Origin of the sequence: Corynebacterium sp. 5QC2CO, from assembly GCF_024580435.1 — a bacterium.
GTDB lineage: Bacteria > Actinomycetota > Actinomycetes > Mycobacteriales > Mycobacteriaceae > Corynebacterium > Corynebacterium jeikeium_D.
Map to the genome: position 1 here is coordinate 1 of NZ_JANIKI010000004.1, position 57671 is coordinate 57671.

The 57671-nt window shown below is 60.3% G+C and carries 49 protein-coding genes and 4 tRNA genes (1 of these 53 running past the window's edge); 12 read left to right on the forward strand and 41 right to left on the reverse strand.

The annotated features are described in order from the left end of the window. Window positions 1–270: 270 nt before the first annotated feature. The 15 genes from NQ014_RS04765 to NQ014_RS04835 all read right to left on the reverse strand — a co-directional run bounded on the left by NQ014_RS04765 (window position 271) and on the right by NQ014_RS04835 (window position 17269). Window positions 271–4242, reverse strand: a complete 3972-nt coding sequence (locus NQ014_RS04765) for a DNA-directed RNA polymerase subunit beta' (protein ID WP_257073985.1) — start codon at window positions 4240–4242, stop codon at window positions 271–273. A gap of 148 nt (window positions 4243–4390) precedes the next feature. Next, entirely contained in the window at window positions 4391–7879 is a 3489-nt protein-coding gene (locus NQ014_RS04770) for a DNA-directed RNA polymerase subunit beta (protein WP_257073986.1), read from the reverse strand. 434 nt (window positions 7880–8313) lie between these two features. Further along, window positions 8314–9279 (reverse strand): DUF3068 domain-containing protein, encoded by a 966-nt coding sequence (locus NQ014_RS04775; protein WP_049170045.1) that lies wholly within the window; start codon window positions 9277–9279, stop codon window positions 8314–8316. Window positions 9280–9502: 223 nt separating this feature from the next. Beyond that, the gene (gene rplL / locus NQ014_RS04780; protein ID WP_016422047.1) at window positions 9503–9886 is read right to left on the reverse strand and encodes a 50S ribosomal protein L7/L12; all 384 of its coding nucleotides are present in this window, start codon (window positions 9884–9886) and stop codon (window positions 9503–9505) included. 124 nt (window positions 9887–10010) lie between these two features. After that, complete coding sequence (rplJ, locus tag NQ014_RS04785) at window positions 10011–10523, reverse strand: 50S ribosomal protein L10 (protein ID WP_016422046.1); 513 nt, start codon at window positions 10521–10523, stop codon at window positions 10011–10013. Window positions 10524–10910: 387 nt separating this feature from the next. Beyond that, window positions 10911–11543, reverse strand: a complete 633-nt coding sequence (locus NQ014_RS04790; protein ID WP_069359387.1) for a hypothetical protein — start codon at window positions 11541–11543, stop codon at window positions 10911–10913. A gap of 252 nt (window positions 11544–11795) precedes the next feature. After that, entirely contained in the window at window positions 11796–12500 is a 705-nt protein-coding gene (gene rplA, locus NQ014_RS04795; protein ID WP_070855814.1) for a 50S ribosomal protein L1, read from the reverse strand. A gap of 101 nt (window positions 12501–12601) precedes the next feature. After that, a complete protein-coding gene (gene rplK / locus NQ014_RS04800; RefSeq protein ID WP_016422043.1) occupies window positions 12602–13039 on the reverse strand; it encodes a 50S ribosomal protein L11 in 438 nt (145 codons plus the stop codon). Window positions 13040–13378: 339 nt separating this feature from the next. Then, window positions 13379–14233, reverse strand: a complete 855-nt coding sequence (gene nusG / locus NQ014_RS04805; protein WP_257073987.1) for a transcription termination/antitermination protein NusG — start codon at window positions 14231–14233, stop codon at window positions 13379–13381. A 191-nt stretch (window positions 14234–14424) separates the two neighbouring features. Next, window positions 14425–14733, reverse strand: a complete 309-nt coding sequence (gene secE, locus NQ014_RS04810) for a preprotein translocase subunit SecE (RefSeq protein WP_016422041.1) — start codon at window positions 14731–14733, stop codon at window positions 14425–14427. Window positions 14734–15190: 457 nt separating this feature from the next. Beyond that, window positions 15191–15263 (reverse strand) — tRNA-Trp (locus NQ014_RS04815). 103 nt (window positions 15264–15366) lie between these two features. Continuing rightward, window positions 15367–15440: transfer RNA gene (locus NQ014_RS04820), tRNA-Met, on the reverse strand. Between the two features lie 39 nt (window positions 15441–15479). After that, window positions 15480–15552 (reverse strand) — tRNA-Thr (locus NQ014_RS04825). 382 nt (window positions 15553–15934) lie between these two features. After that, window positions 15935–16016: transfer RNA gene (locus NQ014_RS04830), tRNA-Tyr, on the reverse strand. A 197-nt stretch (window positions 16017–16213) separates the two neighbouring features. Next, on the reverse strand, window positions 16214–17269 hold the full coding sequence (locus tag NQ014_RS04835) for a polyprenyl synthetase family protein (protein WP_257073989.1): 1056 nt from the start codon (window positions 17267–17269) through the stop codon (window positions 16214–16216). Between the two features lie 118 nt (window positions 17270–17387). On the opposite strand from NQ014_RS04835, the gene NQ014_RS04840 reads away from it, so the two are divergent. Continuing rightward, window positions 17388–18740 carry a geranylgeranyl reductase family protein gene (locus tag NQ014_RS04840; RefSeq protein ID WP_257073991.1) on the forward strand — a complete coding sequence of 451 codons (1353 nt, stop codon included), beginning with the start codon at window positions 17388–17390 and terminating at the stop codon, window positions 18738–18740. A 51-nt stretch (window positions 18741–18791) separates the two neighbouring features. On the opposite strand, the gene NQ014_RS04845 is transcribed toward NQ014_RS04840, so the two are convergent. From NQ014_RS04845 to NQ014_RS04865, 5 genes are all read right to left on the reverse strand, one after another. Continuing rightward, window positions 18792–19484: a demethylmenaquinone methyltransferase gene (locus tag NQ014_RS04845; RefSeq protein ID WP_257073992.1), complete on the reverse strand. Its 693-nt coding sequence runs from the start codon at window positions 19482–19484 to the stop codon at window positions 18792–18794. Window positions 19485–19494: 10 nt separating this feature from the next. Further along, on the reverse strand, window positions 19495–20703 hold the full coding sequence (locus NQ014_RS04850; RefSeq protein WP_257073994.1) for a glycosyltransferase family 1 protein: 1209 nt from the start codon (window positions 20701–20703) through the stop codon (window positions 19495–19497). Between the two features lie 4 nt (window positions 20704–20707). Beyond that, the gene (locus tag NQ014_RS04855; RefSeq protein WP_257073996.1) at window positions 20708–21199 is read right to left on the reverse strand and encodes a DUF3592 domain-containing protein; all 492 of its coding nucleotides are present in this window, start codon (window positions 21197–21199) and stop codon (window positions 20708–20710) included. Between the two features lie 67 nt (window positions 21200–21266). Beyond that, window positions 21267–23135: a 2-succinyl-5-enolpyruvyl-6-hydroxy-3-cyclohexene-1-carboxylic-acid synthase gene (gene menD / locus NQ014_RS04860; protein ID WP_373467706.1), complete on the reverse strand. Its 1869-nt coding sequence runs from the start codon at window positions 23133–23135 to the stop codon at window positions 21267–21269. 183 nt (window positions 23136–23318) lie between these two features. Then, window positions 23319–24344 carry an o-succinylbenzoate synthase gene (locus NQ014_RS04865; RefSeq protein WP_257073997.1) on the reverse strand — a complete coding sequence of 342 codons (1026 nt, stop codon included), beginning with the start codon at window positions 24342–24344 and terminating at the stop codon, window positions 23319–23321. Between the two features lie 13 nt (window positions 24345–24357). Here NQ014_RS04865 and NQ014_RS04870 point away from each other — a divergent pair, with 13 nt between their 5' ends. Beyond that, complete coding sequence (locus NQ014_RS04870) at window positions 24358–25338, forward strand: 1,4-dihydroxy-2-naphthoyl-CoA synthase (RefSeq protein ID WP_016422029.1); 981 nt, start codon at window positions 24358–24360, stop codon at window positions 25336–25338. A gap of 57 nt (window positions 25339–25395) precedes the next feature. On the opposite strand, the gene pdxY is transcribed toward NQ014_RS04870, so the two are convergent. Both pdxY and arfB read right to left on the reverse strand, forming a co-directional pair. Further along, window positions 25396–26322 (reverse strand): pyridoxal kinase PdxY, encoded by a 927-nt coding sequence (gene pdxY / locus NQ014_RS04875; protein ID WP_257073998.1) that lies wholly within the window; start codon window positions 26320–26322, stop codon window positions 25396–25398. Between the two features lie 41 nt (window positions 26323–26363). Further along, window positions 26364–26807, reverse strand: a complete 444-nt coding sequence (gene arfB, locus NQ014_RS04880) for an alternative ribosome rescue aminoacyl-tRNA hydrolase ArfB (protein ID WP_257073999.1) — start codon at window positions 26805–26807, stop codon at window positions 26364–26366. 140 nt (window positions 26808–26947) lie between these two features. On the opposite strand from arfB, the gene NQ014_RS04885 reads away from it, so the two are divergent. The 6 genes from NQ014_RS04885 to NQ014_RS04910 all read left to right on the forward strand — a co-directional run bounded on the left by NQ014_RS04885 (window position 26948) and on the right by NQ014_RS04910 (window position 32743). Beyond that, window positions 26948–27730: an SDR family oxidoreductase gene (locus tag NQ014_RS04885; RefSeq protein WP_257074000.1), complete on the forward strand. Its 783-nt coding sequence runs from the start codon at window positions 26948–26950 to the stop codon at window positions 27728–27730. 16 nt (window positions 27731–27746) lie between these two features. Then, window positions 27747–28421, forward strand: a complete 675-nt coding sequence (locus NQ014_RS04890) for an alpha-ketoglutarate-dependent dioxygenase AlkB (RefSeq protein WP_257074001.1) — start codon at window positions 27747–27749, stop codon at window positions 28419–28421. A gap of 42 nt (window positions 28422–28463) precedes the next feature. Beyond that, complete coding sequence (locus NQ014_RS04895; RefSeq protein ID WP_257074002.1) at window positions 28464–29693, forward strand: sensor histidine kinase; 1230 nt, start codon at window positions 28464–28466, stop codon at window positions 29691–29693. A 73-nt stretch (window positions 29694–29766) separates the two neighbouring features. Further along, window positions 29767–30453: a response regulator transcription factor gene (locus NQ014_RS04900; RefSeq protein ID WP_257074003.1), complete on the forward strand. Its 687-nt coding sequence runs from the start codon at window positions 29767–29769 to the stop codon at window positions 30451–30453. Window positions 30454–30569: 116 nt separating this feature from the next. Then, entirely contained in the window at window positions 30570–31313 is a 744-nt protein-coding gene (locus NQ014_RS04905) for an ABC transporter ATP-binding protein (RefSeq protein ID WP_257074004.1), read from the forward strand. Then, the gene (locus tag NQ014_RS04910) at window positions 31310–32743 is read left to right on the forward strand and encodes a hypothetical protein (RefSeq protein WP_257074007.1); all 1434 of its coding nucleotides are present in this window, start codon (window positions 31310–31312) and stop codon (window positions 32741–32743) included. Before NQ014_RS04905 ends, NQ014_RS04910 begins: the two co-directional genes overlap by 4 nt. Before the next feature lie 34 nt (window positions 32744–32777). Here the strand turns inward: NQ014_RS04910 and NQ014_RS04915 are convergent, their stop codons facing one another. Then, window positions 32778–33959: a hypothetical protein gene (locus NQ014_RS04915; protein ID WP_257074008.1), complete on the reverse strand. Its 1182-nt coding sequence runs from the start codon at window positions 33957–33959 to the stop codon at window positions 32778–32780. 99 nt (window positions 33960–34058) lie between these two features. Continuing rightward, window positions 34059–34715 (reverse strand): peptide-methionine (S)-S-oxide reductase MsrA, encoded by a 657-nt coding sequence (gene msrA / locus NQ014_RS04920; RefSeq protein WP_257074010.1) that lies wholly within the window; start codon window positions 34713–34715, stop codon window positions 34059–34061. A gap of 102 nt (window positions 34716–34817) precedes the next feature. Between msrA and menE the strand changes: the two genes are divergently transcribed. The 3 genes from menE to NQ014_RS04935 all read left to right on the forward strand — a co-directional run bounded on the left by menE (window position 34818) and on the right by NQ014_RS04935 (window position 38111). Further along, window positions 34818–35966: an o-succinylbenzoate--CoA ligase gene (menE, locus tag NQ014_RS04925; protein WP_257074011.1), complete on the forward strand. Its 1149-nt coding sequence runs from the start codon at window positions 34818–34820 to the stop codon at window positions 35964–35966. Window positions 35967–36044: 78 nt separating this feature from the next. Beyond that, the gene (locus tag NQ014_RS04930) at window positions 36045–36941 is read left to right on the forward strand and encodes a 1,4-dihydroxy-2-naphthoate polyprenyltransferase (RefSeq protein ID WP_257074012.1); all 897 of its coding nucleotides are present in this window, start codon (window positions 36045–36047) and stop codon (window positions 36939–36941) included. A 9-nt stretch (window positions 36942–36950) separates the two neighbouring features. After that, window positions 36951–38111, forward strand: coding sequence for an alpha/beta fold hydrolase (locus NQ014_RS04935; RefSeq protein WP_257074014.1), 1161 nt, complete (start codon window positions 36951–36953; stop codon window positions 38109–38111). On the opposite strand, the gene NQ014_RS04940 is transcribed toward NQ014_RS04935, so the two are convergent. Beyond that, a complete protein-coding gene (locus tag NQ014_RS04940) occupies window positions 38108–38494 on the reverse strand; it encodes a DUF4229 domain-containing protein (protein ID WP_257074015.1) in 387 nt (128 codons plus the stop codon). The genes NQ014_RS04935 and NQ014_RS04940 overlap by 4 nt on opposite strands. A 194-nt stretch (window positions 38495–38688) precedes the next feature. Here NQ014_RS04940 and NQ014_RS04945 point away from each other — a divergent pair, with 194 nt between their 5' ends. Then, window positions 38689–38955 (forward strand): hypothetical protein, encoded by a 267-nt coding sequence (locus tag NQ014_RS04945; protein WP_016422002.1) that lies wholly within the window; start codon window positions 38689–38691, stop codon window positions 38953–38955. Here the strand turns inward: NQ014_RS04945 and rfbA are convergent. The 16 genes from rfbA to NQ014_RS05025 form a co-directional block, all read right to left on the reverse strand. After that, complete coding sequence (gene rfbA / locus NQ014_RS04950) at window positions 38952–39827, reverse strand: glucose-1-phosphate thymidylyltransferase RfbA (RefSeq protein WP_070643252.1); 876 nt, start codon at window positions 39825–39827, stop codon at window positions 38952–38954. The two genes, NQ014_RS04945 and rfbA, sit on opposite strands and share 4 nt — an antisense overlap. 20 nt (window positions 39828–39847) lie before the next feature. Beyond that, window positions 39848–40537, reverse strand: coding sequence for a dTDP-4-dehydrorhamnose 3,5-epimerase family protein (locus tag NQ014_RS04955; RefSeq protein ID WP_257074017.1), 690 nt, complete (start codon window positions 40535–40537; stop codon window positions 39848–39850). 555 nt (window positions 40538–41092) lie between these two features. Then, complete coding sequence (gene rfbB / locus NQ014_RS04960) at window positions 41093–42085, reverse strand: dTDP-glucose 4,6-dehydratase (RefSeq protein ID WP_257074018.1); 993 nt, start codon at window positions 42083–42085, stop codon at window positions 41093–41095. A gap of 53 nt (window positions 42086–42138) precedes the next feature. Further along, window positions 42139–43149, reverse strand: a complete 1011-nt coding sequence (ccsB, locus tag NQ014_RS04965; protein ID WP_257074020.1) for a c-type cytochrome biogenesis protein CcsB — start codon at window positions 43147–43149, stop codon at window positions 42139–42141. Window positions 43150–43323: 174 nt separating this feature from the next. Beyond that, window positions 43324–45027, reverse strand: a complete 1704-nt coding sequence (locus NQ014_RS04970; RefSeq protein ID WP_257074021.1) for a cytochrome c biogenesis protein ResB — start codon at window positions 45025–45027, stop codon at window positions 43324–43326. A gap of 14 nt (window positions 45028–45041) precedes the next feature. Continuing rightward, on the reverse strand, window positions 45042–45902 hold the full coding sequence (locus tag NQ014_RS04975) for a cytochrome c biogenesis CcdA family protein (protein WP_373467709.1): 861 nt from the start codon (window positions 45900–45902) through the stop codon (window positions 45042–45044). A gap of 23 nt (window positions 45903–45925) precedes the next feature. Next, the gene (locus NQ014_RS04980; protein ID WP_257074022.1) at window positions 45926–46540 is read right to left on the reverse strand and encodes a TlpA disulfide reductase family protein; all 615 of its coding nucleotides are present in this window, start codon (window positions 46538–46540) and stop codon (window positions 45926–45928) included. A gap of 54 nt (window positions 46541–46594) precedes the next feature. Next, complete coding sequence (locus NQ014_RS04985; protein ID WP_257074023.1) at window positions 46595–47293, reverse strand: histidine phosphatase family protein; 699 nt, start codon at window positions 47291–47293, stop codon at window positions 46595–46597. Window positions 47294–47300: 7 nt separating this feature from the next. Beyond that, window positions 47301–48647 (reverse strand): glutamate-1-semialdehyde 2,1-aminomutase, encoded by a 1347-nt coding sequence (gene hemL, locus NQ014_RS04990; protein ID WP_049190552.1) that lies wholly within the window; start codon window positions 48645–48647, stop codon window positions 47301–47303. Between the two features lie 35 nt (window positions 48648–48682). Further along, on the reverse strand, window positions 48683–51274 hold the full coding sequence (locus NQ014_RS04995) for a cation-translocating P-type ATPase (protein ID WP_257074025.1): 2592 nt from the start codon (window positions 51272–51274) through the stop codon (window positions 48683–48685). 19 nt (window positions 51275–51293) lie between these two features. Beyond that, a complete protein-coding gene (locus NQ014_RS05000; protein WP_257074026.1) occupies window positions 51294–51674 on the reverse strand; it encodes a hypothetical protein in 381 nt (126 codons plus the stop codon). Further along, window positions 51671–52315, reverse strand: a complete 645-nt coding sequence (locus NQ014_RS05005; RefSeq protein WP_257074027.1) for a hypothetical protein — start codon at window positions 52313–52315, stop codon at window positions 51671–51673. Before NQ014_RS05005 ends, NQ014_RS05000 begins: the two co-directional genes overlap by 4 nt. Before the next feature lie 45 nt (window positions 52316–52360). Next, window positions 52361–53419 (reverse strand): porphobilinogen synthase, encoded by a 1059-nt coding sequence (gene hemB / locus NQ014_RS05010; protein WP_016421989.1) that lies wholly within the window; start codon window positions 53417–53419, stop codon window positions 52361–52363. A gap of 47 nt (window positions 53420–53466) precedes the next feature. Next, on the reverse strand, window positions 53467–55134 hold the full coding sequence (locus NQ014_RS05015; protein ID WP_257074029.1) for a bifunctional uroporphyrinogen-III C-methyltransferase/uroporphyrinogen-III synthase: 1668 nt from the start codon (window positions 55132–55134) through the stop codon (window positions 53467–53469). Between the two features lie 204 nt (window positions 55135–55338). Further along, on the reverse strand, window positions 55339–56271 hold the full coding sequence (gene hemC, locus NQ014_RS05020) for a hydroxymethylbilane synthase (RefSeq protein WP_257074031.1): 933 nt from the start codon (window positions 56269–56271) through the stop codon (window positions 55339–55341). A gap of 15 nt (window positions 56272–56286) precedes the next feature. Beyond that, window positions 56287–57671 carry the 3' portion of a glutamyl-tRNA reductase gene (locus tag NQ014_RS05025; RefSeq protein ID WP_257074033.1) on the reverse strand. 58 nt of this gene lie beyond the right edge of the window, so the window shows 1385 of its 1443 coding nt (coding positions 59–1443); its start codon lies off the right edge, out of view; its stop codon occupies window positions 56287–56289.

Sequence of the window (57671 nt, forward strand, 5' to 3'; positions counted from 1 at the left end):
CTCCCTCCCCTGCCCCTGCCTCTGTTCCTATCGCTTTTCTTCAGCCTCCAGCTGAGTTTTCCAGTTGAGTTGCCTCGACAAAGAAAAATCCTCCGGCACGACCGTGACGAACTAGCAAGCTGCTAGTAAGCCACTACTGTGCCGGAGGATTTTTCCGGTTGCCGCCTGACAGCTAGCGCACTAAGCCCCAACTGCCAGGCGTGGTGCTTTGTCCGACAGCAGCCGGGGAATTCTCCCGCTCCCCAGCCGCGGCCGCAAAGCTATTGATTTTTACTCGAAGGTTCCGATGTCATCCAGCGGAACTGCGGAACCGACCTGGTCGATGCCGTAGGTGTCCTCGGCACCGTAGAAGCCCTCACCGAAGGAAGCGAACGGGGCAGCTGCCTGGCGGGCAGCTTCCTCAGTCGGCTCAACCGTGATGTTGCGGTAGCGCGAGATACCCGTACCAGCCGGGATTAGCTTACCGATGATCACGTTCTCCTTCAGGCCGATGAGCTTATCCGAGCGCTTGTTGATAGCGGCGTCGGTAAGCACGCGCGTCGTCTCCTGGAAGGAGGCGGCGGACAGCCAGGACTCGGTGGCCAGCGATGCCTTGGTAATACCCATCAGCACACGACGACCCTCGATGACGCTGCCACCGGAGGCAACAATCTCGCGGTTCTTAGCCATGACCGTGGAGCGCTCGACCAGTGCACCTGGCAGCAGGTCGGAGTCACCCGGCTTAGACACAATCACGCGGCGCAGCATCTGGCTGACGATAACCTCGATGTGCTTGTCGTGAATGGCCACACCCTGATCACGGTAGACCGACTGGACTTCCTCGATGAGGTGGCGCTGGACGCCTCGGCGGCCCAGAACCTCGAGGACCTCGTGCGGATCGGCAGCGCCCTTGAGCAGCTGCTGCCCCTTGACCACATGGTCACCATCGCGGATGGCGCGACGACGGCCATCGACGGTGATCTCAGCCAGGCCCTGACGCTTGGACAGCTTGTCGTAGACGACCTCGTCCTCGCTGTTGGCATCCGGGATGAGGGTGAGCGTGTAGAAGTGCTCGTCCTCCTCCAGGCGCACGCGACCGTTTTCGCGGACCAGCGGAGCCTTGTTCTTCGGTACGCGGGCCTCGAACAGCTCCTGGACACGCGGCAGACCACCGGTAATGTCGCCACCGACACCACCCTGGTGGAACGTACGCATAGTCAGCTGGGTACCCGGCTCACCAATGGACTGCGCAGCGACAATACCGACAGCCTCTCCGATGTCGACCAGCTTGCCGGTTGCCATCGAGCGACCGTAGCACTTGGCACAGACACCGGTTGCGGTGGAGCAGGTCAGAACCGAGCGAACCTTGACTTCCTTGACACCGTGGCTGAGAGCCAGGGTGATGTGGTCGTCGTTCAGGTCGGTGTCAGCCTCGATAAGGACATTGCCCTCAGCATCGGTGACATCGGCTGCCAGCACGCGAGCAATCGCGGCGGTCTCGACGTACTTCGCACGACGGATCTCGCCGGTCGGGTTGCCGGCTGCGTCCAGAACATCCTCGCCAATCTCGACAATGACACCATCGTGGGTGCCACAGTCCTCTTCGCGAACGATGACGTCCTGCGCAACGTCGACCAGACGACGGGTCAGGTAACCCGAGTCAGCGGTACGAAGCGCGGTATCGGCCAGACCCTTACGGGAACCGTGCGAGTTGTTGAAGTACTCGAGAACCGACAGGCCTTCGCGGAAGGAGGTCTTAATCGGGCGGGTGATGTATTCACCACGCGGGTTCGTAACCATGCCCTTCATGCCGGCCAGCGAGTGAATCTGGCCCATGTTACCGGCAGCACCCGACTTCACGATCATCGGAATCGGGTTGTCATCCGGGTACAGAGCCTCGACCTTTTCACCGACCTCAGCCGTCGCAGCCTTCCACAGGTTAACCAGCGACTCGTGACGCTCAGCAGCCGAGAGCTTACCGCGGCGGAACTTCTTCTCCACCGTGGCGGCCTTCTCTTCGTAGCCGTTCAGGATCTCGCGCTTGTTCGGGAGAACCAGCACGTCAGACATAGCAATGGTGACACCAGAACGGGTAGCCCAGTAGAAACCAGCATCCTTGAGCTTGTCGACGGTCTGAGCGACCGTGATCATCGGGTACTTGGCAGCCAAGTCGTTGATGATCGCAGCCTGCGGCTTCTTAGCCATAACGCCTTCGACGTATGGGTAGTTCCACGGCAGCAGGTCGTTGAACATAACGCGGCCCAGCGTGGTCGAAGCCAGCCAGGTATCGCCCTTGTTCCAACCGTCTGGGAATTGCTCGGCCTCAATCTCGGCCGGCGGGCGCAGGTGGCTGATACGAACCTTAATCGGGCTCTGCAGACCAATTGCACCGCGGTCGTAAGCCATGATGGCCTCGGCCGGGCTGGTGTAAATACCCTGCTCCGGAGCGTCCTCGGTGGCATCCTGGTGGCCACCCGGCAGCTCCGGCTTCTCCAGCGTCAGGAAGTACAGGCCAGTGACCATATCCAGACGCGGCATAGCCAGCGGCTTACCGGAAGCCGGCGACAGAATGTTGTTCGAGGACAGCATCAGGACGCGGGCCTCAGCCTGTGCTTCAGCGGACAGCGGCAGGTGGACTGCCATCTGGTCACCGTCGAAGTCGGCGTTGAAAGCCTCACATGCCAGTGGGTGCAGCTGAATTGCCTTACCCTCAACCAGGACCGGCTCGAACGCCTGAATACCCAGGCGGTGCAGCGTAGGTGCGCGGTTCAGCAGGACCGGGTGTCCGGTAATGACATCTTCGAGGACGTCCCACACCTCTGGGCGCTGACGCTCAACCATGCGCTTCGCGCTCTTGATGTTCTGCGCGTAGCTCTTGGCTACGAGCTCCTTCATAACGAACGGCTTGAACAGCTCAAGAGCCATCAGCTTCGGCAGACCACACTGGTGCAGCTTCAGCTGCGGGCCGACGATAATAACCGAACGGCCGGAGTAGTCAACACGCTTACCCAGCAGGTTCTGACGGAAACGACCCTGCTTACCCTTGAGCAGGTCGCTCAGGGACTTCAGCGGGCGGTTACCCGGACCAGTGACCGGGCGGCCACGACGTCCGTTGTCGAACAGTGCATCAACGGATTCCTGAAGCATACGCTTCTCATTGTTGACGATGATCTCCGGAGCGCCGAGGTCAATCATGCGCTTCAGGCGGTTGTTGCGGTTGATGACACGACGGTAGAGGTCGTTCAAGTCCGAGGTCGCAAAGCGGCCACCGTCGAGCTGCACCATCGGGCGCAGCTCCGGCGGAATCACCGGGATGCAGTCGAGCACCATAGCGGCCGGGTCGTTGCCGGACTGCAGGAATGCAGTGACAACTTTGAGGCGCTTGAGGGCGCGCATCTTCTTCTGACCCTTGCCGTCGCGAATAATCTCGCGCAGCTCCTCGGCCTCCTTGGCCAGGTCGAAGTTGCGAATCAGGGTCTGAATAGCCTCAGCACCCATGCCACCGGTGAAGTAATCCTCGTAGCGGTCGACGAGCTCGGTGTAAATACCCTCGTCGATAATCATCTGCTTCGGCTCGAGCTTGATGAAGGTGTTCCAAATCTCGTCGAGACGATCCAGCTCACGCTGGGCGCGCTCACGGATGTGGCGCATCTCGCGCTCGGCTGCAGACTGAACCTTCTTGCGGGCATCAGCCTTGGCGCCGGCTGCCTCGAGTTCAGCCAGATCCTCTTCCAAGGTCTGGGCGCGCTCGGCCAGCTCCTGGTCGCGGTCGTCCTCAACCAGCTTCTTGTCCACGAGCATGTCTGCTTCGAGGGTTTCCTGGTCGTTGTGGCGAGCCTCTTCATCCACAGAAGTGATGATGTTGGCAGCGAAGTAGATGATCTTTTCCAGATCCTTCGGAGCCAAATCGAGCAGGTAGCCGAGGCGGGACGGCACGCCCTTGAAGTACCAGATGTGAGTGACCGGAGCGGCCAGCTCAATGTGGCCCATGCGCTCACGGCGAACCTTCGACTTGGTCACCTCAACGCCACAGCGTTCACAGATGATGCCCTTGAAGCGAACGCGCTTGTACTTACCACAAGCACACTCCCAGTCACGGGTAGGGCCGAAGATACGCTCACAGAAAAGGCCGTCCTTTTCCGGCTTCAGCGTACGGTAGTTAATCGTCTCGGGCTTCTTGACCTCACCGCGAGACCAGCGGCGGATGTCGTCGGCGGTAGCGAGCCCAATCCGGAGCTCGTCAAAGTTGTTGACGTCGAGCACCTGTTTTCCCTTTCCCTCCGCATCGAAGTAATGCGGAAACCAAATTCTCTGCGGAGGTTTTTGTACGTTGTCGTCTGTGTTGGGTTATTCGCGAGTTAGGGCTTCCCGACCCTGATACTCACGCAATGTTTCGTCGTTAAGCGAGAAACTATGCGGAGTCAGCGTCGGAACGCTCATCGCGGGACAGGTTAATGCCGAGGGAAGCGGTCGCGTGGTCGAGTTCCTCATCGTCGGAGGAGCCCAACTCAACCGGAACGCCGTCGGCCGAAAGGACCTCAACGTTCAGGCAGAGCGACTGCAGTTCCTTCAGAAGCACCTTGAACGACTCCGGAATACCCGGATCCGGAATGTTGTCGCCCTTCACGATTGCCTCGTAGACCTTGACGCGGCCAACCACGTCATCGGACTTGATGGTGAGCAGCTCCTGCAGGGTGTAGGCAGCACCGTATGCCTGCATTGCCCACACCTCCATCTCACCGAAGCGCTGACCACCGAACTGAGCCTTACCACCCAGCGGCTGCTGGGTAATCATGGAGTACGGACCGGTGGAACGAGCGTGAATCTTCTCGTCGACCAGGTGGTGCAGTTTCAGCATGTACATGTAGCCCACCGAAACCGGGAACGGGAACTTCTCGCCAGAGCGGCCGTCGAACAGCGTGGCCTTACCGTCAGCGTTGACCAGCACCTCGCCGTCACGGTTCGGGCGGGACGACGCGAGCAGACCAGCGAGCTCCTCGTTCTCAGCACCGTCGAACACTGGGGTTGCAACCAGGGAGTCGGACGGAACGTCGTGCAGGTCGGCCGGAAGACGCTTAGCCCAATCCGGGTCGCCCTCAATGCTCCAGCCGGCCTTCGCCAGCCAGCCGAGGTGAACCTCGAGGACCTGGCCGATGTTCATACGACGCGGAACACCGTGGGTGTTCAGAATGATGTCGACCGGGGTGCCGTCCGGCAGGAACGGCATGTCCTCCTGCGGCAGGATCTTGCCGATAACGCCCTTGTTACCGTGGCGACCTGCCATCTTGTCGCCGTCCTGAATCTTGCGCTTCTGCGCAACGTAGACGCGGACCATCTCGTTGACACCCGGTGCCAGGTCGTCATCGTCTTCACGGGAGAAGACGCGGACGCCGATGACCTTGCCGGACTCACCGTGCGGAACACGCATGGAGGTGTCACGGACCTCGCGGGACTTCTCGCCGAAGATAGCGCGCAGCAGGCGCTCCTCCGGAGTCAGCTCAGTCTCGCCCTTCGGCGTGGTCTTAGCGACCAGGATGTCACCGTCGCGAACGTCGGCACCGATGCGGACAATGCCGCGGTCATCCAGATCCTTCAGCATCTCCTCGGATGCGTTCGGGATGTCACGGGTGATTTCCTCCGGACCCAGCTTGGTGTCGCGGGCATCAATCTCGTGCTCCTCGATGTGAATCGAGGTCAGGATGTCCTCCTCAACCATGCGCTGGTTCAGGATGATGGCGTCCTCGTAGTTGTGGCCTTCCCACGGCATGAATGCCACGAGCAGGTTCTTACCAAGTGCCATCTCACCGTTGTCGGTACCCGGACCGTCAGCGATGACCTGGCCGGCCTCAACACGCTGGCCTTCGTCAACCAGTGGCTTCTGGTTGTAGCAGGTGCCCTGGTTGGTGCGCTCGAACTTGCGCAGCAGGTAGGTGTGGCGCTGGCCCTCATCGTCCATGATGGTGATGAAGTCTGCCGACACGGTCTCGACCACACCGGTGGCCGAAGCGACAATGACATCGCCGGCGTCGTAAGCAGCACGCTGCTCCATACCGGTACCGACGAACGGAGCCTCCGAACGCAACAGCGGCACGGCCTGGCGCTGCATGTTCGCACCCATCAGGGCACGGTTAGCGTCGTCGTGCTCGAGGAACGGAATCATGGCGGTAGCCACGGAGACCATCTGACGCGGGGAAACATCGAGGTAGTCGACCTCATCGGCGCGGACGGACTCGACGTCACCACCCTTCTTACGAACAGACAGAGTCTCCTGAATGAAGTGGCCGTTCTCGTCGATCGGGGTGTTGGCCTGCGCGACGACATAGCGGTCTTCCTCATCAGCGGTGAGGTAGTCGACCTCGTCGGTGATGACACCATCGCGGACGCGGCGGTACGGAGTCTCAATGAAACCGAACGGGTTCACGCGTGCGTAGCAGGACAGCGAACCAATCAGACCAATGTTCGGACCCTCTGGGGTCTCAATTGGACACATGCGGCCGTAGTGGGACGGGTGAACGTCTCGAACCTCGAGGCCAGCACGGTCACGGGTCAGACCACCCGGGCCCAGTGCGGACAGACGACGCTTGTGGGTCAGACCCGACAGCGAGTTGTTCTGGTCCATGAACTGGGACAGCTGGGAAGTACCGAAGAACTCACGGATAGCCGCGGAAACCGGGCGCACGTTAATCAGGGTGGTCGGCTGGATCGACTCCACGTCCTGAGTGGTCATGCGCTCACGAACCACGCGTTCCATGCGGGACAGACCCACGCGGACCTGGTTCTGAATCAGCTCGCCTACGGTACGCAGACGACGGTTACCGAAGTGGTCGATATCGTCGGTCTCAACCGGGATTTCGACGCCTTCCGGCGAGGTCATAACATTCTCGCCGTCGTGCAGACGCACGAGGTATTCGATGGTAGTGGCAATATCCTGCTCGGTCAGAACCATCTCGCCGGAGGCATCAGCGCCCAGGCCCAGCTTGCGGTTGACCTTGTAGCGACCGACCTTAGCCAGGTCGTAGCGCTTCGGCTTGAAGAAGTTGTTCTCCAGCAGAGCCAGCGCGGACTCGCGCGTCGGCGGCTCACCCGGGCGCTGCTTGCGGTAAATCTCCAGCAGAGCCTCGTCGGTGTTTGCAACACCGTCCTTCTCCAGGGTGGCCATCATGATCTCAGAGAAGCCGAAGCGCTCCTTGATCTCCTCGGTGGTCCAGCCGAAAGCCTTCAGCAGAACCGTGACCGGCTGGCGACGCTTACGGTCAATACGAACGCCGACGGTGTCCCGCTTGTCGACGTCGAACTCCAGCCACGCACCGCGCGACGGAATAATCTTCACCGAGTGCAGCGGGCGCTCGGTGGACTTGTCGATGGTCTCATCGAAGTAGACGCCCGGAGAGCGCACCAGCTGAGAAACAACGACACGCTCAGTTCCGTTGACGATGAACGTACCCTTGTCCGTCATCATCGGGAAGTCACCGATGAAGACAGTCTGGCTCTTAATCTCACCGGTCTCGCGGTTGGTGAACTCCGCGGTGACGTAGAGGGGAGCCGAGTAGTTGATGTCCTTATCCTTGGACTCATCCACGGTGTTCTTGACGGAGTCGAACCATGGGTCCGACAGCGTCAGGGACATCTTCTGGGAGTAGTCCTCGATCGGAGAGAGCTCTTCTAGAATATCTTCGAGACCGCTGGTAACCCGAGCGTCTTCTCCGAGCTGCTCCTGGCGACGAGCGCGCCACTCAGGCGTGCCAATGAGCCATGCGAAAGACTCACGCTGCAGGTCGAGCAGACCAGGAACCGCGATCGGCTCCTGAATCTTTGCAAATGAGTACCTCTTCGAAGCTCCGGGAATACCGGTTACTGCCTTGGTCTGGCGGGAGACTGCCAAGATGCGTCCTTCCAGCACCTCACGCGGTGGAGCACACCGGCAACCGGTGGTGCGCCCCGCCCGCTTGGTTTATACGCGATTCAAGTTGCAGGAATTATTTCTGTTGCGCACCGGGATACTTTGCGTCTAACCTTTGGTCACACACGAAAGTGATTCCCCCGCCACTTGGCCTCCAGGACCAGCCTTTAAAAGGCGAGCCCCGAGCCCTAACGGCGGCGCCGCGGCAACTCCTTTAACAGCTAGATGCACGAAAAACGGTGCTACATAATAGCCCCGAGCCCCGAGCGCAAACTATAAAAGAGCTGGCGACAGATACACTAATTCCAGCGCAACGATTTAGCCTATATCAAAAACTGGCAGTTGTCTAGTACAACTTGACAAAACGGGCGTGTCGCATTCACCCGTCACCGATATAAAGGGCGAGGCCTGGGCGCTATGTCCGCCGTAAAGCATTACTCTGCTTTACGACGGGTCGAAGGACGCACGATACCCACGATTGCAATGAATACCAGAATCGAACCGGACGCAATGAGACCGATTGACCACGGCTCTAGAGCTGGGCGCTGGAAATTCTGTATTGCGCCAAAGAGAAGCTGATTGGAAAGGCCTTCGTCCATCTTGCCGTTGAAGCGCAGGTAGTCCATGATCGGCTCGCCGTCGCGGGTCTCCCACCAAAGGTGGATGTCCTCGGCCATATCGATAACCGAGCCGGACTTCGGCTCAACCCACAAATCACGGGTGCCCTGGTACTGGAGGAAGCCGGACTTGTCATCCTGGGTTAGCTGAGAGACGTAAGAACGGTACTTCTGGGCGAGATTCGTTTTCTCGATGTCCTGACGGAAATGCAGAACGCGGTTGCCGCCGCGCTCCTCTTCCCCGACAAACTTTGCCGGCAAGGAATCGTGGAGGAGATCATCAAAGATCAGGTATTCCTTTTCCTCCGTGTCGGCCGGGAGCTTCACCCAGTTGCCCTCGAAAGCCACTGACCGTGGGACGCCTGCCATGCGGTCGACAAGCGTCGCAGGAGCCAGCGCCTCGCCGGTGAGTCGGTCGATGGTCACTGTCCAGATATTGGCCTCGATAAGCTCCGTCAGCGGGTCGGTGCCGATAACCTCAGGGGGAAGCTCACGCATTTCAGTCACACCGACACGGAGCGAAACCTTGTCCGCATCCGCGGGTTCGATGAGCACGCCGTGAAGCTGTCGCTGCAGCGGCGAGTGCACTTCTTCCCGCTTGCCTTCTTCGTTAATCCTGGTGGATACACCGTCTTCCGCCCGCAGGGTGTACGACACCGGCGGAAGGTCAAGCGGCATTTTGGGATCAACATTGAGCACTTTGGGCAGCAAGATGCCAGCAGCAAGCAGTGCGGTGCCTAGACCCAACAGAAGGATAGACAGAATTCTCGGCCGTGAGAGCATGTTAGATACTTTACAGGCCAATAGGGGTAATCAAGACAATGAGTGGCCTGGTTTTTGCCTCGACTCCCTGTGACGGGTGAGATTAGTGAGGTTTTGCCCGGGTCAGGTGGGTTAGCAAAGGCCCCAGAAACAAAAGAACCGCCAATCCCGGGCACGAAGCCCAGAATTGGCGGTCAGATTTGGTAGCTTTAGGCCGCCACCGGGGCCGAGGCAAGTAATTGAATTACTTGAGGGCAACCTTTGCGCCAGCCTCTTCCAGCTTAGCCTTAGCAGCCTCAGCGTCGTCCTTGGAAGCACCCTCCAGGATAGCCTTCGGAGCGGACTCAACCATCTCCTTAGCCTCCTTCAGGCCCAGGCCGGAGACGATCTCGCGGACAGCCTTAATAACGCCGATCTTCTTAGCGCCAGCGTCCTCGAGGACGACGTCGAACTCGTCCTTCTCCTCAGCAGCAGCCTCGCCGCCAGCAGCGCCTGCAGCAGCAACTGCAACCGGAGCAGCAGCGGTAACGTCGAACTCTTCCTCGAAAGCCTTCTTGAACTCGGTGAGCTCAACGAGGGTCATTTCCTTGAAAGCCTCGAGCAGTTCCTCAGTGGTGTACTTAGCCATGGATATTCTCCTATGAGTGTGGTGCGGCCGCTCCCCTCAGAGATCCCTGGGGTCGAAGCCGTCAAAGTGATATTTAAAAGTTTTTCGCGTGATTTAGTTCGCGTAGATCGCGAGCCGCTCGGGATTACTTCTTTTCCTCGAGTGCCGCAGCAAGGCGGGCAACCGAGGAGGTCGGAGCGTCGAGCAGGCCAGCGACGTTCGCCAGAACGCCGTTGAAGGCACCAGCCAGCTTTGCCAGCGTGGTCTCACGGTTATCCATATCCGCAAGAGCCTCGAACTGTGCTGCATCCATTGCAGCACCGTCCATGTAGCCGCCCTTGATCACGAGGTTCTTGTTGTCACCGGCGAACTTCTTAATCGCCTTAGCCGCATCCACAGCCTCGCCCTTGATGAAGGCGACTGCAGTCGGGCCGTTCAGGTGCTCATCAAGACCCTCAATCCCTGCCTCGTCGGCAGCGATCTTGATCATGGTGTTCTTGGCGACGGAGTACTTAACATCAGCACCGAGGGCGCGACGCAGTTCCGTGATTTCCGCAACGGACAGGCCGCGGTACTCAGTCAGCACGATAGCGTTGGACTCTTCAACGTCCTGCTTCAGCGCTGCAACAGCTGCAATCTTCTCAGCATTTGCTGCCATGTGTACTCTCGCCTCCTTCCTGGTCTTTGCAATTTTCCGCTCGGCCGAGTGAAGGATTCTTTTGAGCAAATACAACAAACGCCCCAATCCTCGCACAAGGATGGGGCGCACAATTCTTGTGGCATGTTCCACTTCAACTCCGCCGACCGCAAGGTCAACAGGTGAAGTCAAACTGCGCAAGCGCTTCCAAGTCCTCCTGCGTGGGCCGCTCACTGTATTCCTACAATGAAACCTTCAATCCGCTTCTTTCAAAGCGAATGACCGACGGTCTTCGGTGAAACTTGAGTACCAACCTCCATCTTCCCAACTCGATGTTGGTACCGATTGGAAGCCGGTCAAACTTCGTGAAGAAACTTTATACCAGACCCTGGCAATTAACCAAATCGCCTATCCAAACCGCGCCGCACCTGGCTCTCCGAAGCGGCCGAACTCCAGGTCTTTCTCACGTTGCTGCACGATCATCTCAAGTTCGGCAAAGTACGCATTCAGGTCGTCGTCGGCAAGCCAGAGCACTTGGTCGGCGTAGTCGAGTACCACGCGCACCATGTCGTCGGGATGCGCGTCCAACCTAGCGGCGTCGAGAATGTCCACGGTGAGTGTCAGCGCCACACGCACGACCGGCGGAATCTGCGATGCCAGGCACTGTTGCGCCACGACATTACGCAGCTCGACGGCCTCCATCCGCGCAATGATGCGCAACAACCGCACTACGACGACCTGCGCCGCCCGAGCTTGCAGAGCTTCCTCCTCACTCATCCCCGGAAGCACCACAGAATCCTGGATATTGCGGCGAAGGACCTCAGCTACGCGCTCGTCCTCCCCTAGCCCCGTCAGTACCTCGCCCAGCAGAGTCTGTCCCGCGATGCGCAGGCACGGCATGTCATAGGCGTCGTCGCCCAACGAGTCGAGGTACGAGATGAGCTGCGGTTCAATAATTCCGGAACCGTCGTCGAGCTGCGCCAGGCGATTAATCTCGCCGAGCGCCTCCAGCCCTTCTTCAGGTTCCAAAATTAACGTCATAGTCGCGATTTTAAGCAACAAACTTTGGCTGTGAGTCCATTTCGGCTCGATTAGTTGTTTGGATTAGCAATTCGCTTTACGACGTCTACCGCGCCCAAACCCCACCGCGCTATCGATATCCCTAATGCGAATGCAAAACCGCCGCCTCACACACTGGGAAAAGTGCGCACGGCGGCGGTTTTAAAGAGCTTGGCTCTGAGTCACCCTCGAGTGACTCGTGAAGAGCACACTCGCCTATCGGCTGATGCTGATTTAGGCGGTGTAGTCCTTGATCACGCTGGTGTCAACCGGGATGCCCGGGCCGTTGGTGGCGGAGACGGTAATCTTCTTCAGGTACTTACCCTTAGCAGCGGACGGCTTGAGGCGCATCAGCTCGTCGATAAGCGCGCCGTAGTTCTCGGCCAGCTTCTCAGCGTCGAAGGAAGCCTTACCAATAACAGCCTGCAGGTTTGCAGCCTTGTCAACGCGGAAGGAAATCTTACCGCCCTTGATCTCGGTGACAGCCTTAGCGACATCCGGGGTAACGGTGCCGGTCTTCGGGTTCGGCATCAGACCACGCGGGCCGAGGATACGAGCCACGCGACCAACCTTGGCCATCTGGTCCGGGGTTGCGATAGCAGCGTCGAAGTCGGTCCAGCCGCCCTGAATCTTCTCGATCAGCTCGTCGGAGCCAACGAAGTCAGCGCCGGCCTCTTCAGCCTTGGTGGCGTTCTCGCCAGCAGCGAAGACGACAACGCGGACGGTCTTGCCGGTGCCGTTCGGCAGGGAGACAGTGCCGCGAACCAGCTGGTCAGCCTTGCGTGGGTCAACGCCCAGGCGGATAGCGACGTCGATAGTGGCGTCGTAGTTCTTGGAGGAAGTCTCCTTGACCAGGTTAGCGGCCTCGAGCGGAGAGTAGATGCGGCCGGCGTCGATCTTCTCGGCGGCGGCGCGGTATGCCTTGGAGTTCTTGCTCATGAAAAGTCCAATCTCAATTAAGTGAAATGGTTGGATTGTGGTGTGTAGCGGGCCGAAGCTGGCCCTACCACTTGATGTAGGTGCAGCTAAACGCTGACGGTTTACTTAGCGCCCTCGACGGTGATGCCCATGGAGCGAGCGGTACCGGCGATGATGCGTGCACCCATCTCGATGTCGTTAGCGTTCAGGTCCGGCTTCTTCAGCTCGGCGATTTCCTTGCACTGCTCCCAGGTCACGGAACCGACCTTGTTGGTGTGCGGAACGCCAGAGCCCTTCTGAATGCCAGCGGCCTTCAGCAGCAGCTTAGCTGCCGGCGGGGTCTTCAGAACGAAGGTGAAGGAGCGGTCTTCGTAGACGGAGATTTCAACCGGGACAACGTTGCCACGCTGGTTCTCAGTTGCTGCGTTGTAAGCCTTGCAGAACTCCATGATGTTGACACCATGAGCACCCAGTGCCGGACCAACCGGCGGAGCCGGGTTAGCCTGACCAGCCTGGATCTGCAGCTTAATAATCGCAGAAAGCTTCTTCTTCGGAGCCATCGGATTAACCTACTTCCTAGTTACCGGGGCAGGCCGCCCCGATGAAAAGGCGACTCACCCCGTCCGGATGCCGACGCTTTACGACGACCCTTGCGCCCTCGACCATCATGGCCGCTGGCGCTGGTCATCGAGTTGGTGCCAGCCACCGGGGATACGAATTACTTGGCGCATCTGCGCTCAAGGCACAAAAATGCACGCCTGGCTACGTTACCGCAGCGTATGGCGTGCATCAAAATCCGTTACCGGATTGGTTGCTCGAGCGAGCTAGCTGGTGCCTTCCCGGCGCTTGGCTTAGGGCTGTGCTTGCCGCTTGGCTCTGCGCCTGGCTTGAGGTCGGGCCTAGTTCAGCTTCTCAACCTCGTCGATGCCCAGCTCGACCGGGGTCTCACGGCCGAAGATGGAAACCAGGGCCTTCATGCGGCCGGTGTCCGGGTCGATCTCGGAGATGGTCGCAGCCACGGATGCGAACGGACCGGACAGGATGGTGACGGACTCGCCGACCTCGTAGTCGATGGCGACGGCCTTCTTCTCCGCCTGCGGAGCCGCTGCGACAGCCAGCTCACCGTCAGCATTTGCAGCTTCCTCAGCGGCGTCCGCGGTGATGGTCTCCTTCGGCATGAGGAACTTAGCGACCTCACGGATCTTGACCTTGGACGGCTGGCCCTCGCTACCGACGAAGGAAGTAACACCCGGGGTGTCGCGGACGACGGACCAGGACGGGTCATCCAGGCTCATACGGACCAGAACGTAGCCCGGCAGCAGCTTGCGCTTAACGATCTTCTTCTTGCCGTCGTCCTTGCGCTCTTCGACTTCCTCAACCGGAACGATGACCTCGTGGATCTGCTCATCGACACCCATGGTCTGGGCGCGCATTTCCAGGTTGGTCTTCACCTTGTTCTCGTAGCCGGAGTAGCACTGGATGATGTACCAGTCGCCCGGACGACGCTTGAGCTCACGCTGGAACTCGCGCAGGCGCTTACGGTACTCGGCATCTGCGTCAGCAGCTGCCTGTGCCTCAGCGTCAGCGGCAGTCTCCTCTGCCGGCGCTGCTTCTGCTGCAGCAGTGTCGGCTGCGGCTGCGACTGCACCCTCGGCCGGAGCTTCTACCTGAGCCGGTGCGTCCTGCGCATCCTGCTCAGTTGCGGCAGCATCCGCGGACTGGGCGTCGGAGAAAATATTCTGACCATCATTCATGTCGTGCTAACCCCTCTTGTATCTACATCAACGGTTCGCGACATTGGCATCTTCGCCTAAAGAGTCCTAAGAGCCAATATGCCATCCGCAATCACTTCGCACAGCCAGACACCAGCTGCGCTAACGAATAATCCCGCCGTCCGGAACTCGGAGGCGGGATGAAAAGCATCACTGCGAAACAGTATAACCGATTACTTGCCCAACACCGATCGGACACCCAGACCGGCCAGCGTGTCCACACCCCACACAAGAGCGATCATGGCAATCAGGAACAGAATCACGATAATGCTGTAGGTGACCATCTGGCGGCCGGTCGGCCAAATCACCTTGCGCAGCTCGTCAACAACCTGCTTGATGAAAACCAAAGGGTTACGAGTCGAAAGCTCGTTGGTCTCCTTCTCACGCGCAGGCTTCTTCGCCACGGTGGTCTGCGCGCCCGTCGCCTGGCGCTTACCGGACGGGCGAGCCGCCGCCTGGAAAGTCTGGTTTTCCTCAGACACGATGCTCCTTCGCTACTTCGTGCATATGAGACCTAAAGATACTGCACAGTGAAACTCAAACGTGAATTCTTCAAGGGCAAACTCCGGGGATGTTCTCCGGAGCCAAGCCCCCACTGTGCAGAGCAAGTCTGGTTCAGTGCGTAAATTCTAGCCGATAATCCACACTATCGAAGAAATGCCCTTCGTGGGAACCGCAGGCTTCGAGATTCGATTCTGACAACCCCAAAGAGCTAAGGGCTGCTCACTTGGGACTGCACACTTGGGGCTGCTCACTTGGGACTGCACACTTGGGCTGCAAATGTGAAGCTGTGCGAGTTTATGACACTTTCAAGCCATTTTTCGAGCCGTTTTTGTCATAAACGCAGTCAGTAACTCGCATTGCCCCACCGCTGCCGAACAAAAACGAAAAACCCGCCACCCAGACGCATTTTCATACGCCCGGGATGACGGGTACTTGCAGGGGCGACAGGACTCGAACCTGCAACCTGCGGTTTTGGAGACCGCTGCTCTACCAATTGAGCCACGCCCCTTCACCACCAGCAAAAGAACTTTCCAGTCCTTAGCTGACAATGTCCCACCTTACTGCATTGCTGCATAATCAAGGCGGGGTTCGACGAACATCACTGTCCGTAGTAGCGATGGGGGGGATCGAACCCCCGACCTCACGATTATGAGTCGTGCGCTCTCACCATCTGAGCTACATCGCCCCTATTCTCTACCGGACATAAGTCCGTATAAAAGAACAGAGCCCCCTGACAGAATCGAACTGTCGACCTTTTCCTTACCATGGAAACGCTCTGCCGACTGAGCTAAGGGGGCATCAGCATCCGTTGAACCCAGCACGTAACTCTGTGGCCAATTGTTGACCGCTTCGTTTCGCTCTGTGCTCTCCGTGAAGCCTTGCAAAGATTAACCCGAAATCACCACTAAGCACAAATCAGCAGGTAGGCAGCGGTATTTCTTGTCACGTTTGCAGACATTTGGCGCGCACTTATGGATAATCTATTCACTTATCGATGAGCTGCAGCGGATCCATAAGTGAATAGCTCATCGATGAGTGACTGACCTCTAACTCGAGCCCCTGCCCCCTTAATCCAGAGCCCCTCACTCGAGCCCCTAACCCGAACCCCGGCCCCGCATCCCCACGAACAGCGCTACAAACAAAAATCACCGCGAGAAAATTCTCGCGGTGATTTCACTGTGCCAGATGATGGATTCGAACCAACGAAGGCAATGCCGACGGATTTACAATCCGCTCCCTTTGGCCGCTCGGGCAATCTGGCGTGCACTCTTAAACGGTGCGAATGGAATGCTACCCACTACTCTGTCATTTACACAAATCGGCAGGTTGAGTGGATATTTTCCTACCCGGATTCACCCCTCAACAGAGCCCACCCCTCAGCAGATCTCAACTCTCAGCAGAGCTCACACCAGAGCAGTGCTCGCCCCTAGGCTCATCTCGCCGATGGAGCTCAATCCACTACCCCACGCGCTCCACGGTGTAGCGAGCAACGTTTCGCAGAGCTTCCTTGGCCGCGCAGTCGGGAAGGTCAGCGATGACGCGGTCGGACTCATCCAGCAGTTCATTGACCTTCTCCATCGCGCGAGCCACACCGTTGGTTTGGGCCAGGAGCTCGAGGGCCTCGTCGACAAGCGCGTCGTCGGAGACTGGGCCGACGAGAATCTCACGGAGGCGGTCAGCGGCTGGGGTGTCCTCCTGCAGCGCGTAGAGAACCGGCAGCGTGAAGACGCCCTCGCGCAAGTCAGTGCCCGGAGTCTTGCCGGACTGATCGGTGTTGGAGGAGATGTCGATGATGTCGTCGACGATCTGGAAAACGATACCGATTAGTTCGCCATAGCGACGCAGCGCGTTGGAAATATCGGCGGACGCACCGGCGTGATAGGCGCCGAGATAACCGGCCGATGCGATGAGTACACCGGTCTTTTCGGCAATGACCTTCAGGTAGCGCTCGATGCGCTCTTCAATCGGCAGGTCCAAGTCGTTGAGACACTCGCGCATCTGGCCTGTGACCAACACGCCGAAGGTCTCGGCGAAGTGAGCCACGCTCTCGGAGCCGAGCTCTGCCAGCAGGCGGGACGCAGCAGCGAAGAGGTAATCACCGGCAAGAATGGCGACGGTGTTGTCCCAGCGCGAGTTTGCGGAGGGCACGCCGCGGCGCTTATCCGCTTCATCCATGACGTCGTCGTGGTAGAGGGTTGCCAGGTGCGTCAGCTCCAGCACCGTCGCGGCGGTGATGACCTTCTCACTCTCCGGGTTCTCACCGAACTGTGCGGCCAGCATGGTAAACATCGGGCGGAAGCGCTTACCACCGGCCTGAGCTAGGTGGGAAACTCGCTCGACTAGGAAGTTCTCGCCGCGCCCCAGCTCGGTTATCAGGAGGTCCTCGCTCTTGCGCATTCCCTCGGTGATTGTTGCTTCCAGCGCCTCATCAACGAAGTGAGAACTGGTGGCGGTGTGCTCACCAGTGCCCTGAGTACTTCCGGAACTAAGCCCGGAGTAGTCTCCAGTACGCATTCGAGACCTGCCTAACTGACGATAAAAGATAAGAAACTGCTAAATAAACTACCTTACGAGCATAGTGGCTAGCAGACCAGTTCCCATATTTGTTTCAACGTCGTTATACGCTGGGGCAATGACCTCAAGCCCGATTTCGCGAGTTTCGCCCACGTTCGACGGCACCGTCGCTCTACCCAGCAGCATTGATGTGCTCATTGTTGGCGCTGGCCCCACCGGCTCCGCAGCCGCAATTCACGCGGCCCGCGCCGGTTTTTCGGTCGCTGTGGTCGACTCGCAGCGCTTCCCGCGCGACAAAACTTGTGGCGACGGGCTCACTCCTCGTGCCATCGCTGAGCTACGTCGTCTAGGGCTTGACGACGAGCTCCTGCGCCGCAACCGCAACCGCGGACTCAAGCTACACGGCTTCGGTGGCTCGATCACCGCACCTTGGCCAGATGATGCCTCCGGCACTTTTCCCGCTATCGGATCCGCTATGCCACGAGTTGAGCTCGACACCTTCTTGCTCAATGCCGCCGCCGATGCCGGTGCACAGGTCTTCGTTGGGGTCGCTGCGCGGAAGGTGGTTCTCGGAGCGCTGAGCAGTGGAGGCTCGCGGGGTCACGGCGTGCGCGAGGTGGAGCTTTCCGACCGCGAGGGCAAGCCACACACCATCTCGGCCCGCTGGTTGCTCGTGGCCGATGGGGTCCGAAGTACCGTCGGCAAGCAGCTTGGGCGTGCGTGGCATCGAGACAGCGTCTTTGGTGTGGCCGCGCGGTCGTATGTCAGCTTCGACAGTGCGGACGTGGCGGATGACTGGATTCACTCGCACCTAGAACTGCGCGACTCCGAAGGGCATACGCACCCGGGCTATGGCTGGATCTTCCCGCTGGGAGAAGGTCGGGCGAACGTGGGGTGTGGGGCGCTGGCGACGTCGGCACGCCCGGCGCGCACGAATGTGAAGAAGTTGCTGCGCGAGTACCACGGACAGGTGCGCGATCAGTGGCGGATGAGCGAGCCGGAGCACGTGACGTCGGCACTGTTGCCGATGGGTGGTGCTGTGTCGAATGTGGCGGGGCCGAACTGGGCGTTGCTCGGTGATGCTGCGTGCTTGGTCAACCCGCTCAACGGTGAGGGCATTGACTACGGCATGGAGTCGGCGCGGCTGGCGGTGGAGCTGATTAGCTCGATTGGTGCGGGCCGCGATGGGCTGACGCACTCCTGGCCCGCCCTCCTTCGCGAGCACTACGGCACCGGCTTCTCGCTGGCTCGCAAGTTGGCGCTGACGCTGACGTACCCGAGCTTCCTTCCCACGGTCGGCCCGTTGACCATCGGCGCCCCGTGGGGCAGTCAGCTCATGGGTGTTGCCGCACGCCTGATGGGAAACCTAGTCACGGAACACGACCGCGATGTGGTGGCGCGACTGTGGCGCGCTTCGGGGCAGGCGGCGCTGGCCTCCGATAAGTGGTTCGGGCGCCAGCCCTGGCAGTAGGAATCGCTTTACGACGGGCCCTGCGACCCAGCCCGATTGCGAGCTAGCGAGCTACTGCACGGGCTTGGTTGCCGAGTGCAGCGCTGCGATACCGAAGGTGAGATTCTGCCAACCGGCATCCTCCCAGCCGGAGGCATTGATGTCGCGGGCAAGCTGCGGCTGGTTTGGCCAGGCGCGAATCGACTCCGCCAGGTACACGTAGGCCTCCGGGTTCGAAGAGACAACCTTGGCGATCTGCGGCAGTGCCCGCATCAGGTATTCCTTGTAGAAAGTGCTGAACACCGGCACCACAGGGGTGGAGAACTCGCAGACTGTTAGCTGGCCTCCGGGCTTGGTCACGCGGGCAAGCTCAGCGAGACCCGCCTTGTAGTCCACGATGTTGCGCAGACCGAAGCTGATGGTCACCGCGTCGAATGTGTTGTCCGGGAAGGGCAGCTTCATGCCGTCACCGCAGACCTTGGGAACATCGCGGTGTGCACCGGCCTTGAGCATGCCGCGGGAGAAGTCACACGCAACGACGTATGCGCCAGACTTTGCCAGCTCCACTGAGGAAACAGCCGTACCGGCAGCCAGGTCGAGGACCTTCTGGCCAGGCTGCAGGTTCAGGCGCTTTGCCGTGCGCACGCGCCAGTAGTGGTCAATACCACCGGTGAGCACGGTATTAGTGATGTCGTAATTCTTCCCCACGCCGTCGAACATCGTCGCGACTTCGCTGGGATTTTTCGTTAAATCAGCCCTAGACACGATGTCCAGATTACGCGACCGACTTCTGACGTGTAGCAGCACCTGCATGGGAGGCGTCAATCGCATCTGCTGCGACCTTGCTTGACGTCTCGGCCGCGGAAACCCCAGAAACCTCCTCGTAGTGGCGAGCCAGGTCTGCACACAGTGCTTCCCAGGTGCGTTCGGTCACGGTCTCGCGGCAGCGGTTGCGCAGCTGCTTGCGTGCCAGCTCATCGTCGACGAGCAGTAGCTTGTCGACCGCCTCAGACAGATCGCGGGTGAAAGTCTTGGGTTCCAGCAGGTAGCCGTTGACGTCGTTGGTAATCAGGTCGCGCGGGCCGCCTGCGTTCGGAGCGATGGCCGGCACACCGGAGGCGTGGGCTTCCTGTACCGCCTGGCAGAAGGTTTCAAAGTCACCGGTGTGGACGAACACGTCCAGACTGGCGAATGCCGCTGCCAACTTATCGCCGGTGAGCTGTCCGGTAAAGACGGCATTCGGCATCTGCTTCTGCAGCTTCTGCAGCTCCGGGCCATTGCCGACAATGACCACCTGGATATCATCGCGGCCGTTCAGCGCTGCCAGCCGTTCCACAGACTTCTCCGCCGCGAGCCTGCCGACATAACCAACAATCGGCTTGCCCTCCGGGCTCCACTGCTTCCTGAGCTCTTCACTACGCTTTGTTGGAGTAAAGCGAACCGCATCAACACCACGGCCCCAGCGGTAGACATCACGAATCTTGTGATTCTGCAGGTCCTCAATAGTCGGCGAGGACGGCGCCAGCGTTCGGGCGCAGGAGTTGTGAATCACGCGCGTCCACAACCACGCGGCCGTGGAGAGCCCCGCCAACTTGTAGTTCTTGGCAAAACCCGCGACATCGGTCTGATAGATAGCCACAGCCGGGATGCCCAGTGCCTTAGCGGTCAGCGCGCCCGCACCGCCGAGCACAAATGGCGAAGCCAAGTGGACAACATCCGGCTTAAACTGCGTCAGCGCCGACGCCACCCGACGGTTCGGCACACCAATCGGTAGCGAATCAATCAACGGCACCATCACAGTGGGCACACGCTCAATGCGGTAGTCGCAGTAGAACTCTGCTTCTTCCTGCCAGTCCCGAGCACCCGGCGCAATCACCAGCGCCTCGTGCCCTTCACGGCGTAAGTGTTCCAACACCCGCAGCACGGAGTTTGTCACTCCATTGATGTTGGGCAAGAAGCTTTCAGCAATGATGGCAACGCGCATGGTGCTAGTTTTCCATCTCGTCGGAAAGCGAAAGTGACCCTTTGTTTACCTTTTGGGGATCTCTTTGTAAACGACGGGTTGCGCGCAACGACAACCACCACAACGGCGCGACGACGAGAAATGCAACCACAGCGATGCTGGTCGCCGGGAGAAGTGACAACGTCCATGTGCGTCCGGCGACGCGGACGACATTGGGATCAGTGCGGTCGTATTCGACGCGTACGCGCTGCCCCTCTTCCAGACCAACGGGATAGAGCAAACCAGTTGGTGGCGACTGAAAATCACCATTCTCGTCGACGAAATCAACCGTGGTGCGAAGGAGCTCGACCGAGCGCACATTGGCTACGGACTGCCCCATGCTCGACTCGATATTGCGGTCATTAATGAAGCAGCCAACCACCATGGCCAGGCACGACAGCAACAGGCAAATCATCACAAAGAGCAGTACCTGACGAAGGAAGCGCGGCCAATTGGCCAGGGCAGTTTTCCACTGCATGGCGGTCGCGACCTCCCTATTTTTCTGTCTCTGCTTGTTCCAGCTCTGATCGGATGCTGCCGGCCGGCTAGTTCTTGTCCAGCACCCCAATCTCCGCATTGTATGCCAGCTTGTGATGCAACTGCCGACGCGTCGCACGCGTGGTCGCTACCTCAATGACGCGAATGCCGTCGACGTCGGTATCCGGGTGCAGCTGCGCGAGCAGATCTGGGAGGCGGTCAACACGCACGTGCTCGACCCCGTAAGCCTGGCAGATGCCCTCAAAGTCCACGTCCTGTGGCGTGCCGAAGATGCGCTCAAAGCTTCCTCGCAGGGCCGGTCTGCCCGCCTCCAGCGTCTCGAAAATACCGCCACCGGCATCATTGGCCACCACGATGGTGAGGTTTTCCGGCCTCGGCTCCAGCGGCCCAATCGCCAGCGCTGCAGAGTCGTGCTGGAACGTCAGGTCACCCATGAGCGCAATCGTCCGCGGCGGGCGAATCTCGTCGGCATGCTCACGGTCGGACGCCAGCGCAATGCCAATCGCCGTCGCCACCGTGCCGTCGATACCCGCGGCACCTCGTCCCGCATACGTGTTCACACCCGGGAAAGGCAGGCCCGTGTACGACGCATCGCGCACCGGGTTCGACGCGCCCAACACCACATTGTCACCCGTGCGCAGGCTATCCGTCAGAGCCGCCGCCACATGAAATCCGGTCAACGGCTCCTCCGCTTCAATCGACTCGGTAAGCGTCTCTCGCACGGACTTCACCGCCAACTCGCTGGCGGCCTCACAGATTTTCGTCCACTGCGGGTCCTGCTCCCCCACGGTCTGCACATGCTTTACGACGGCCCTTGCGTTCGCCGTCACATCCGGGAACTCCACTCCAAAACCGTGGTTTTCCGCCTCCGAGACAACAGTCAGCTCGATATCCGGATTGGCCAGCAGCTTAGAGATCCCTCGGTGCAGCGTCGGCCTGCCGACCAACACAATCTGCTCCGGCGGAATCTGCGCAAAAGTGCCCGCCGCGAGCGGGTGCACCGGGTGCGCCGGCGCATACGCATTCGGCTCAGCGATGGTTGGCAAATCCTCCAGCGCCGGCAGATGCGGGGCATTCGAGCCCGCAATCACGAGTGTGCGGCGGCTGATGTCAATTGTGGCTGTGCTAGCCGTGTTGGCCGGGCTGGTGGTGGCCGGGCTGGTTGCGGTGGCGGCCGCGCCGACGACGTTGCTGTTGGTAGGCGCAATCGTGGTCCAGGGGCCGCCGTCGGCGCGGCCCTCGGGGATGTCGGCGACGGAGTCGTCGTCAGGCACGAGCGGTTCGACAAAACGGACGTTAAGGTGGCCGGCGCCGGATGCCATGGCGGCGACAACGCGATCAATGCGGGCGCGGATCTGCGCGGCGGTGGCCTTCGTGACCGGGGCGGTGCCGTCCAAATCGAACTCGACTACGGAGGCATCGGCGAACAGGCGGTCCTGGACGATGGTCTGGTTCGCGCCGGTGCCGCGATAGTGTGCGGGACGGTCGGCGGTCAGTGCCAGCAGCGGAATGCCCGACGCGGTGGCTTCCACCATGGCGGGCACGAGGTTCGCCACTGCTGTGCCGGACGTTGTAATTACCGGGGTCACCTTGCGGGTGCGCGAGGCCAGGCCGAGGGCGAGGAAGGCGGCGGAGCGTTCATCGATGCGTACATGGAGGCGAACCTTCGCCGCGTCGGCGGCCTGGACCAGAGCGCGGGCGAGCGGGGCGGACCGGGAGCCCGGGCACACCACGGCATCGACCATGCCGAGACGCAGCAGCTCATCGACGATGAGGCCCGCTACCACTGCGGATGGGGCCGCAGGGGCTTCGGGGGCTGCGGGGACTGCGGAGGTGCGGGACGTGGCGTCGGTTGTCGAGGCGTTGTCGTTCACCGAGGTGTCCGGGGTCTGGGAGGTGTCCTGGTTGTCGTTCACACTCAATAGGCTACTTGTCAGGTCGGATATCGGGCTCGTTGGGAGTTACTGACTAGGTTTAGGTCAGTTTGGGGTCATTTTTTAGGCTCAAAGTGTCATAAACGGGGTCAGTAACTTGGGGGCTCCGAGAGTTGGAGCAGGTGGAGAGCAGCTACAGGTGGGATTAGGCCGCCAGGTGCGCCGCTACAGGTGGGCGTACGCCGCGCGGAGGCGGTCAAACCACCAATCGCGGCGGGGACCCGGCGCAGCGAGCTCGGCCAGGCGGGAAGGATTGGGGGCAGGGTTGGTGACGGGCAAACGGCCATCGATAAGTGGACGGGGCTCGATGACATCCTCGATAAACAGCGAGGACGTAGCCAACCCTGCCGCGTTGGGCTCCGGCTGCAGCTCGGTAGCAGGCAGGGCCGCCGCCGTGAACAAACCGGCAGCCATGCCAACGCCGGTGTCCAAGGCACTGGCGACGGTCACCTTCATCTCCAGCTCCTCGGCCAACCGAAGCAAACGGCGTGGCCCGCCAAGAGGCGCGACCTTCATTACGCCCACGTCAGCAGCCTGTTCGCGCGCAACCAAATACGGATCCTCGGCCTTGCGGATCGACTCATCAGCAGCAATCGGGCAAAACTCCCCCACTGCGTCGCGGACCGCGCGGAGCTCGGCGACAGTCGCAACTGGTTGCTCCATGTACTCCAGCGGGCCCAACTCATGGGCGGCGCGGATAGCCTGCTCCACCGACCAGCCACGATTCGCATCCACCCGCACCACAGGTTCATAGCCATAGGCTTCGGCCACTGCGGTGCGGACGGCGGCTACGCGCTCGATGTCGTCGTTAAGCGATTGGCCCCTCTCTGCGACCTTGACCTTAAACGTGCGGCACCCGGGGTAGCGCCCCACGACCTCCGGCACCTGGTCGGGTGTGACGGCGGGGATGGTGGCGTTGACCTCGACAAACTCGCGTTTCGGGGTGGGCAGGCCGACGTATGCGCATTCGATGGCCGAGCGCAACCACGCGGCGGCCTCGGGTGCCTCGTACTCCAGGAAGGGCGCGAACTCTCCCCAGGTGACGGGGCCGTCGATGAGGAGTGCCTCGCGGGTGGTGACGCCACGGAATTTCACTGCCATGGGCAGGGCGACGACGTGGGCGCGGCCGAGGATGTCGTCGATTGGCGGAAGCTGGATGTTGGGCGCAGCGGACACAGACATACCCCTCATGCTAGAGACCTTTATGCTTGAGGCCATGACTGATACCGCGAAGTACTCGACCGATAACCCCTTCCGCCCCGAGCAGTGGAAGACGGTTGATGGTTTTGAGGATTTGACCGACATCACCTACCACCGTCACGTCGGCGAGGGCCGCGAGAACGGCATTGTGCGTATTGCGTTTGATCGCCCGGAGGTTCGTAACGCATTCCGTCCACATACCGTCGATGAGCTCTACCGCGCGCTTGACCACGCGCGCCGCACTCCGGATGTCGGCGTTGTGCTGCTGACCGGTAACGGCCCGAGCACCAAGGACGGTGGCTGGGCATTTTGTTCGGGTGGTGACCAGCGCATTCGCGGTCGTTCCGGCTACCAGTACGCAACGTCCCACGAGCATGACGACGCTACCGCGGACGCATCCACCATCGATACCGCGCGCGCCAAGGTCGAGGGAGGTCGCCTGCACATCCTGGAGGTGCAGCGCCTAATTCGCACTATGCCGAAGGTTGTCATTGCCGTGGTCAATGGCTGGGCCGCAGGTGGCGGACACTCCCTGCACGTCGTGTGTGACCTGACGCTGGCATCGCGCCAGGAGGCCCGCTTTAAGCAGACCGACGCTGACGTGGGATCTTTCGACGCCGGCTATGGCTCGGCTTACCTGGCGAAGCAGGTTGGCCAGAAGTTTGCCCGTGAGATTTTCTTCCTCGGCCGCTCCTACGACGCTGAGACCATGCACCGCATGGGCGCCGTCAACGAGGTCGCCGACCACGCTGAGCTGGAAGATGTCGCGGTCGAGTGGGGTCGCATGATCAACGGTAAGTCCCCGACGGCGCAGCGCATGCTGAAGTTCGCCTTCAACCTGACCGATGACGGCCTGATGGGTCAGCAGGTCTTCGCGGGTGAGGCTACTCGCCTGGCGTACATGACCGACGAGGCCGTCGAGGGCAAGGAAGCGTTCCTGGAAAAGCGCGACCCGAACTGGGACGAGTTCCCGTTCTACTACTAGGCCTGTTGGGACACTGCTAGGGCTGGCTTAGTGGCGCGAGCCCCAGCCCTACCCCACCTACTGAACCTTCGTAACCTCAAAACGCTGCTCTGGGTTGACGTAGGCCTCCTGCGCGCGCACGAGCTCCAGCTCGCCAGAGCCGGACTCGTGCGTGACCTTCAGCAGCTCAAAGATACTGGCCGCTGTGTTGCCCAGCGCGACCGAAAGGTCACCGTCAATACCGCGACCGCGCAGCAGGTTGCCTGCAAACAGCGCAGCCGCGACATCGCCGGAACCGTTGCGCTTCAGCGGCAGGTACGGTGTCGCCACCAGCCATGCACCCGAGCCATTGATGGCGAGCATCTCAATCTCGCCCTCCTTGCGCTCCGGTCGCAGCACGCTGGTGACCAGCACGGCCTCCGGCCCCATCTCACGAGCAGCATGGGCTGCCGCAATGGTGGACTCCAGGTCGCTGACCTCGCGGCCTGTCAGGTATCCCAGCTCGAACTGGTTTGGCGTAATCACGTCTGCCACCGGCACGACCTTGTCGCGCAGCAGCGGCGGAATGTCATCCGACACGTGGCAGCCACTCTTGGCATTTCCCATCACCGGGTCACAGGAGTAAATGGCCTTCGGGTTGCGCTGCTTGGCCAGCGCCACGGCCTCGATGATGACATCCGCAATATCGCTACCGCCCTGGTAGCCGGAGATGATCGCGTCGACGTCGTCAAGCTTGCCCAGCTCATCGATACCCTTGATGACCTCGCGCACATCCGTGGCCGGAATCATCGGGCCGCGCCACTGGCCGTAGCCGGTGTGGTTGGAGAAATCGACGGTGTGGACCGGCCACACTTCAAAACCTGCGCGCTGCAGCGGGAAGACCGCAGCGGAGTTGCCCACGTGGCCATAGCTCACATGCGACTGGATGGACAGGATCGAGGGCACGTGGTTGAACTCCGCGACAGCTTCAGCTGCCTTTTCGGTAGGGGCCTGGTTTTCGCTCATACCATCTATATTGCAACGAATGTGCGAAAAACCCATATTCCCTAGTAGGCGCTGGGGCGACGTCGGCTGGCTTTGAGCTCGGAGCGGCGTTGCTTCTGCGCTTTACGACGGGCAACCGAGGCCCGACTCGGTCGAGTCCGCCGGCGCCTCGGAGGCGGTGGCTGCACGGCTTCCCGGATGAGATCGGCCAGGCGACGCCGGGCTTCCGCACGGTTGCGTACCTGGGCGCGCTGCGTGGTGACGGACACGGTGAGTGTCGTGCCATCGAGTCGGTGGCTGAGGTTCTGGAGAGCGCGGCGGCGGTGGACGTCGGAAAGCACGCTGAGCTCGGCGATATCCACCGATAGCTGCACCTTGGAGTCGGTGGTGTTAACGCCCTGACCGCCCGGCCCACCGGAGCGCGCGAAGCGTTCGGTGAGCTCCGCCGCGGGGATGACGAGGCCCTTTGGGATGCCAGGACCTGGTGGGATGTTCAGGGGTTTCATGGTGACCAGTGTAGTCAGGGCGCGTTTGTAATCGGGGCGCGTTTTCTCATTCGCCTGTTTCAGACCAAATGCTCGCCTAAGCTGGCGAATAACATTTATCAACTTATAAAAACAGCAAGAAAAGGCAGGATTGAGGCACCATGGCCACTTCTGATTCCCCGTCCATTTTCATCTCCGGCGGCGCACAGGGCATTGGCCGCGCGGTGGCCGAGAAGTTCCTGGCCGCAGGCTGGACCGTAGGTGTCTACGACATCAACGAGGATGCCCTGGCAAAACTCAAGGCTGAGCGCCCGGAGATAGTCGTCGGCAAGCTGGACGTGACGGACTTTAAGCAGTGGGAGGACGCGCTTGCGGACTTCACCTCCCACACCGGCGGCAAGCTGACGGTACTGGACAACAACGCGGGCATCATCGGCGATGGCGATATCACCGACCAGTCGCCGGAGATTATTCGCGCGCAGGTGGACATCAACTGCACCGGCCTGACGCTGGGCGCGAAGGCGGCGCACCCGTACTTGAAGCGCACCAAGGGATCGCACCTGGTCAACATGGGTTCGGCTTCGGGCATCTACGGCCAGCCGCACATCGCGCCGTACTCTGCGTCGAAGTTTTATGTCTCTGGTCTGACGCAGGCTCTGGACCTGGAATGGCGCAAGGACAAGATTCGCGCTGTCGCCATCATGCCGCTCTGGGCGAAGACCAAGCTGGCGGACGTTTCTGCTGGTTCCACCCGTCGTCTTGGCGTGCGTATCACGCCGGACCAGGTCGCTGATGCTGTGTGGAAGGCAACGCACCCGCAGAACTTCATTGAGCGCCAGCGTCACTTCTACTCGGTCTCGGCAGCGGACTTTATCCTGCGTTACCTGGGCAAGATTGGTCCGCAGTTCCTGTCCCGCCCGGTTAACGCAATCATCGCGGGTTAGCAGGCAAAATAGACTTATGCTCTTCGATCAACTCCCGCGCGACGATGCCCTCATCACGCCGGGAGTTGTTCATTTGCCGGGATGGCTTCCATTGGAGCGGCAATCGGGCATCATCACGCAACTCCGCGACATCGCCCGCGACGTTGCAGGCACTCCCCTGGCCATGACTCGCCCGCAGCTCAAAAGTGGTCAGATGCAGGTCTTTATGCTGCATCTCGGCCGCATGTGGGCCACGAATCCGTACCGCTACGTCACGCATGCAGGTGGCGTTCGCGTCCCGCCCGTGCCTGACAATCTGCTGCAGCTCGCCACCGAAGCACTTCGTGCCGCCGCGCTTTACGACGAATCCCTCAACCAGTGGCCCTCCACTTTTCGGCCCGACATGGCGTTGGTCAACTACTATCCGCCGGGGGCCACCATGGGGATGCACCAGGATCGCAACGAAAACTCCCCTGCGCCAATTGTGTCGCTCTCTATCGGCGACGAGGCTCTATTCCGCATTGGCGGCACGGAGAACCGCAATAAGCCCTGGGATGATGTGACTCTCGCCAGCGGAGATGTGATCGTGTTTGGTGGGCCGAAGCGGCTTGCGTTTCATGGTGTGCCCAAAACTCGTCCGGGTACTTTGCCGGAGGGGTGCGGACTTAAAGAGGGCCGCATCAACATCACTTTTCGGCAAGTGGAAGGGTGACGCTTAGAAACCGCATAGCCACCGACCGCTAGCCTAGAGACCATGCAGCGCACAACTGTCTCTACACTCGCGCAGCCTGCCACCACGCAGACTCCTGCCCCACTCGACTGGCACAGCCGGGTGCGTTACTTCGTCGGCTCATTCCCAGCTGCCGATCTCGCTATTGCGGCTGCTTTCCTGCTGTGCTGCTGGTTGAGCATGACGCCGCTACTTACTTATGGCCCGAGCTTCACATATGTCACCAATGTGGTTCTGTCCGCGATGATTGCCGGAGCCGCAGCGTTTCGTCGTAAAGCAGTGCGCGCATCGTTTGTGATTACATACAGCGCCCTAGCGGGTCTCGCCTTGCTGGTGTGGCTATCCCCTGTAAACCTTGGGCTCGACCCTATTATTGTTGCTGCCCCACTATCACTATGGGCTGTGACCAGGTGGGAACCGAATCGCACCTGGGGCATCGTTGGGCTGTTTTTAGGGTTGATTGGCAGCTTCCTCAATCCGGCAGTTCCTGCCTTCGGCTTTACCCCGGAGCGACTATTGGTCTTCGGCCTGCCGGCGGTGCTCATTACGGCGAGCGCGTACGCAGTGCCCCTGTGGCTGCGCATCAACGCCGAGGAACACGCCGCGGAGTTAGAGAACGTCGTGGCGCTCAACAAGCTGGAGTTATCCAGGGAGCTTCACGACGTCGTGGGGCACGGATTGACCTCTATTAAGGTTCAGGCCCAAACAGCGTTGTACCTGGCGGAGATAGATGACTCACGAGCGGAACGCGCTGCTGAAAAGACCACGCTGGAAGGTATTGCCCAGACCGCAGAACAATCGTTGCGAGATGTGCATGCGCTTGTCGATGCGCTACGTGATGGCGGCGAGAGTAGCGCTGACCCGAATGAGATTCCGCGTCTGGTTGCGGCAGTTTGTCCGCCGGGTCGCGATGTTTCGGTGACTCTGCCGGAGTCTTATGGAGACCTGGCGGATTGGCCACTCGCGAAGCGTTTGACTTTGGTGCGGGCAGTGACGGAGTTGGCCGCGAATATGGCCAAGCACTCATCGGGCGCTGGTCAGCTGGCACTGGTAATCGATCCACCTGCCGATGCTGATGACAGCCCGGCGCGGGTACATTTGGTGACCGCAAATCGGGCTGCGAGCGATACTTTGGAACCCAGGAAGCGAGCTGGCGCTGGCCTGATTGGTCTGGATGAACGCGTGGCTCAGCTCGGTGGCGAGATGACTTATGGTGAAAACGACGGCATGTTCCGCGTCAGTATTCGGCTGTAAGCGGTTCGACCGAAGCAGGGCTGGTGGCCGAAACTGTCGAGAAAGACGAGCAATGGGTGTAATTCGAGTATTAGTGGCTGAAGATCAGGCTCTGATTCGGCAGTCTTTCGCGCAGCTTATTGATGCCCACCCGCAGATGAAAGTCATTGGTGCCGTGGGCGATGGCGCCGAGGCTGTGCGTCGTGCCTCCGGAGCGGATGTGGTCGTCATGGACATTCGAATGCCCGTGATGGACGGTATCGAGGCCACACGGCAGATTGTGCGAGGCGTGCCGTCCGGAGGTGCGGCTCGCGCTTCCACTCCAAAAGTCTTGGTACTGACCACTTTCCGCGAAGAAGACCTGGTGCTCGGCGCTTTAGAAGCTGGGGCCGCAGGCTTTTTGCTCAAAGACTCCAATCCCCGCGAGCTGCTTTCGGCCATTATGCGCATCCATCGTGGTGAAGGTGTCATCGACCCGAAGGTGACGCCGATGGTGTTGCGGCATGTTTCGCCGCGCGCATCTCACTCTGAACAGCCAGCGAGGGAGTCCTCGGCCAGTGGCTCTAGCTCAGATACCACCCACGCAGCGCCCCAGTTCACACCCCGCGAACAGGAGATTTTGAACCTCGTCTGCCAAGGGCTTTCCAATGACGAAATTGCTCGCAGGTTAGTTGTCGCCACGACAACAGTGAAAACCCATGTGAAATCCCTGTTAACCAAGACGGGCTCACGCAGTCGCGTGGATCTTGTCATTTGGGCTGCGAAAAACGGCCTGCTGTAGCTTCTCCTCGCTGGTGCCGTCCGCCTCGCTATCGCCTCCTCCCTAGGGAGGATATTTCCGCTGCCTCATCCTCGGGGAGGGCGCGAACCGTGCCAAGCACTCCTATTACTTAAGGCATGAACGCACCAACCCCTACCTCAGGCCCTTCCGCAGATACCGCCGCTCCCCTCCTTCAGCTGCGCGGCATCACTGTCTCCTACGGCAAGACCGAACCTGTCCTGAACGGCCTCGATATGAGCGTCCGAGCCGGCGAGGTCTACGGACTATTGGGACTCAACGGCGCAGGTAAATCCACGTTGATGAGCACTGTGCTTGGCCTTGTTCCCTACTTCGGTGAAATCAGCATCGCGGGACACCCGTGGTCAATTGAAGACCTGGACCGCATCGGCGCCTCCGTCAATGGCCCGGCGTTCTACCCTCAGCTCTCGGCCACCGACAACCTCAAAGTGCACGCACATCTGACCGGCACGGACAAAAGCCGTATCGCCGAGGTCCTCGACATGGTGGGCCTGCACTCGGGCAGCAAGCGCGCCCGTGCATTCTCCACCGGCATGAAGGTTCGTCTCTCGCTAGCGATGGCGCTGCTCACCGACCCCGACATTGTGCTTCTCGACGAGCCCACCAACGGCCTCGACCCCGAAGCTATCGTGGGCCTGCGCACCTTGTTGCGAAATCTTGCCGCTAGTGGCAAGGCCGTCGTGGTGTCCTCCCATCAACTCGGAGAGGTCGAGAAGAGCGTTGACCACCTTGGCGTCCTTGCTGGTGGCCGACTGGTCTACGAAGGCCCGCTGGCTGACTTTGCGGCTGCTGGTCAATCCCTCGAGCAGGCTTTCTTCACCGCAGTAGGTGTTACCCGATGAGCACTCAACCGCACACGCGCCCCCTGAACACCCGCACTGTTCCTACTCGCCGCTACTTCCGCGCCGAGCTACTGCGGGCGAAGTGGTCACTCACCATGTTTCTTCCCATCATCATGGTGGCAATCGCTCTGGTCAGCATGGTCTTTTCTAGAGGCGTTGACGCCACCGCCATGGCGAGCGCCCACATCTACTCGCTTATCCTGCTTCCTCCCCTGGCTGCTATTACGTCCGTCATCGGCCAAAACCGTGAAGAAAAACTCCGCCAAGGCGGCCTAATCTGGCGCAATATCTCGGGCACTCGAGTGCTCCTTGCCCGCGCAGCCACTGTCATTGCCTCCGCGGCCCTCGGTCACGCATTGATGGCTGCACTCCTTGCCCGGAGCGTGAGCACCGCATTGCAATTCACGCTCTTTAGCACGTTGTCATTCTTCGTCTTCGGGGCATTCGGCCTTGCCCTATGGCGCCTTGTGCCACGCGCAGCTCTCTTCCTCGCTCCGCTCGCTTCCATCGCTTGGGCCATCGCAGGAACACTGGACGCCATGAGCCCAAACTGGAAAGTTCTCCCGTGGACCTGGGCAATCCGCCCAACGTTACCTATCCACGGAGTGCAGGCTAATTCCATCTCGGCTCCCGCCGACAGCGAGATCTGGAACATCGCCATCCTGCCGCCCGCGTTGCTGCATTTACTCCTCGGGCTAGGTCTATTTGCCATCGCATTGCTTGCGCACGGAAAATCTCTCAGCTTGCCGACGGGCCGGGAACGCAGCACTTCGTCGTTAAGCCATGGCATGAGCGCGACCCTTCCCTGGCGCACCTGGTGGAGCCTCGCAGCGCTGATGCTTGCCGGCCTTGCGGTCGTGCGTGTGGTGTGGAACCCGGAGTATGCGCTGGGGCTGCTGAGTTTCGTCTGCGTGCCGACGGCTGCAACCGTGGTCGCCATCATGACGTGGACCTCGCAAGCTGATGCCTGGCCAGCACTGATGTATCGGCGTGCGCGACGGAGCATCACACTCCGTCTGTTTGCCTTGGATATGGCGTTTCTCGTGCCGGTGCTCGTGGTTGCGGTGATTATCAGTGGCGCAGGCGGCGAGACCAATAGCCAGACCGGCATTAACCCCTGGCCGTACCAGGCGGTCATCGCGCCTCTTGTGGCCGCGATGATTGTGGCCATGACCGGCTTGATTGCGCGTCGCAGTGTGGCGGCGGCAATCTTTGTCTCGGTCGCGCTCGGCGGTTGGGCGGTGATGGTTGGCGGTGATGTCCTCAGCGCTTCCCCACTGTGGTGGACCTCGGAATGGGGATGGACCTGGGTGGTACGTGATTACCCCAAGCGGTGGCCGTTGATGGTTCTCGTGTCCGCCATTGTGATGGCGGCGTTCGTGGCTTGGGCTCGGGCGACATCACTGAAGGCAATCCGGTCCCAAGACTGACAGCAGAGCTGACTGCAGTCACGCGCCAGCCCACCTACTCCTCGATAGCTTCGCGGACCTCTTCGACACTGAGGTTCGAGTCTTCAATCTCCTCGCGGGCCTCCTTGTTCCGGCCACGGCGGACCAGACGGAAGATGCGCTTGCGGCGGGAAGTCTCTTCACTGATGCGCTCGCGGCCGCGCAACCAAGCAACAAGCATGACAGTAATGAGCAGCAGCCCGATGTAGCCCAGGATTGGGTAGACCCAACCAATCAGGTTCTGGAAGCCCATGAAGCTCAAGGCGAAACCGAGCAAGACCAGCGCGACGTAGACAATCTTGAATTTTTCCGGGTGATTTGCGGTGACGCGACGCCCCAGTGCGTAGAACATGCCAAGTGCCGTGTTGAAGATCATGCCAAGGATTACCACGGCCATGGCCTGGCCCAGCCATGGGTGCAGACGATTAATGACGGTGAGCATTGGCACGGCATCGGTGGCGACGGTACCAACAGTGTGGAACAGCGTGATGGTGGTGATCAGCAGCATCGCGGAGTAGATCAAACCACCGGTAAACCCACCGGCTCCAGCGGCGCGGGGATTGAACAGGCTACCGCCAATAACAATCGCCATGGAAACCGCAACCATCAGGTTAAAACCGACATAGTTCACTGCGGCGACAACCCAGTTCGGCAGGGTGGTCGGGACTTCCGCAACGGCAGCTGCCTGCTCCGAGGCTGGGGTGGCATCGGTGAACGCCAGCGTGTAAACACTGGCCAGCAGGATAAAGCCGACAATGAACGGCGTGATGGAACCGATCACGGTGGTCACGCGGTCCACATCGAGGAAACCGGCTGCAATGGTCACCAGCACCATGATTACGGCACCGATCCACACGGGGATGCCCCACTGCTGCTCCATGTTGGCACCGGCACCGGCGAACATGACGAACCCTGTGGCGAAGAGCGTGATAATCACGCCAATGTCCAGTACTCGCGAGAAGATGGGGTGCGATACGCGTCGGAAAACTTCGCCGTGCTCGCTGGCCTGAAAGTAGCTTCCCAGCTGCAAAATGATCATCGCCATCAGGCTCATGATCACCGCTGAGAGAACGGCACCCCAGACACCATTGATGCCAAAGGCGACGAAGTATTGCATGATTTCCTGACCCGTCGCAAAGCCCGCGCCGACGACCACGCCGACGAAGGCAAATGCAACGCGCAGTACTTGCTTCACCACAAGGGTTCACTCCTATTCGACTATCTGATTGATATAACCACCTTACTTTTCTCAGTGAGTTTTACTAATCGCGACTGACCGTTCTAAAAAGCTTCGCCTTTAAATTCCGCAGGCCACTCCGGTCGAATGCACTGGGCAATAGCCGTTCGGATTCTTAAACAAGTACTGCTGATGTTCATCCTCGGCTCGGTAGTACTTCCCTGCCGGAGTCTCCGACAGTGGCATAATCTCCGTGGTGATGGGACCCAGGCCAGCGTCGGCAAGCTTCGGCGCGTAGGCATCGGCGATCTCTTGTGCCCGGCGCGCCTGCTCGGGCGACGTCGTGTAGATCGCGGAACGGTACTGCGTGCCGACGTCATTGCCCTGCCGGTAGCCCTGCGTGGGATCATGGGCCTCGAAGGCCTTGGCAATCAGCTGATCGAAGCTAATCTGCTCCGGGTCGTAGACGACCTCCACAATCTCGGTGTGATTTGTGCGCCCAGTGCAGGACTCGCGGTAGGTGGGATTCGGTGTCACGCCACCGGCGAACCCGACCGATGTGCTGAGCACGCCCGGTGTTTCCCAAAACAGCTTCTCAGCACCCCAGTAACAGCCGATACCGATGTAGACGACCTCCTGGCCATCCTCCCATGGGCCGGTGATCGGCGTGCCGAGCACCGCATGCGGCTTCGGATTTTCCAACACCGGGTGCGAGCCGCCCTTGAGCGCCTCATCTTCCGGCACCAGCTCCGCTGACCTACCAAAAATCCAACCCATTTTCGATGCCTTTCTATCTATGACTGTCTTTGGTCTGCGCAACGCGCCCGAGGCCACGATTGTTCCGACCTTGTCACCAGAAACTATGGCACAACACGGGCTATGGTTTGGATTGTGCGTACGCTCAGCCTGCTTTCCGTCAATCCCCACAACCCGACCGCCATCCTGCCCGACCTCCGCGCCGCGCTGGACGGCGAGGTCTCTTTGCTTCCCGTTCCGCTTCACGACGGCACGCGCGCCTCAATCTTGCGGAACTCGCAACGCGCAGGTGAGCCGATTGATGAGTCCATCGCACTTGTTGTCGGCACTTCCGGTTCCACCGGCACTCCCAAGGGTGCACAGCTGACGGTGGATAACTTGGTCTCCTCTGCTACTGCTACACATCAGTGGCTCGGCGGTAAAGGACAGTGGCTGCTGGCGATGCCGGCCTACCATATCGCTGGCCTGCAGGTTCTCATTCGTTCGCTGCTCGCGGGCACGGATCCGGTGTGTGTGGATGTGACCGACGGTTTTGATGTGGCCGCATTCGCCGACGGCGCCGAGGCCCTCACGAGCGACCGCGCCTACACCTCGCTGGCTCCGATGCAGCTGGCGAAGGCCATGGAAGAACCCTTTGGCGTGGCAGCCCTGCGCCTCTTCGACGCCATCCTCGTCGGCGGCGCGGCCTTGAATCCGCAGGTGGCAGCACGGGCCGAAGAGCTGGGTATCAATGTCGTGACCACCTATGGTTCCTCCGAGACAGCCGGCGGCTGCGTCTATGACGGACAGCCCATCGAGGGTGCACAGGTTGCCATCGAAAATGGTCGCGTTTGGCTGGGCGGACCGATGATTGCACACGGTTACCGCAATGCGCCCGGTCACGAGGCTTTCCATAAACCAGGTTGGTTCGCCACCTCCGATGCGGGCGAGATCCGCGATGGCCGACTAGTCATTACGGGACGCCTGGACACCATCATCGACTCCGGCGGGTTGAAGCTGCATCCCGAAGTCCTCGAACGTGAACTGCTCGCCATCGATGGAGTTACGGGAGCCTGCGTGGTCGGCGTGCCACACCCACGGCTCGGCCACGCTATCGTCGCAGCGTATGAAGGCACCGCTGAGCTCGGCGATGTCATGGACGGGCTCGGGGATGCTGAAGATGCCGGGCGAATCAATCACTGGATGATTCCCAAGGACCTGCGTCGTGTGGAGGCTCTGCCACTGATTGGGCCGGGCAAGGTCGACCGGAAGAAGGTCGCGGCGCTCTTTTAATCTTTTGCCTTCCAGCCTTTAAGCCACTAGAACACGCATTAGTTCAAGGCATTTGGTGTCACGTCCTATTATTAATTCATGTCTGAAGCACCAAAGAGTCCTGCAACGGCGTCGTTAAGCGATTGGCTGGAAGGCGCGCGCCCCCATACCTGGGCGAATGCGTTTGCGCCGGTCATCGTCGGTGTCGGAGCGGCATCGACGCACGCGCCGATTATCTGGGGACGTGCGGTGCTCGCGCTGGTTGTCGCGTGGGCGTTGATTGTGGGTGTGAACTTCGCCAACGACTACTCCGATGGCATCCGCGGCACTGACGATGACCGCTCCGGCCCGCTGCGCCTGACGGGTTCTGGTCTGGTGGAGCCGAAGGTTGTGAAGTATGCGGCGTTCGGCTCCTTTGGCGTCGCAGGTATTGCCGGTGTGACGCTGTCCCTGATGAGCGCGTGGTGGCTCATTCTGGTCGGCGCGCTGTGCATCACGGCTGCGTGGTTCTACACCGGCGGTAAAAATCCCTACGGTTATCGCGGACTTGGCGAGGTCTCGGTCTTCGTCTTCTTCGGTCTCGTCGCGGTGCTCGGCACGGAGTTCACCCAGACCGGCTCGCTGTCCTGGGTCGGCCTGGCCTGCGCAATTGGTATCGGTTCGGTGTCTTCTGCCGTGAACCTGGCGAACAACTTGCGCGACATTCCCACCGACGCCGCCACCGGCAAGATCACCCTGGCAGTTCGCCTGGGCGACTTCCGCACCCGCATCGTCTGGCAGATTCTTTCCCTCATGCCCGCTCTAGCCAGCATCTTTATCGCTTTCTGGCGCCCATGGGCGCTGGTGGGTCTGCTCATCGTGCCGCTGTGGGTGAAGGCCTCCGAGCCAATCCGCACGTATAAGAAGGGCAAGGAACTCATCCCGGTACTGGGGCTTACCGGCAAGATGATGCTTGCCTGGTCCGTCATCACGGCACTCGCACTCGCGCTCAGCTAGGGGGCACCGATGGACTTTCGCACACTGACGCACAAGGCGCTTGACGACGCTCAGGAGGCCGCAACCAGAGTTGGTGACACAGCAGCCACGGCTCCAGCTTTCGCCCGCAGCGCTGCTCTGCGTTTGACTAAATCGGGACGCCGCCGACTGGCGCTGGAGCATGGCGCGCTGCATTCACAGACCCGTGAACCGGGCCTGACCGACCTCACGTCAACCGGCGTGGTGCATATCAAGACTGAGCCGGTCACAGCCGAGATCGCGGCCAAGGATGACGAGCGGAAGGCCAGCGACAAACCGGATGCTGTCACCACCGACATTCCGGTGCACTGGTACGAGGTTGAGCCTAGCGAACCCGCCAAAGAACCCGTGACCATCGTCTTCGTCCACGGCTTCACCCTGGCTGGTGAGTCCTGGTACCGGCAGTTCAACGCGCTACGCAAGTCGCACCCAGAAGCACGCCTGTTGACTATGGATCTGCGCGGCCACGGCCAGACCGGAGCGGTTCCGGCCTCACTCTGCACGGTCGAAGGTGCTGCGGCCGATGCGCTGGCCGTGATCGCGGAGCGTGCCGCGACCGGAAAACTCATCGTGGTTGGGCATTCGCTAGGCGGTTTGATTGCACTGCACATGGTGCGGGCTGCCGAGGAAAGCATTCGCCGTCGGATAGCAGGCGTGGTGTTGATTTCCACGTCTATCGACAAGCTGGCCGCCCAGGGTGTGCCGCAGATTCTGGCGTCCCCGGTGGCGGATGCGGCGCGCAATGCAATTGAGTCCTCGCCGAAGGAGATTCGCAAGTTCCGCGAGGCAATCGCGTCACTGATGGCGCCGTCGTTGGCGGTGGCGGTGTTCGCTCGACGCACAGACTACGAGATCATCGAGTTCCACGCGGCCATGATTAATGAAACACCGCTGGAAACTTTCGTGGGATATCTCGACGACCTGCAGGATCACGACGAGTTCGCAGCCGGGCCTTACTTGGAGGGCTTGCCAGGAGCGGTACTGGCGGGCACGAAGGACGATGTCACTCCGCGCAAGCAAGCAGACCTAATTATGGAAAAGTGGCCGGACGCCGAACTGGTTGAAGTCGACGGGGCCGGCCACATGTTGCCGCTCGAGGCTCCGGAAGCGGTGAACCGGGCAATCGAGCGGGTGCTGGAGAAGGTGCGCTAGTTTTCCTCGCGGTCCTTAATCTGCTGCGCAATGTATTCCTTGTGCGCGCGGCGGTTCTCCGACCACACTGCAACCGACTCATTGGCCTGGACACGCAGCCTCGGAAACACAAAAACCGACAACGGCATCGCAATAATCAACGCAAACACAGCCGTAATTGCGGCCGGAATCCGCACGTTCACGAAGTAAATGATGGCGAGCAGGATGAAGAACAGCACCAGGAACAGCAGCAGACGCGCAAGGCCGTACCAGAACAGTCCCTTCATGGCATTGCCGCGACCAGCATTCTTGGTCACCGGAGCTGCCGGAGTCGAAGCCGGAGCTTGAGTCGACTCCACTTCAGCCTCAGAAGCCAACTTGTCCTGCTCTGCTGGATTGGTCATTAAACCCTCACCTCTACGTGTTACGCCTGTACTGCGCCCCGGGCGTTGTTAGCGTCCATGGCTGTTCGTGTCCAACGTTCCTTTGTACCCTAACGGACTCTGTACGCCGTACCGCATGCAGTGCGATACCCCTCGTGGGCACTACTGGACTCGTTGCGTATTCTAGTCGGTAAATCCAGGAGGTTAGCTATTACATGGGTCGGCTCATTCTGCTGCTGTTCATCATCCTTGTCGTAGTCATGCTGTGGAAGGCATTTGGTCCCGGCAGTCGCGGCAACGGCATGCGACGTATTTCCGCTCCGCAACCGGAACCCCGTCCGCTCGCTCCCGACGATGATCCAGAGTTCCTCTGGAAGCTCAAGAAGGCCGAATTCGATCGCCGCAAGCGTGAGCAGGAGCTACAGGAGCGGCGCGAACGGGAGCAGGACGACAACCCCGATAATCCCGGCGAAACTGACTAAACGTCCTTGCCACGCAGCAACAACTGCTGCAGATATTCCCCGTAGCCACTGGCGCTGAGGGCGTCGGCACGCGCACTAAGCGCAGCATCGTCAATGAATCCCATACGCCACGCCACCTCTTCCGGCGAGCCAATCTTTAGCCCCTGCCGCTGCTCAATCGTGCGCACGAAATCACCCGCGGCCATCAGATTGTCCACCGTGCCGGTATCCAGCCACGCCGTTCCGCGCGGCAGCACCTCTACCTGCAGTTTTCCGCGCTCCAAGTAGGCGCGGTTAACATCCGTGATTTCCAATTCGCCGCGTGACGACGGTTGCAGCGAGCGAGCTATCTCAACAACCTCGGCATCATAGAAGTACAAACCAGGCACCGCGAAATGGCTGCGTGGTTTCTTCGGTTTCTCCTGGATCGCCACGGCTTTGCCGCTTTGGTCGAAGTCCACGACTCCATAGGCCGTGGGATCTGCGACCCAGTAGGCGAAGATCGCTCCGCCATCGACGTCATGGAAGCGGCGCAGCTGCGTGCCCAAGCCAGCACCGTAAAAGATGTTGTCGCCGAGGATGAGCGCAACAGAGTCATCACCGATGTGGTCCGCACCGATGATGAACGCTTCAGCGAGACCACGGGGCTCGTCTTGGGTGGCAAAGGTGAGGTTGAGGCCCCACTGCGAGCCGTCGCCAAGTAGACGCTCAAACTGCGGGGCATCATGTGGCGTGGTGATGACAAGGATGTCCTTAATCCCCGCTAGCATCAGCGTGCTCAGCGGGTAGTAGATCATCGGCTTGTCATAGACGGGAACCAGCTGCTTGCTTACACCAAGTGTGATGGGAAACAGCCGAGAGCCCGTGCCACCTGCGAGGATGATGCCCTTCATAGTGCTCGCGCCTTTCTGCCCTACTGTCCGGCCGTTTCGTTGGCGATGGCCCACTCATCGCGAGCCATGTTCTCAAGGTCCTTGCAGTCAAACTCGCTGGGGAGCTTATTGCCCTGCGCCTCGAGCTGCTCGATCGTCGGAGCCTTCTGATCGCGCTCGGAGAGAATCATGTCCGCTTCGGTGAGACCACCCTTGGCCAGCAGCGCGGCCAGGTCAATTCCGAGAGTCGGGTCCTGGATGCTGACAGCGCGTTCAGCCTCCGGGTTGTAACCGGTGGAAGTGAGGTAGGTGAGCACGGAGTCGTCGGCAAGCGAAACGAAGCCATGTCCGATGCCGTTGGGCAGATAGACCACGCGGCGCGTCGTGCTGTCGAGTTCGAAGACCTCAACCTTGCCAAATGTGTCGGAGCCGCGACGCAGGTCAACCGCAATGTCGAGGATGTGGCCCGCGGGACAGGTAACCAGCTTCGCCTGGCCGGGATGACCATCCAGCGCGGTGCTGACGTCGGCGAAGTGGAGACCGCGGACAACGCCCGCGGCGGAAACACTCATGTTGGCCTGCTCTGGGAAGAACGGGTAGCCCGTGGCCTCGGCAAATGCGTCGAGGCGATACCACTCGTGGAAACTACCGCGGCTGTCGCCGTGGATGACCGGCTCGAAGGTGAAAACGCCGTCGATGGAAGTGGGCTGGAATGTGCTCTTAGGGCTCATGGGTAACAAGTGTAGACGCGAGGGACGGGTTCGGGCTGGTGGTGGGTTGGGTGTGGGCTGGGTAGTCGCCGAGCCGAAATTAGCGTTTAACGGCATTCATGCGGGGGTTGTTGCCCTAAGGTCTCGGTTTGTGTGCCCTTTTAAGTGAATCCACACTTCTTGACCTGGGAGTTTCTAATCTGAAGCCCACACAAATCGAGACCTTAGGAAAAAATGGCCCGAATTTGAGGCTTATTCGTTAATCCTGAATACGACAACAACATTTAACACCATTCACAAGGGGTGTTTTGACGCAGACTCGCATGTTTGGTGGGCTTCAGATTAGAAACTCCCAGGTCAGATTCACCCAAAAGCCCGAAAATGCCACCAAACATGCGAGTCTGGGTATTTTGGGCCTGTTTTGAGGCCTTTACCTGGTGCGCATGGGAACTATATTGCAGGCGTGGCTGAAGTGACGCATCGGGCGTACCAAGTAACCGGGGTGCACCAAGTAACCGGGGTGCTGGCTAGACAGAGCCCAACCAACCCAACCAACCCAAACCAGCCCAATCAGAACTACAACTCCTGCTCGCGCTCCGCGTAGCCAGCCTCAGCGGCATCATAGGCCGCAGCCCACCAGGACTCGTTGTCGCGATACCAGTCGATGGTCTCGGCAAGGCCCGCGGAAAAGTCTTGGTAGCGCGGCTGCCAGCCAAGGGTACGGATGGATGCGGGATCAATCGCATAACGACGGTCATGCCCCGGGCGGTCAGTGACATGAACGAAGTCGGACCGCGCACGTCCGAAGCCCTCCAGGATGTCTCCGACCACGTCGAGGTTGGAACGCTCGCCATCGGCACCGATCAGGTAGGTCTCCCCCACCTCGCCGGAATCCAAGATTGCCCAGACCGCATCGTTGTGGTCATCGACGTGAATCCAGTCCCGAACATTCTCGCCAGTGCCATACACGCGAGGGCTACGACCGCGCAGCAGACCACAAATCTGGCGGGGAATCAGCTTCTCCGGATGCTGCCTAGGCCCGTAGTTGTTCGAGCAGTTACTAATCGTCGCAGCCAGCCCAAAACTACGCACCCACGCCCGGACGAAGTGGTCCGCTGAAGCCTTGGAGGCCGAGTAGGGGCTGGAGGGTTTGTACGCGGTGGCCGTCGTAAAGCGTGCTGGATCGTCGAGAGCGAGATCGCCGAAGACCTCGTCTGTAGAGATGTGGTGAAAGCGAACATCGTGGGTGGCGCAGGCCTTCGCCAGATTCACGGTGCCCATGACATTGGTGGTGACGAAGGGGTCGGCATCCACCAGCGAGTTGTCGTTATGGCTCTCTGCGGCGAAGTGGACGACGGCATCGAAGCCGGGAACGAGGCGATCGATCAGCTCAGCGTCGCGGACATCGCCGCGGATGATCTCACAGTCCGCTCCTTCCAAGCTCGCAGGGTTCGCGGCATAGGTGAAAGCGTCAAGCACCGTGACATTCACATCCGACCGCGTGGCCAGAGTACGGAGAACGAAGTTGGAACCAATAAAGCCGGCACCACCGGTGACGAGAACACGCATGGAAGCGATTCTAGTTCACCCGGCGATGCCGGCTTGGTACGTGTTTGATCGGCTTAGTTCAGACCGGCGTACGAGTGCAGACCCGAAACCACCATGTTGATGAAGAAGAGATTGAACACCATGGTCGCGAAACCGAAGATGTTAATCCACGCGGCCTTGGTATTACGCCAACCTGAGGTCGCGCGAGCGTGCAGGTACAGAGCGTAGATAATCCAGGAGATCAGAGCCGTGGTCTCCTTCGGATCCCAACCCCAGTAGCGGCCCCATGCGGACTCCGCCCAAATAGCACCCAGCACAATGCCCAGACCGAACAGCGGGAAAGACCAAATGGCGGTGCGGTAAGCAATCGCATCCAGCTTCTGTGCATCCGGTAGTGGCGCGACCAGCTTGCCCAGGAAACCCTTTTCGTTGCCCTTGCGGTTGTACATCCGCAGCATGTACAGAATCGAAGCGACACCCGAAATCAGTGCGATGCTGGAACCGATGGCGATGATGGAAACGTGAATCGGCAGCCAAATCGACTGCAGCGCCGGCACCACCGGAGCGGCCTCAGCGTAGAGCTTCCTGCCGCCGTAGAACATCAGCGCCAGAATCGGGGCGAGCATCCACGGCCAGAACACGCGCATGGTCTCGCGGTGCAGCACGGCCGCGCCAACAACCATGGCGAACAGGATGGACACCGAGACATACTCATACAGGTTGCCCCACGGGAAACGCTGTACGGCCAGGCCACGCAGCAGCACCGATGCAAAGTGCACGGCCACACCGACATAAATCAGCATTTCCGCCACAACGCCGAGTCGGTTCGTCAGCGCCTGATTCTTAGGTTCGCTTGCCGACGCCTTCGTCGCCGACTCCCCCGAGTCAGCGACACTAGTGGTGGTAGCTCCATCACCAGCACCGGCGGCTACCAGCTCGCGTTCCGCAACCTGGCTCTTAGCCTCAGCGGCCGCGATACGACGGCTGTAGTAGGCAATGGATACAACAAAGGCCACAAGATAAAAGGCGAAGGCCGTGAAGTACGACCAGTCCGAAAACTGCGCCAGTGTCTTATTGACGAGCATGTACTTGGCTCCAAAATGTGGAATTAGCGGAATACTTCTTCAAACCCTAGTACTAAAGCGGGACTAAGCAAAAGGGGCCGGGGACACGGGGGACGCAAAAAAGTTGCGCGGAGGCGCAATTTTCGCCTCCGCGCATTCACCCTGTGGCAAGGATGGGCCGGACTTAGTGGTCAGCTAGCTTTTGGTCTTGTTGTCCGTGCTGTCCTTATCGGCAGTGTCATCCTTGGCAGCATCCTCGTCATCACTGCCCTCGTCATCACTGTCGCGCTCCAGGATGTCGTCCACGATGTACTGGAACTCCTCACCCCAACCGGCCTTGTCGGTGCGGGCAAGGCCACCGAACTCAACGCGAGTGCGACCATCTTCCAGCGGGAACATACGCACCCAAACACGCCGGCGCTTAATACCCAGCGACATCACCATGCCTGCCAGCGCAGCCACGGTCGCCACCAGCACCCAGAACTGCGTGGGATCGTGCGAAATCTGCAAGTTGACGAATTCCTTCGCACCGAGGAATTCAACCTTCGTGCCGTCGGCAAGCTCGGTGGATTCGCCCTGCTTAAGGTTGACGCGGGCTTCCTTGGCCAGCTGACCCGAGTGCATCAGATCGCGGTCGAGGGAGAACAGTCCCTGCGAGCGACCAGTGTCCAGGCCCGCGTCGCCGCGGTAAATGTCGACAGCCACGGCTGGGTCCTGCATAGCCGGGTAAGAGGACTGCAGCAGCGCACCCTTTTCACCGGCGAACTCGGCGGTCGGAGCGAACAGGCCCTCGATTGCAATCTGGTTCTGGCGGCGCTCGAACAAGTCCGGGTACATGCCCGCCGGTGGGTCAAAGCGCAGCGCACCAGAGGACAGGAAGAAGGTCGGGTCATCCGGGCGGAACTGGACAATCGAGGTACGCGACTCTCCATTCGGCCAGGTCACCTTAAAGGCCGGGGCAAAGCCGTGCCCCTGCAGGTACACACGGTCACCGGCGACGCGCAGCGGATGGTTGACCTGCAGCGTGGTCTTTTCCCACTCATCGACCGGCTTGCGCATATCCTCTTCTTCTGCGAATCGGATATGCGAGGTGAACATCTTGGCCTGGCCGTTCGGCAGGTAATCGGCCGCGAAGTCCTCTACCTGAATACAGAACGGGTTCAAAGTCGTTCCGTCGAAGGTGTTGCCCGAGCGCAGCGAGTCATAGTTCGCCGCTGCGGTGTTACAGAACGGAACGCCCACCGCGCTATTGACGTTGTCATCAGAAATCTCGGTGCCGGTGTTGGTCAGCAAAATGACCTGGCCCTCGTAATAAATCATGCGACCCAAGCCGACGATGATAATCAGCAGCGCAATGCCCAGGTGGAACACCAGGTTGCCGAACTCACGCAGGTAGCCCTTTTCCGCGGAAAAGGATTGCGCCCCAGCGCGATCTTCATCTGCTGGAGTCTCGGTCAACGCCCACTTGTTCAGGCGCTCACGCACCCGCTTAGAAACTTCATCCGCGGAAGCATCGACCACGGCTTCGTCGTGTAGCGGAAGACGCGCCAACCGTTTCGGCGCCCTAGCCGGTGGCGTCTTCATGGCCTTGTAGTGGTCGATGGTGCGCGGAATAATGCAGCCGACCAGGGAAATCAGCAGCAAGGCCACGATGGCGACGAACCAGACGGACGAGAAGACATCGAAAAGCTGCAGCTTATCCATGATCTCGGCGGTCTTGCCGTTGGCGGCAAGATACTGGTCGACCTTGTCCTTATTCAGCGAGCGCTGCGGCAACAGGGCACCAGGAACCGCTGCGAAAGCGAGGATGAACAGCAGAATCAGCGCCGTGCGCATGCTGGTCAACCAGTTCCAGACCTGCTGGAAGGGCTGTCGTACCTTATTCCAATTCACCGACATCGAAAAATCTTTCACTAAATTGGCGTTACCGTATCAGTAATAAAAGCGGCCTGAACCCAGGCAACAAAAACATCCCACAGTCCCGTGACCAGGGCAATTCCGACCAGCACCAGCGCCACACCACCGATGAGCTGAATAGTTCGCGAGTGCTTACGCAGGAATTCCACTCCGCGCATCGCGCGTGCCGACCCCAGCGCCACCAAAATGAACGGCAGCCCCAGCCCCAGGCAGTAAGCGATAATCAGCGCCACTCCCCTGGCCGCGGTCATACCCTGCGTGCCCGCGGACACCGAAATAATTGCAGTCAGCGTCGGGCCCAGACACGGCGTCCACCCCAGAGCGAACACCGCGCCGAGCAGGGGCGCTCCCAGCCACGTGGTCCAGCGCTTCGGCGCCATGCGGGTGTCTTTCTGCAGCGCTGGCACCATGCCCATGAAGGCAAGCCCCATCACGATGGTCACCACGCCACCGACGATTGTCAGCGTGCGCGCCTGCAAACGCAACGTGGACACGAGCCCGAAAATAGAGGCCGAACCCAGCACGAAAATGACAGTAAAGCCCAACACGAACAGCAACGCAGCCAGGCCGACGCGGGCTGTTGAGGAACGCTGGCCACGGTCTCCATCGCCGTCCTGCTTATCGACGGAGGTTGCGTCCGCAACTCCCGTCGTCACGCCATTGCCCTGCGCCCCCGACGCTCCGGAAATACCGGTGAGATAGGAGACATAGCCGGGCACAAGCGGAATAACGCACGGGCTGGCGAAGGAGACGAGACCGGCCAGCGCAGCGGCGAGCAGCCCCAACACAATGGGACCGCCGGTGGCGATGTCGGCGAACTGCTGGCCGATGCCATCGGCAAGATAGACCGTGTCCATGGCAAGAGTTGACATGCCGGGGCCTAGCCCTCCGCCTTCACTTCATTGACAGCCTTCATCAGCATGGTGTGATCGACCTCGCGGAGGAAGACCTTCGCCGGGCGGTGCTGCTTGTCCAGGATGATGGTCGTCGGAATCACCGACGCCGGGATACCACCGAGCGCACCGGCGTTGACGAAAGCCGGATCGTAGATGGACGGGTAGGTGATGCCGTTGTCCTTCACAAAGTCGATGGGAGCTTGGCGGACATTGTCGCGGACGTTAATGCCGAGGACAGTGCCGATGCCTTCCTCTTCCATCTGTTCTTGGACGTACTGCAGGTCATCCGACTCGGAGCGGCACGGTGCGCACCACTGGCCCCAGGCGTTCAGAACCACAATCTGGTCCTTGAAGTCATCGAGGGAGATTTCCTTGTCGTCGTCCTCGAGAGAAGGACCGAAGACATTGCCGACCGGCTTGCGCTCCTCCGGTGCGTAGTCAATGATTTGCTGACCACCCGGAGAAACGAACTCGAACTGACCGCCAACGGCAACGGCGTCGTGTCCCACCGACTCTCCGGGGTTACATGCCGCGAGCGACAGAGACAGAGTTGCTGCCGCCAGCGTTGCTGCAATTCGGGACGATGAGACCTTGGCCACCTGGGGTGCCACCTTCCGGGGTCAGTGAAACTTCAACAAGACTATTTATTCACCTTACAGGTGACCGGCCGGCTCACTGTAGCGCACGTCGACAATGGTGTCTCCGACGAAGATCAAAGAGGTCACGCTCGCCAGATCGCACTGCCTAGTTGCCGGGTTGTGGGCGAGCTTCAAGTACCGCGCACGACGCTGAGCTGCAATGATGCACAGCTGGTGTGTCACCAGCACCGCTTCCGCTCCCTCGGCGGCCGCGCGGGCACGCTCGATGGCGTGGAACATACGGTCCGCGATCTCCTCGTAGGGCTCGCCCCAGCTGGGCACGCTCGGACGACGCAGCCGTGGCCAGTACTTCGGATTCCACAGTGCGGAGTCAATGCCCTTGATGTGCAAACCCTCAAAGGAGTTACCCGCCTCTAGCAAATCTTCATCCAGGGTCGGCTTCATGCCGATTACCTCGGTGAATGGCCGTGAGGTTTCCTGCGTGCGCTGCAGCGGAGAGCAGGCGAAGTAGCGGATGTCGTGGCCTTCGAAGGACGAGGCCGTGGCTGCCGCCTGGCGCTGACCGCGCTCAGACAGGTGCCAGCCGGGCAGGCGACCGTAGAGAATCTTATCCGGGTTATAAACCTCGCCGTGGCGGACGAGATGTACGACCGTGGTCTTGGCGTGCTTTGTTGCACGCTTGGATGCCTGGTTCTCCGGCTGTGTCGGCTGCGATTCATGCTGCTCGGCCTGCGAATTGGTCTTGTTCGGCACGTGTCACCTACTCCGGCTTGGCGGTTGCCGCCGCCTCGGCCGCGCGGGCTGCTGCACGCTCGATAATCTCGAAGTCGGCGTCGGTCAGCGCAGCGGAGACGAACCAGGTCTCGTAGCAAGAAGCCGGCGGGTAGACACCATTGGCCAGTAGGGCGTGGAAGAAAGCCGGGTAGCGGAAAGTATCCGCTGCCTGCATCTGCTCAAAGTTGTGGCCCTCGCCCTCGGCGAAGCGTGGCGAGAGCATCGTGCCCGCACGCTGAATGTGGTGGGCCACGCCCTGCTTGGTCAGGGCGTCGGACAGAATCGTGGCCAGGCGATCTGCGTTGGCTGCGACGGTGTCATAGACATCCTTCGTGGCATTTTCCAGGTTGGCCAGGCCAGCTGCCATAGCGACCGGGTTACCGGAGAGTGTGCCTGCCTGGTACACCGGACCGTTCGGAGCCAAGTACTCCATGACGTCGCGGCGACCACCGAAGGCAGCTGCCGGCAGACCACCGGAGACGACCTTGCCGAAGGTGGTCAGGTCACCGGCCACACCATCAATGCCGTACCAGCCGTTGTAGGAAGCGCGGAAGCCAGTCATGACCTCATCGAGAATCAGTAGTGCGCCGTCTGCGTGGCAGACTTCCTTCAACTTCGCGTTGAAGTTGTCCTGCGGTGCGACGGTACCCATGTTGCCCGCTGCCGCCTCAGTGATGACACAGGCAATCTCGCCCGGGTTCTCAGCGAATGCGGCCTTGACGGCCTCAATGTCGTTATAAGGAACAACAATGGTGTCGGCAGCCGATGCACCGGTGACACCCGGCGAATCCGGCAGACCAAAAGTAGCGACACCGGAACCGGCCGATGCCAGCAGCGCGTCCACGTGACCGTGGTAGCAGCCGGCGAACTTGATGATCTTGGAACGGCCAGTGAAACCGCGAGCCAGGCGTACTGCGGACATGGTGGCCTCAGTGCCGGAGTTGACCAGACGCACCTCATCTACCGACGTGCGCTCAACGATGTGACGAGCCAGGTCGGTCTCAGCCGTCGTCGGAGCGCCGAAAGACAAACCGCGAGTGGCGGCGCTCTGAACGGCCTCCACCACTGCCGGGTGCGCGTGGCCCAGAATCATTGGACCCCACGAGCAGACCAAATCCACATATTCGTTGCCATCAACATCCACGAGACGAGAGCCCGCGGCGTGGTCAATGAAACGTGGGGTGCCGCCGACGGAACCGAAGGCGCGGACCGGCGAGTTCACGCCACCCGGCGTCACTGCCTGAGCCTGCGTAAAGAACTCTGCCGAACGATCGGTGAGCTCAACGTTTTCTGGGACATGAGGAGCATTAATGTCTTGAGTCACGGTGACCATCGTAGACGGCCACTCGGATTAAGGGCTACCCTGCCCTACCAACGTCCCAGCTTCACCCTGAATAGATGCTTCCTGCGGGACGACACTCGACGGGACCGCCAGTCGATCCACAAGCTGGAGAAAATCATCAATAGTGATGCCAGCAGCGGGTGAATCATACCGGTCATACCCAGCAGGATGACCACAACGTTGTAGAACCACGCAAAGTAGATGTTGGAGTCCATCATCCGCACCACAGCACGCGCGATTTCAATGGCCTCCGGAATCGACAACACGTTGTTGCGCAGTGCCACGACATCGGCGTAATCGACATCAAGATTCTGATTGCCTTCGGTGTTGTCCATCAAAACACCCACGTCAGCGGCACGTAGAGAGTCCCGGATGTCCTTGTCGCCAACCATCACGACAGTCTCGCCGTCACTGTGGACCGAACGCACCGCGATGGCCTTGCGGGAGGCAATGATGCCCGCGAATACTCGCGAGATATTCAGCCGGTCAGCAAAACGACGGGCTACTGGATACGGATCTCGCGTGATCATCATGGTGTCCACGCCCATATCCTCAAGCTGGTCGATGCTCTCGACCGCATCGGGCTTAATATCCTCACCAATGGTGATGACACCACGGACCTTGCCACGCCACGACACCACCATCGGAGTACCGCCACTGAGCGCAGCCACGGCCATTTTCTCGCTGAGTGCAGTGAGATCACGCGGACGCCAAACACGCCCCTCAACAAAGCGCATCTCTAACTTGTCGTCGGAGTCCTTCACCGGGATCTCTACCTGGCCAACGAACGCACCGTCTTCCGCAATTGCGACGTGTACGGTCTCAATCCAGTGCGGCACCTCGCCACCGCCGGAACCGGCGTCGCGGGATGCACGGCACGCGCGCACGATTGCCGCCGATGCCGGGTGGTTGCTCTCCATCATGAGAGCGCCCGCCACACGCAGAACCAGATCCGGATTTTCATTGCGCTCAGCGGCGACACCGAGCACGTGGGGGTCACCCTCGGTCAGCGTTCCAACTCGGTTAAAAATCACCACATCAGCAGCGGCCAGCTTTCGGAAAGTCTCATTGCCACGAATCAAGATTCCGTTACTAGCACCGGCCAGAATCCCGATGCGCTGCACGGTCGACGTAGACATTGCCAATGCCACCGGCGCGATGCCCGAGAGCATAGCCAGCGCCACCGCGAGGGCACCGCTCATCGTGCCCGTCGCCAGCCACCAGCCGCAAAAAGCCACGCCCGCCAACGACAGCGTCCATGGCACCAGCTCTGATGCCGAGTGCACTGCGGTCTGGTGCATCACCGTTTCTTCTCGAACCGCTTGACGCAGCCAACGTGCTATCGATGACGCCCGGGTCTTGAAACCAGTGCGCTCCACACGCACCTTGAGCTCCGAATCCAGGTTGATTGCGCCGGCCCAAACCTTGGAATTGACCTTGACCTTCTGCGGTTCAACGCCGATACCGAGTAGCTGCGCATCCATCATGGACGCACCACCGATGACTGAGCCATCAACTGGAATCACCGAGTGCGGTGGAACCACGATGTCATCACCGATATTGAGCTCCGCGACCGTCACCTCCACCCGTTTCGGCTCCGCGGATTTGGCACTCTTGCGCACGACTGTCACGTTTCGCTCAGCTGGAATGCGCAGGTTGCGCAAAATCTGTCCAGTACGCACCTTGTTGTAGCGCGTAAACATGCGACCTGTTAGCAACAGCACGGTCAGGCCGCAAGCAACGTCGAAAAACACCTCTGCCGAGGCGCTTTCCCGGTAGTTGAAAGCAAACCACGTGGGCGCAGTGGTATATCCAATCTGTCCCGCGGGGCCAAAAATAAGCTGCGCCAGTGACCACAGCCACGCCAGCAGGATGGCAATGGAGCTCGCCCCATCCAGCGCCGACATCCGCCGACGCAGAGACGCCGCCATTGCACGGTGGAACGGCCAGCCACCCCACCACACCACAATCGTGGTCAGCACAAGACACATCCACTGCCAACCCGGGAACTGCCAGTTGACGTTCAACGACGTCACCAGCACCGGAATCGATAGGAACAGGCTGCCCCAAAAGCGCTGCTTGGTCACCAGTTCACGCGCCGTGAACAGTACTTCCGCGCCGCCGCCGCTTCGGCGCAAGGCCGCTTCACGACGGCGAATGCGCTCCTCCTCATTCTGTTGAGCGGCAGCCGGAACAGCGGGACGGCGATGTTGTGACACATCCAGCCGAGTTGCACGACGCCGAAGCGTGCTGCGCGTGAGGTACGACTCGACCCCAATTTCGCGGAGAGCTTCGATGAACTGATTCGGATCGATGGTATCGGGCGCTGTAATCCACGCGCGTCCGGGCTTGTAGACCACAGAGGCCGTCACATCTGGAAAGGATTCCAAAACATGCTCAGCACGCTCAGCACTCTCGGCGTTTTCCAAGTTTTCCAGGATGAGTGCGAAAGCTGTGTTGGACTGGCCTCTGCGGTGTGCAAGCCGCTGATGGGCACTTTCTTCGTCGATGTCCTGACGGCTTCGTGGCAATGCCTTACGAGCAGCGACCTTGGCATCCACAATCGCTTGTTCAACGCGATTGTCCAGAGAGAAATCAAACTCACCGGTGTCACTCATGGCCTTTGAAACTTTCCGTCTAATCCTGTGGCTGGTTGGCGCGCGTGAGCGCTAATTCACGATAGAGCAACAGTAGTCCACACGCCATCGCCAGGCTGGGCACGATAACCCATACAGTCAGCGCGCCGGCCATAATGGCAAAGAACATGGCGAGAGCCGTGATAATCACCATGATGAGCAGGCAGTTCCGGGAGAGTTTGAACTCAGTGACCGTCGGCAAGCAGCCGCTACCAATAAGCGAGCAGACCAGCGTCACACCGGAGACGATGTAGATATCGCGGCCAACGGCGGCGGGAGCCTGTGAGTAGTCGCCGGTGACCAGTATCAAGCTCAGGACAGTCTGGGCGATGAGCGCGACGAAGAGCACCCACTGCCAGGGCCGACTCGGCAGGGACATCATTGCTTGGACTCCTCAGGCTGCTTGGGTTGCTTGGACTGTGCCTGGTCAAGCTGCTGTTGCCGCTTTGGATCAGCGTCATGCTTCGACGCTCTCGGCAGATGCGATCCCGGAGCGGACGGAGTCCACGGTTTCGACGGGCGCTGATGATCGAAGTAGTCCTTGGACTCCTTCGAAGCGGCGAGCACTAGACCCGCTACCGCGGCAGTGGCCGAGGCGATTCGCACAATTCCGCTGATAAGAACGAGGGATGCCGGCACTCCCGATTCTGAAGCCGTAGAAGAGAAGAAGGACATCAGCGCCGACAGTGCCAGGTAAAGCGAGCCGATAACCAGCACGGTGCGAGCACCTTCGCTCCCCTTGCGCATTCGCTCGATGATGGCGAAGAACGCGATGCAAAGCCCCACTGCGAAAAAGAACGCGATAACGATAGTCGCCTTCATGGCGGCATCAATCTGGCCCTCGCTGAAACCCGGGAAATTCTCCTTAGCGGTTGAGGGGCTCATCAGCATTTCCGGATGCAGCCAGTAGGTCACCGTAGCTACCGCAGCGACGAGCAGCTGCAACACGGCCGTAACCCGCCACGCCTGCCTAGCTCCCTCGACCTGCTCGGGAATTGCGGGCTTCTTCTCTTCTTTAGTCATCCGTCCACTTCTCGATATTTATTACTGCACGTTCACCCGAGCGAATTAGAACTGGGCGCGCAGCTTCTTCGCCAAGTCCACCGCTGCGTAGGTCAAAATCTGCTCCGCACCGGCACGGCGAATGCTCAGTACTGCCTCCATCATCGCAGCATCCAGGTCAATCCACCCGTTGGCGGCAGCGGCGTGAATCATCGCGTACTCACCAGAGACCTGGTAGGCGGCAACCGGCACCGGCGACATATCCGCGACCTCGCGCAGAATGTCCAGGTAGCTCATGGCCGGCTTGACCATCACCATGTCCGCACCTTCGTCAACGTCGAGCTGCACTTCAAGCAGGGACTCACGACGGTTTGCAGGATCCTGCTGGTAGGTACGGCGATCACCCTGCAGCGAGCTGCCCACAGCTTCACGGAATGGACCATAGAAGGCGGAGGCGTACTTTGCCGAGTACGCCATGATGGAGACATCCTCATGGCCAGCGGCATCCAAGCCCTCGCGAATTGCGGCAATCTGGCCGTCCATCATGCCCGAAGGGGACACGATGTGGGCACCGGCGTCGGCCTGCGCAACGGCCATCTTGATGTAGTTAATCAGCGTGCGGTCATTCTCAACGACCGTGTTGCCGAAGCGGTCCGTGCCCAGCACACCACAGTGGCCGTGGTCAGTGAACTCATCCAGGCAGGTGTCGGCCATGATCAAAATGTCATTCCCGAACTCGTCGCGGAGACGACGCAGGGCACGGTTGAGAACGCCCTCCGGATTCCAGGACTCAGAGCCCTCGCCGTCCTTGTCCGCATCCAGCGGGACACCGAAGAGGTCAACCGCCGAGATACCTGCCTCAACAGCCTCGCGCACAGCTTCTACCAGGGAGTCCTCGGTATGCTGCACTACCCCGGGCAGGGAGCTGATTGGCTTCGGCTCATCAATTCCATCTGCAACAAACATGGGCAGGATGAGATTCTTCGGAGTCAGTGTCGTCTCCGCCGTCATCGCACGCATCACCGGGTTGGTGCGCAGCCTGCGTGGGCGACGAATCGGGAGAGGAAATCCAAACTGTTCGAGATCGATTTCGCGGGATGATTCAGAAGCTCCAGATGTAGTCATAAAGACAACTTTAATCAAAACGCGAACTCGCCCCGATTCGCCCCGGCTTAGGCCTTGGTTTTACGCGAACGACGACGCTTTTTGCGCGGCGGTGGCAGTTGCCCTGCAGCCCGCAATTGCGCAACATGCTCTGCCAGCGCGTCCACCAGCTCCGGGATGCTTGCGCGTTCCGGCACGACATCTACACGCAGACCGTACTCGCGAGCCGTGGCTGCGGCCATCGGTCCGATGCAGGCAATGATGGTGCGAGCATGCGGCTTACCCGCGATGCCGACCAGGTTCTTCACCGTCGACCCCGAGGTAAAGCACACTGCGTCGAAGCCACCGGACTTAATCATGTCGCGGATATCCGCACTCGGTGGCGCTGCTCGCACGGTACGGTAAGCGACCACATCATCAACTTCCCAGCCCAGGTCAATCAGACCGTCGACAAGCACGTCAGTGCCGATATCGGCGCGCGGCAGCAATACGCGGTTGACCGGATCGAGATCCTCGATGTACTCCGGGAACACGTCGACGATGCCCGCGGCGTTCTGACGAGTGTCGTCCGGAAGCAGCTCCGGGGTAATGCCGAGATCACGGATGGCAGCGGCGGTGCGATGACCGACGGCTGCGATGCGGACTCCAGCGAAGGAGCGCGCGTCCAAGCCGAATGCCTGGAACTTCTCCCACACTGCGGTGACAGCGTTGACGGAAGTGAAGACAACCCACTGGTAACGGCCGTCGACAAGCCCCTTGATGGCGCGTTCCATCTGCGCTGGGCTACGTGGTGGCTCGATTGAGATGGTCGGCACCTCAATCGGGATGGCGCCGTGCCCAACGAGACGGGCACTCATCGGCCCTGCCTGCGCCTTGGCGCGTGGGACCAGCACCTTCCATCCGTAGAGCGCGCGGTTTTCCCACCACGAGTACTTCGAGCGATTGTCCACACCTTTGCCAAGCGTAACCACCAGCGGACCGGTCAGGTCACCCGAAAGCTGCGCCAAGGTGCCCAGCGTGACGTCGTAGGTGCGCTGCAGACGAGTCGTACCGTTGACAGTCACCGACACCGGCAACGCCGACGGCAGACCGCGTTCACCGAGTTCGGAGGCAATGGCGGACAGGTCATCCTGCACGGCCTGCAGCACCAGCGGCTGCGGTGCCTGCGCCAACTCGTCCCAGTCCACATCGGCGCGACCGAGATCGGTCTCCGTGTACGTCGAGCCCAACGCGATACCGGCAAATGCCGGGACGGTGGAGGGCACGGACATACCAGGGACGATCTGGAACTCAACCTCGGCGTGCGAGACCTCGTTGATTTCGGCCAGCAGCGAATCGTTGGTCAGCGGATTTCCGGCCACCAAACGCACTACATCATTGCCTTTGGCTGCTTCTTCGACGAGCAGGGCGGCCATCTTCTTGGGATCGTCGATAGGATCGCGCAAATCTGCGGCGGTCGGCGGTGCCGGACGCGGTGGCTTACGACGAGATCCCTTGGCCTTGGCTGCGGCGCACATGCGCTCGTACTCTTCCTCGGCTTCCTTCAGCAGCTCAGGAGGAACAGGCACATCGGTTGCGACGAGTTCTCGAACCCCCGGCATGACATCGGCGTCGACGTAGGCGATAGCGGTGTCTGCGAGAATCTCACGGGCGCGAAGCGTCAGCAGGTCGGGATTTCCAGGACCAGCGCCGACGAACAGGATGCGTCCCGTTGCTGCGGGGAGGGAGGTGTTCATCGTTGCGGAGTGATTTCTTTTCTATTGGTTGTTCACTTTTCGTGCCGATGAGTCACTAAGGAAGAAAGCGGACATGCGCCAACACATGTGAGTGGCAGGTAGATACCTGAATCTCACATGCGAGCGCACGAAGGAAACCCTTATCCCAACGGCATGCATACAGGCCTAATAGCATAAAGGGTTTGAGCCAAATTAACTAACCGGCTACTTTTGAGATTCCCGCAGGGTATCGCCCATTACCTCATGAGCACCCCGTTCAAGCAGGGCCGCCGCAACCTTCCGGCCAAGCTCATCGGCCTTATCCACGGTTGCGGTAGCTGTCTCGAGCAACTGGCGCGAACCGTCGACTGCGAACACCCCCGCCTGCAGGGTGAGTTCACCGCTGTCGCTCACGGTTGAGTAGGCCGCGACCGGAGCGGTGCAGCCCGCTTCCAGCTCATTGAGTACCGCGCGCTCAGCGACAGCGCGGGCATGGGACACCGGGTGGTCAATCTTGCGCAGAATATCCACAATTTCGCGGTCAGCAGTGCGGCACTCCAGCGCCAGGGCACCCTGAGCCGGGGCCGGCATGAGGACATCCACATCCAGCGACTCCGCAATCTCTCCGAGGCGACCCGTGCGCTCCAGCCCAGCGCGGGCCAGAATGACAGCGTCCAAGTCCTCATTGACGCGCCCCATGCGGGTTTCGATGTTTCCACGCAGTGGTACAAGTTCCAGGTCGGAGCGCAGCGCACGCAGCTGAGAGACACGGCGTGGCGCGGAGGTACCCACACGAGCGCCCTCAGGCAGATCCATCAGCGGCGTGGCATCACGGGAAATCAGCGCCTCTCGCGGATCGACGCGCTCTGGCACGGCTGCGACCATCATGTCGTCTTCCGGCAACGTCGGCAGGTCCTTAAACGAGTGCACGATAATGTCGCACACCCCCTCGCGGAGTGCATGACGCAGCGCCTGGGTGAAGACACCGATGCCAATCTTTTCCACCGGGTCGTGGCGGTTATGGTCACCGGCGGTCTTTACAATCACCAGCTCTGCAGGCTGCCCCAGCTCAATCAGTGCATCACGGACGTGACCGGCCTGTGTCGTGGCCAGTTCCGAGCCCCTGGTACCGATACGAATAGTCGCTGGGTCAGGCATGTTTCCCTCCGGGTGTTAATTTTTGGTGGTTTCAGCAACGCCTTCAATGATGGCACTACTGTCAAGACCATACTGCTCAAATCCCTGCATCCGCCCAATTCGGCCCTCTACCATGAGGTCTGCGGGGATATCGGTGTCAGCATACAGGCCAGAGGGCGTAGATAGGGGCAGGTCGAAGAGCTTCTGCAGCGCAAGCGCGTAGTTGCCACCACCCTGCTGACTAGAGAGCTTCTTGACCTGCACCGTTGGCGCGTGCAAGAGCTTATCGACGACGCGGCGAACCGTGGACTCGACCTCGCGACGTTCCTTTTGAGTCAGACCCGGTGTCTTCGCCTCCAGGCGAGCGAGCTCAGCCGCCGCCACATCCGCCGCACGCTCACGCAGAGCGCGAACAGTCGGCGCTACTTCGCTTGCGCGCTGCGCCGTGAGGTAGGACTCCAACTCTTCGGCCACAATGTCACGCGCTGCCGCCTCATCATCACGGCCCGGTACCTCCGTGCGAGTCATCTGCAGCAATTCGATGTTGAAGAGTGCGATTCCCTCAAGCCCGGAGACATCTTCCGCAACGTCGCGAGGCATAGACAAATCGACGATGGCGAGCGGGCCGTGGTCGATGACATCGGGAGCTGAAACCACTGGAGTCATGGCTCCGGTGGCGCTGACGAGAATGTCCACATCATCGAGAACATCGGCGAAGTCATGCAACGCAATCGCAGTAGCGGGGATGCCCGCTTCGATGGAGTGGTTAGCCAGGTTCTGCGCCCTGTCAACGGTTCGGTTGGCAATAATCAGACGGTTAATGCCACAGCGCCCCAGGTAGCTGGCAGCCAGCGAACTCATCGCGCCGGCGCCGAGGATAAGAGCCGAACGTCCGGCCAGGGTATCGGTGCCCTCAGCGACGTCAACACCAGAGTTGAATCCGGGGTGCAGCGCAGCAATCGCCTCATCGATGGCCACGGAGACCATCGATGCGCCCGCGTTATCAATCAGTGTTTCGCTGTGGACTCGCTTGCCTGTGTGCAGCGCCTTCTGTGCCAAGTCATGCAGCATGCGACCGACGGTGCCGGCTTCGTCCGCTTCCTGGTAAGCATTGCGAAGCTGACCGATAATCTGCTGTTCGCCCAGCACCATCGAGTCAAGACCAGCACACACCGAGAAGGCATGCTCCGCTGCGGCCTGTGCGTACCGCACATAGAGGTGCGGTGTCAGTTCATCGAGTTCGAGCCCAGTACGACCGACAATTTCACGGACCACGGCCGATAGCCCAGAGTGGAAGCCGTTGGCCACCACGTAGTACTCAACGCGGTTACACGTCGACAACAGCATCGCTTCGCTGATCGCTTCATCCGCGACCAGCCGAGCCAAAATGGCCTCTCGCTCAGTTTCACCGACGGAGACCT

What these genes read in the sequence shown, in the direction of transcription:
- NQ014_RS04775 (WP_049170045.1), bottom strand. Translation starts at nt 9,279, where the DNA reads ATGCTCTCACGGCCGAGAATTCTGTCTATCCTTCTGTTGGGTCTAGGC.
- rplL (WP_016422047.1), bottom strand. Translation starts at nt 9,886, where the DNA reads ATGGCTAAGTACACCACTGAGGAACTGCTCGAGGCTTTCAAGGAAATG.
- rplJ (WP_016422046.1), bottom strand. Translation starts at nt 10,523, where the DNA reads ATGGCAGCAAATGCTGAGAAGATTGCAGCTGTTGCAGCGCTGAAGCAG.
- NQ014_RS04790 (WP_069359387.1), bottom strand. Translation starts at nt 11,543, where the DNA reads ATGACGTTAATTTTGGAACCTGAAGAAGGGCTGGAGGCGCTCGGCGAG.
- rplA (WP_070855814.1), bottom strand. Translation starts at nt 12,500, where the DNA reads ATGAGCAAGAACTCCAAGGCATACCGCGCCGCCGCCGAGAAGATCGAC.
- rplK (WP_016422043.1), bottom strand. Translation starts at nt 13,039, where the DNA reads ATGGCTCCGAAGAAGAAGCTTTCTGCGATTATTAAGCTGCAGATCCAG.
- nusG (WP_257073987.1), bottom strand. Translation starts at nt 14,233, where the DNA reads ATGAATGATGGTCAGAATATTTTCTCCGACGCCCAGTCCGCGGATGCT.
- NQ014_RS04835 (WP_257073989.1), bottom strand. Translation starts at nt 17,269, where the DNA reads ATGCGTACTGGAGACTACTCCGGGCTTAGTTCCGGAAGTACTCAGGGC.
- NQ014_RS04840 (WP_257073991.1), top strand. Translation starts at nt 17,388, where the DNA reads ATGACCTCAAGCCCGATTTCGCGAGTTTCGCCCACGTTCGACGGCACC.
- NQ014_RS04850 (WP_257073994.1), bottom strand. Translation starts at nt 20,703, where the DNA reads ATGCGCGTTGCCATCATTGCTGAAAGCTTCTTGCCCAACATCAATGGA.
- NQ014_RS04855 (WP_257073996.1), bottom strand. Translation starts at nt 21,199, where the DNA reads ATGCAGTGGAAAACTGCCCTGGCCAATTGGCCGCGCTTCCTTCGTCAG.
- NQ014_RS04865 (WP_257073997.1), bottom strand. Translation starts at nt 24,344, where the DNA reads ATGAGGGGTATGTCTGTGTCCGCTGCGCCCAACATCCAGCTTCCGCCA.
- NQ014_RS04870 (WP_016422029.1), top strand. Translation starts at nt 24,358, where the DNA reads ATGCTTGAGGCCATGACTGATACCGCGAAGTACTCGACCGATAACCCC.
- pdxY (WP_257073998.1), bottom strand. Translation starts at nt 26,322, where the DNA reads ATGAGCGAAAACCAGGCCCCTACCGAAAAGGCAGCTGAAGCTGTCGCG.
- arfB (WP_257073999.1), bottom strand. Translation starts at nt 26,807, where the DNA reads ATGAAACCCCTGAACATCCCACCAGGTCCTGGCATCCCAAAGGGCCTC.
- NQ014_RS04885 (WP_257074000.1), top strand. Translation starts at nt 26,948, where the DNA reads ATGGCCACTTCTGATTCCCCGTCCATTTTCATCTCCGGCGGCGCACAG.
- NQ014_RS04890 (WP_257074001.1), top strand. Translation starts at nt 27,747, where the DNA reads ATGCTCTTCGATCAACTCCCGCGCGACGATGCCCTCATCACGCCGGGA.
- NQ014_RS04895 (WP_257074002.1), top strand. Translation starts at nt 28,464, where the DNA reads ATGCAGCGCACAACTGTCTCTACACTCGCGCAGCCTGCCACCACGCAG.
- NQ014_RS04905 (WP_257074004.1), top strand. Translation starts at nt 30,570, where the DNA reads ATGAACGCACCAACCCCTACCTCAGGCCCTTCCGCAGATACCGCCGCT.
- NQ014_RS04910 (WP_257074007.1), top strand. Translation starts at nt 31,310, where the DNA reads ATGAGCACTCAACCGCACACGCGCCCCCTGAACACCCGCACTGTTCCT.
- msrA (WP_257074010.1), bottom strand. Translation starts at nt 34,715, where the DNA reads ATGGGTTGGATTTTTGGTAGGTCAGCGGAGCTGGTGCCGGAAGATGAG.
- menE (WP_257074011.1), top strand. Translation starts at nt 34,818, where the DNA reads ATGGTTTGGATTGTGCGTACGCTCAGCCTGCTTTCCGTCAATCCCCAC.
- NQ014_RS04930 (WP_257074012.1), top strand. Translation starts at nt 36,045, where the DNA reads ATGTCTGAAGCACCAAAGAGTCCTGCAACGGCGTCGTTAAGCGATTGG.
- NQ014_RS04935 (WP_257074014.1), top strand. Translation starts at nt 36,951, where the DNA reads ATGGACTTTCGCACACTGACGCACAAGGCGCTTGACGACGCTCAGGAG.
- NQ014_RS04940 (WP_257074015.1), bottom strand. Translation starts at nt 38,494, where the DNA reads ATGACCAATCCAGCAGAGCAGGACAAGTTGGCTTCTGAGGCTGAAGTG.
- NQ014_RS04945 (WP_016422002.1), top strand. Translation starts at nt 38,689, where the DNA reads ATGGGTCGGCTCATTCTGCTGCTGTTCATCATCCTTGTCGTAGTCATG.
- rfbA (WP_070643252.1), bottom strand. Translation starts at nt 39,827, where the DNA reads ATGAAGGGCATCATCCTCGCAGGTGGCACGGGCTCTCGGCTGTTTCCC.
- NQ014_RS04955 (WP_257074017.1), bottom strand. Translation starts at nt 40,537, where the DNA reads ATGAGCCCTAAGAGCACATTCCAGCCCACTTCCATCGACGGCGTTTTC.
- rfbB (WP_257074018.1), bottom strand. Translation starts at nt 42,085, where the DNA reads ATGCGTGTTCTCGTCACCGGTGGTGCCGGCTTTATTGGTTCCAACTTC.
- ccsB (WP_257074020.1), bottom strand. Translation starts at nt 43,149, where the DNA reads ATGCTCGTCAATAAGACACTGGCGCAGTTTTCGGACTGGTCGTACTTC.
- NQ014_RS04970 (WP_257074021.1), bottom strand. Translation starts at nt 45,027, where the DNA reads ATGTCGGTGAATTGGAATAAGGTACGACAGCCCTTCCAGCAGGTCTGG.
- NQ014_RS04975 (WP_373467709.1), bottom strand. Translation starts at nt 45,902, where the DNA reads ATGGACACGGTCTATCTTGCCGATGGCATCGGCCAGCAGTTCGCCGAC.
- hemL (WP_049190552.1), bottom strand. Translation starts at nt 48,647, where the DNA reads ATGGTCACCGTGACTCAAGACATTAATGCTCCTCATGTCCCAGAAAAC.
- NQ014_RS04995 (WP_257074025.1), bottom strand. Translation starts at nt 51,274, where the DNA reads ATGAGTGACACCGGTGAGTTTGATTTCTCTCTGGACAATCGCGTTGAA.
- NQ014_RS05000 (WP_257074026.1), bottom strand. Translation starts at nt 51,674, where the DNA reads ATGATGTCCCTGCCGAGTCGGCCCTGGCAGTGGGTGCTCTTCGTCGCG.
- NQ014_RS05005 (WP_257074027.1), bottom strand. Translation starts at nt 52,315, where the DNA reads ATGACTAAAGAAGAGAAGAAGCCCGCAATTCCCGAGCAGGTCGAGGGA.
- hemB (WP_016421989.1), bottom strand. Translation starts at nt 53,419, where the DNA reads ATGACTACATCTGGAGCTTCTGAATCATCCCGCGAAATCGATCTCGAA.
- NQ014_RS05015 (WP_257074029.1), bottom strand. Translation starts at nt 55,134, where the DNA reads ATGAACACCTCCCTCCCCGCAGCAACGGGACGCATCCTGTTCGTCGGC.
- hemC (WP_257074031.1), bottom strand. Translation starts at nt 56,271, where the DNA reads ATGCCTGACCCAGCGACTATTCGTATCGGTACCAGGGGCTCGGAACTG.